The organism is Sphingobium sp. HDIP04 (genome assembly GCF_000445085.1).
GTDB classification, from domain to species: Bacteria; Pseudomonadota; Alphaproteobacteria; order Sphingomonadales; family Sphingomonadaceae; genus Sphingobium; species Sphingobium indicum.
Genome location: NZ_ATDO01000086.1, coordinates 111375 through 165432 on the forward strand (window position 1 = coordinate 111375; position 54058 = coordinate 165432).

Sequence of the window (54058 nt, forward strand, 5' to 3'; positions counted from 1 at the left end):
CGATGTCCTTGTGGTTGGTCGACATGAACCAACGCTGGAAGAAGGCCGGCTTGTGGTCGGCGTCATGATGATCATGAGCATGATCGCCGTGATGATCTGCGGTAATGGTGGTCATGGCGTCTATGCCCTTACATCAAAGCTTGGCGGCAGGAGCGGCGGCGGGCGCGGCAGCTTCGGCCGTGGTCGCGGCGGCGGCGCCCTTCAGCGTGCCGCCCTGCGACAGCAGCCACTGGTCGAACTGCGCGGGTTCCAGAGCCTCGATCGCGATCGGCATGAAGCCGTGGCGCGCGCCGCACAATTCCGAACACTGGCCGTAATAGACGCCCGGCTTCTCGATGGTGAAGCTCTTTTCATTGAGGCGGCCCGGCACCGCGTCCATCTTCACCCAGAGGGAGGGGACCGCGAAGCTGTGGATGACGTCGGCGCCGGTGATGATCAGCTTGATCGGGCGGCCGACCGGCAGGACCAGGCGATTGTCGGGAGCGAGCAGATAAGGCTCGCCGTTCGCCTCCGCCTTGTCCTTGGGCAGCATGTTGGAAACGAATTCCGGGATGCCGTTGTCGGGATATTCATAGCCCCAATACCACTGATAGCCGGTAACCTTGACAGTCAGCGCATCCTTCGGCGCGGGCTTGTACTGGTCGGCGAGCAGGCCGATGGAGGGAACCGCGATGGCCAGCAGGATCACCACCGGCACCACGGTCCAGATCACCTCTATCACCGTGTTGTGCGAGGTCTTGGACGGCGTCGGATTGGCGCTGCGGCGGAAACGGACCATCACGTAGAGCATCAGGATCAGCACGAAGATCGAGATGATGGTGATGATCGGCAGCAGCATCACGTCATGCAGCCAGCGTGCGGTGTGCCCGGTGGGCGAAAACTGCTTCTGGAGGGTGATTTCACCCGGCATGGGCATACCGATGCCCGGCGTCGGCTTCATCCGGGGCGGCGCGGCCACCTTCCCGGCGGGCGCGGCTTCCGCGGCGGGAGCCGCTGCATTGCCGGCCGAATCAGCGGCCGCAGCTTCATTCCCGGCAGCCGGAGCCGCAACCGCGGCATTGTCCTGGGCCAGCGCCGGACCGTTCATGGCGAGCGTCGGCGCAAAGGCCAACAACCCGGCGAGAACGAGCGATTTCACCTTGTTCATAAGCGTCTTCTTACCCCGTAACCCCTTGGCGCCGCGGCAACGAAGACGCACGCATACACGTCCCCCCCGCCCGTATCGGTCTGCCGCGGCTTATAAGCATCTTTTGTAACGCCTCAAGGTTCCACAACCAGATTTTCTTCGCTGTTGCAACGCCTAGTTGGTGAGCCTATCTCGCTCCCCGCGCGCAACCGCGCAAACATGGGGCGAGATCATGGGGCGACCCATGACGGGAAAGGCGCGCCGCATCGCGCATGAAGCGGGCGGCACGGGCGAATGGATCGAAGACAAGAATGACCGACGAGGAAGTATTGGCGGAATTCAGGGCTGCGGGCGCGTTGCTGGAGGGGCATTTCATCCTGTCCTCAGGCCGCCGCAGCGCCAACTACCTGCAATGCGCGCGCGTGCTGATGAACGCGGAGCGCGCCGGACGGCTGGCCCGCGCCACCGTGCAGAAGCTGCCGCGCGAATTGCGGCAGGAAATCGACCTGGTGGTATCCCCGGCGATGGGGGGACTCATCATCGGCCATGAAATCGGCCGCGCGCTGGACAAGGACGCCGTGTTCCTGGAGCGGCCGGAGGGCAGGTTCGAACTGCGCCGCGGCTTTTCCATCGCGCCGGGACAAAAGGTGCTGATGGTGGAGGACGTCGTCACCACCGGCCTGTCCTCCCGCCAGGCGATAGAGGCGGTCGCGGCGGAAGGCGGCATCGTCATAGCGGAAGCCGCGCTGGTGGACCGTTCCGCCGGAGAGGTGGAGCTGGGCGTGCCATTCTACCCGCTCGTCAGCATCAACTTCCCGGTCTATGACGCCGACCAGATCCCGCCCGAACTGGCGGCGATCCCGGCGATCAAGCCCGGCAGCCGGAAGCAGTAGCCCATGTCCCGAACCCCCGCTCATCTGCGCCTGGGCGTCAACATCGATCATGTGGCGACCATCCGCAACGCGCGCGGGGGAACGCATCCCGACCCGGTCAAGGCCGCGCTGCTGGCGGCCAAGGCCGGCGCCGACGGCATCACCGCCCATCTGCGCGAGGACCGGCGGCATATCCGGGACGAGGACATCGCCACGCTGATGGCGGCGCTGACGGTGCCGCTGAACCTGGAGATGGCGGCGACGCAGGAAATGCTGGGCATCGCGCTGCGGCATCGGCCGCATGCCGCCTGCATCGTGCCGGAAAAGCGGGAGGAGCGGACCACCGAAGGCGGGCTGGACGCCGCCGGGCAGATCGACGCTCTCCACCCGATCGTCGACGCGCTGGGCAAGGCGGGCGTGCGCGTCAGCCTGTTCATCGAGCCCGACGCCGCGCAGATCGAGGCGGCCATGCGCCTGGGCGCGCCGGTGGTAGAACTGCACACCGGCCGCTACGCCCATCTGGAAGGGTCCGAACGGGCGGAGGAACTGCGGCGGCTGGCCGACGCCGCCGCGCTGGCGGCGAAGAACGGCATCGAACCCCATGCCGGCCATGGCCTGACCTTCGACAATGTCGGGCCGGTCGCGGCGATCCCGCAGATCGCCGAACTCAATATCGGGCATTTCCTGATCGGGGAGGCGATCTTCGGCGGGCTGGAGAGCAGCATCCGCGAAATGCGCCGCCAGATGGACCTGGCGCGTTGATCGTCGGCCTGGGTTCCGACCTCTGCAATATCGAGCGAATCGAGAATTCGCTCGACCGTTTCGGCGAGCGGTTCGAGAATCGCGTGTTCACCGATGTGGAACGGGCCAAGGCCAACCGCCGTCCCTTCACCAAGGCGGGCACGCTCGCCAAGCGCTTCGCCGCCAAGGAGGCGTTTTCGAAGGCCGTCGGCACCGGGTTCAAGCAGGGCGTGTTCATGAAGGACATCGGCGTCGTCAATGGTCCCAGCGGCGCGCCGACGCTGCATTTGACGGGCGGAGCGCTGGCCCGGCTGGAATCGCTGGTTCCCGCAGGGCACCGGCCGGTCGTTCACTTGACGCTCACCGACGATCATCCATGGGCGCAGGCCTTTGTGATTATCGAAGCCCTGCCGTTATAAGCGTCGCACCTCTCCAGCCGGAAATCCTCCCATGACGGCAGCCGACATGACCGAAAACGATTCCGCCTCATCCGAACAGCCCGGCAGCCCGGCTTCCGAACCGGAAAAGACGCCGGTGAACTGGTGGCAGGAGGTTAAAAGCATCACCCTGCTGATCCTGGCGGTGCTGGCCTTCCACAGCTTCGTCGCCAAGCCCTTCTACATCCCCAGCGAATCGATGATGCCGGTGCTGCTGAAGGGCGACCGGCTGGTGGTGAGCAAATATCCCTATGGCTGGTCCTACGTGTCCCCCAGCTTCCATCCGCTGCCCTTTCTGAAAGGGCGGATTTTCGGGCGCCTGCCGGAACGCGGCGACATCGTCATCGTCTCGCCCCAGAACAAGCGGGAGGATTATATCAAGCGGGTCATCGGCCTGCCCGGCGACATAGTGGAGGTGCGCGGCGGCCAGGTCGTGCTGAACGGCGTGCCGGTGCGGCAAAGGGTGCTGAAGCCCATCCGCATCCCCGTCGACGGCAACGCGCCCTGCCCGCCCATGCAGTTCCCCGGCGCGCTGGTGACGGACGCGAGCGGGAGAAGCTGGTGCGAACTGCCGGTGCGGCAGGAGGTGCTGCCCAACGGCAAAAGCTATGTCACCATCGACATGGGGCCGAGCACGCTGGACTGGTACGGGCCGGTGCGGGTTCCGGCGGACCATGTCTTCCTGATGGGCGACAATCGGGACAACAGCGCGGACAGCCGCGCGCCGCTGGAGGAAAACGGGTTGGGCGGGCCGGTGCCGTGGGAAGCGATCGGCGGCCGGGCTGAGTTCATCACCTTCTCGCTGGACGGCGATTCGTCCTGGAACCCGCTGAGCTGGCTCCATGCCTTCCGCGCTGACCGCGCCGGGAACAGCCTGCGCCCGGCGAGCGTTACCCCGCCGAAATAAGCGTTTCGGATAGGGGCTTTGGGTTGAGCGGGACGAAAATCCACATAGAGGAACCCGGTCCCAGCGAATTGCGCAGCCCGCTGGTCCAGCATGAGGTCAAGCGGGCGGGCGTGTGGTTCGCCATGGGCATCGCCATCGCGCTGCTGGTGCTGCTGGCCCAGCCGATCATGCTGATCATGGGCGCGCTGGTGCTGGCGACGATGATGGACGGCGGCACGCGGCTGTTGGGCAGGCTGATGCCCATCGGGCGGGGCTGGCGGCTGGCCATCATATTGGTCGCCGCGCTGACCTTCCTGGTCTATACCTTCTACCTTACCGGATCGAGCCTGGCCGCGCAGGCGCAGGCGATGCGGGTGATCGTCGAGACGCAGGTCAACCGCATCGGCCAGTGGTTGCAGCAACTGGGCGTCACCACCATGCCGGGGGATTTGGGGCCGGAGGATTTCAAGAGCCTGGCGCAACAGGCGATGAGCTCGCTCGGCCGGGTGACGGCGGCGGTCGGGACCATGGTCGGCGCGGTCACCAGCGGGGTGATGATGCTGGTGCTGGCCATATTCATCGCGATAGAACCCAAAATCTATGAGCGAGGCGTCGCCTGGATGCTGCCGATGGACAGGCGCGGCCGCTTCTACGCCATTGCCGACAGGATGGGCTGGACGCTGCGGCGGCTGATGTTCGGGCGGCTGATCGGCATGGCGGTGGAGGGGGTCGGCACCTGGCTGCTGCTGTGGGCGGGCGGCGTGCCGATGGCGGGGCTGCTGGGCATATTGACCGGGCTGTTCGCCTTCCTGCCGAATATCGGATCGATCATTTCGGGCGTGCTGATCGTGCTCGTGGGCTTTTCCGCCGGCGTGGATGCGGGGCTTTACGCTTTCGGGGTCTATCTGGCGGTGCAGATCGTCGACGGCTATCTGATCGTGCCGATGGTGGCCAAGCGGGCGACCGACCTGGCGCCCGCGCTGGTGCTGGCCGCGCAGATCCTCTTCGGCGCGCTGTTCGGGATCATGGGGCTGTTCCTGGCCGATCCCATCGTCGCGATGATCAAGGTCTATCTGGAGGAGCGGTCGAAGGCGCTGGAGGCGGAGAACGGCAGAAGCGCGGCGGTGCCGGTGGCCGGGTAGTGTATGCAACCTGCTCCTGCGCAGGCAGGAGCAGGTTGCGCCGGAGGGAGCGTTGGCTCAACAAAAAGGCCGGGAAATCCCGGCCCTAATTGCTTTTCCGCCATGTCCGGACTCAGCGCCCCGGCGCGCCCTGCGGCATTCCGCCCTGCTGCATCATCTGCTGCATGCGCATGATGTCCGCCTTGGACTTGAAGTCGTGCAACTGGACGTCGAACACCAGCACCGAATTGGCCGGGATCGGACCCGCCGCCTGCTCGCCATAGCCAAGCTGCGGCGGAATCCACAGGCGGTACTTGCCGCCCTTCTTCATCTTCTGCAGGCCTTCGGAGAAGCCCGGAACCACGCCGTCCACCGGCATGGCGGTCTGCGGATTCTCGTCGAACACGGTGCCGTCGAGCAGCGCCCCCTTATAGCCCACCAGCGCCACGTCGGCGGCCGTCGGGCTGGGACCGGCGCCTTCCTCCAGCACCTTGAACTGGAGACCCGATTCGGTCGTCACCACGCCCTCTTCGCCGCCATTATGCACCAGGAAGCTGGCGGGCGAAGGCTCCACGCCCCGCTGCCCGGCCCAGGCCAGGCCGCCGGCCGCCAGCGCTACCGCGGCGACACCCACCCAGAGGCGCGTCAAAGACCCCTTGGCGATAGGATGAAGGGGAACGGCCGTGGTCGACATGGCTTAAGCCTCGCAAATTGGTGCGGGTGGTGTTTTCAGCGGAAGGAAGGACGGCCGGGCGGCCGCCCCGAAACGGCGGTCCTTAACGGACGCCGTCGCGCTCGGCGCGCTTGCGCTCCAGCTTGCGGGCGCGGCGAACGGCGGCGGCCTTTTCGCGGGCGCGCTTTTCCGAGGGCTTCTCATAGTGACGGCGCAGCTTCATCTCGCGATACACGCCCTCGCGCTGCAGCTTCTTCTTGAGCGCGCGCAGGGCCTGGTCGACATTGTTGTCGCGAACGATGATTTGCATAAGCCAGTCAAACTCCAGTCGAAAACGGACGGATCGCCAGGAAATTTCAACCCTTCCCGACGGGCCGCCCGAATGAAATAGCGGTGAGTCGCCGCAGGTCACCCTGCGCCGTGTGGGGCGCGCCCTACCAGCAGAGTCGCGCAAATTCAACCCAAAAGCCGTTTTTCTCGACAGAGGCGCGGGACAGGCAGATAGTCGCCCCATCAACGATAAGGAGGATCGCCATGGCAACAGCCGCCAGGACCAAGGGCAAGCGCCCCGACATGTCGCCCGCGGAATGGGCCGCGCGCCAGCAACTCGCCGCCTGTTACCGCATTTTCGACCATCTGGGCTGGTCGGAACTGATCTACAATCACATCACCCTGCGCGTGCCGGACGAGGAAAACGCCTTCCTGATCAATCCCTTCGGCCTGCTCTACGGCGAAGTGACCGCGTCGAACCTGGTCAAGATCGACATTGACGGCCATGTGCTGGACGGCAGCCCCTATCCGGTCAACCGCGCCGGTTTCACCCAGCACAGCGTTTTCCACCGCCACCTGCCCGACGCGCACTGCATCATCCACACGCACACCACCGCCGGCATGGCCGTCAGCGCCACGCGGGAGGGGCTGACGCCCACCAATTTCTATGCCGCCGCCTTCATCGGCCGAATCGCCTATCATGATTTCGAAGGCGTCACGATCCGGCCGGAGGAGGGGGAACGACTGGTCGCCAATCTGGGCGACCGGCGCATCATGATGCTGCGCAACCATGGCACGCTGGTCATGGCGAAGTCCCTGCCCCAAGCCTTCCTGACCCAATGGCTGCTCCAGCGCGCCTGCGAGATACAGGTCGCGACCGGCGCGGCCGGGACGCCGGTGGACATCCCGCCGGAGGTCATCGCCGTGCATCAGCGCGACCTGAGCGGCGTGCAATTGCCGACCGGCCCCGGCGTGCCGGATTTCGAGGCGCTGGTGCGGAAGATCGACCGGATCGATCCAGGCTGGCGGGATTAGGCCGGGGGAATGAGGGCGGGCGTTCCAACCCCGACTCCCCCGCCCCCACATCGCGCTCTATGGCAGCCAATGCCCGACGCGCCCGTCAGGCCTCATCCGATTGCAACCGCCTGTCCCCGCTTGCTACCCGCACCATATTTCCGCATCTTCCGCCCCATGCCCGCCATCCGCCCCGAACGGTCGATCTTCCTGCTGCTTCTGGCCTTGCTGATCGTCGGGCTGGCGGTGGGCAGCACCTATTGGCTCTACGCGGTGCAGCAGCGGGTCAACATCTGGGTCCAGCACACCCTGCGCGTCGAGAACCAGCTTTCGACGCTGCTGCTGCATGTGCAGGAGGCGGAAAGCGCCCAGCGCGGGTTCATGCTGACGCGCAAGGACTCCTTCCTTGGTCCCTATGAGGCATTTCGCGGCCGATGGCGGCAGGAACTCGCCGCGCTGCGCGTGGAGGTGCGCGACAATCCCCCGCAGGCCCGATCGGTGGAGGAACTGGAGGAACTGCTGGACGACCGGCTGTTCCTGATGCGCACGGGCATAGAGCGGCGGCGGCGGGGGGAGATCATCCCGGCGGGCGATTTCGATGCGGGCATGGTCACGATGGCCCGCATCCGTGCCCTGGTGGCGGCGATGCGGGCGCGGGAGGCGCAGTTGCTGAAGGGCCGGACGGCCAATGACAATCGCCTCAGCACCATGGTTTCGATCGGACTTGCCGTGTCCGCCGTGCTGATCACCCTGTTGGGCGCTGTGGCGCTGCGCACCGCCTATCGCCGCGTGGCCGAGGCGACGGAAAGCCAGCAGGCGCTGGCCGACATCAACCGCCGCCTGATGAGCGAGGCGCGGGAGCGCGAAGCCGCCGAGGGGCAATTGCGCCAGATGCAGAAGATGGAATCGATCGGCCAACTGACCGGCGGCATCGCCCATGACTTCAACAATATGCTCGCCATCGTCATCGGCTCGCTCGACATCGTCCGGCGGCGGCTGGCGCCGGGCACCGACGTCCGGATCGTCAGGGGCGTCGACAACGCGACCGAAGGGGCGCAACGCGCGGCCCAGCTCACCGCCCGGCTGCTCGCCTTTTCCCGCCAGCAGCCGCTGGACCCGCAGCCGACCGACGTCAACAAGCTGGTCGGCGGGATGTCTGAACTGCTGCGCCGCACGATCGGCGAGAGCATCCGGGTCGAGGCCGTGCTGGCGGGCGGGCTGTGGCGGGCGAGCATCGACCCCAGCCAGCTCGAATCGGCCATCATCAACCTCTGCGTCAATTCGCGCGATGCGATGCCCATGGGCGGCAAGCTGACGATCGAGACGGCCAACGCCCATCTCGACGATGCCTATGCCGCCGCCCACAACGACGTCTTGGCCGGGCAATATGTGATGGTGTCGGTCACCGACAGCGGCACCGGCATGCCGCCCGAGGTGGTGGAGCGCGCCTTCGACCCCTTCTTCACCACCAAGGGCGTGGGCAAGGGCACCGGCCTCGGCCTCAGCCAGGTGTTCGGGTTCATCAAGCAGTCGCGCGGCCATGTGAAGATCTATTCCGAACCCGGCGAGGGCACGATCATCAAGATCTACCTGCCGCGCCATTACGGGCCGGAGCCGGTCGCCGGCGCCATCCAGGCGGCGCCCGCCGAACTGCCCCGCGCCAAGGGGGAAGAGATCATCCTGGTGGTGGAGGACGAGGAGCGCGTCCGGCACATGTCGGTCGATTCGCTGCGGGAGCTGGGCTACACCATCGTCCAGGCATCCGACGGCGAACAGGCGCTGGAAATGCTGACAATCCAGCCGCGCATCGACATGCTGTTCACCGACGTGGTCATGCCCGGCATCAACGGGCGCGACCTGGCCGACCGGGCGCGGGCGAGCCGACCGGGCCTCAAGATCCTCTACACCACGGGCTATACCCGCAACGCCATCGTCCATAACGGCATGCTCGACCCCGGCGTCTCCTTCCTCGCCAAGCCCTTCACGCTCGATCAACTGGCGGCAAAGGTGCGCCAGGTCCTGGATGCCGATCCCGGCGAGCCCGACTGATCGAGATTATGGACAGGGGCGGGTGAGGAACATATGATGAACAATCATGACCGCCCTCACCACCCGACAGAAGCTGGAAATCCTGGCCGACGCCGCCAAATATGACGCGTCCTGCGCCTCGTCGGGCACGGCGAAGCGCGACAGCGCCTCGGGCCGGAAGGGCGGCATCGGCTCGACCGAGGGCATGGGCATATGCCATGCCTATGCGCCCGACGGCCGCTGCATTTCGCTGCTCAAGATCCTGCTGACCAACAGCTGCATCTTCGACTGCCATTATTGCGTCAACCGCCGGTCGAGCGATGTGCGGCGCGCCCGCTTCACCGTGCGGGAAGTGGTCGACCTGACGCTCAGCTTCTATCGCCGCAACTATATTGAGGGGCTGTTCCTCTCCTCCGGCATCATCCGGTCGTCCGACTACACGATGGAACAGTTGGTGGCCGTCGCCCGCAGCCTGCGCGAGGAGCATGATTTTCGCGGCTATATCCACCTCAAGACCATTCCCGACGCCGATCCGGAACTGGCGCGCCATGCGGGCCTTTATGCCGACCGGCTGTCGATCAACGTCGAACTGCCGACCGAGCAGGGCCTGCGCAGGCTGGCGCCGGAAAAGGACGGGCAGCGGATCGAAAGCGCCATGGCGGGCATGCGCGACGCCATAGAGGATGGGTCGGACGCCAGTCGCCGCTACGCCCATGCGCCGCGCTTCGCCCCGGCCGGCCAGTCCACCCAGATGATCGTCGGCGCGGACCAGGCGGACGACCGCGCCATCATCCGGCGGGCCAGTGCGCTCTACAGCCGGCACAGGCTGCGGCGGGTCTATTACAGCGCCTTCTCGCCCATCCCCTCGCCCAGCAGCGTGCTGCCCTTGAAGCGTCCGCCGCTGATGCGCGAACACCGGCTCTATCAATCGGACTGGATGATGCGCTTCTACGGCTATTCGGCGCAGGAGCTGGAAAGCGCCGCCGATCCCGCCACCGGCTGCCTGCCGCTCGACATCGATCCCAAGCTCGCCTGGGCGCTGCGGCACCGGGATTGCTTTCCGGTCGACGTCAACCGCGCCCCGCGCGAGGCGTTGCTGCGGGTGCCGGGACTGGGGGTGAAGGCGGTGGACCGGATCGTCGCCAGCCGCCGCCACCGGCGGCTGCGGCTGGACGATGTCGCCCGGCTGACGCGGAGCGTCGCCAAGCTGCGCCCCTTCCTGGTCGCGGCCGACTGGCGCCCGGTGCATCTGGCCGACCGGCTGACCCTGCACATCACGCACCCGCCCGCCTCGCAATATGAGCTTTTTCCGTGAGTCGCGCGCATTTTGCCGTTGATCGGACGGGCGGTTCATGTTTTCCTTGTCCGACGCAAGGAAAGGGCCGGATTTTTGGCGACGAAGTGGAACGATGGCGCGACCCGCCGCACGGGCCATGCCCAGCGGATGAGCACCCATCTGGCCGTCGCCCTGGTCGTCTTCTGCCTGCTTCAGATCTTCATCGTCGCCAAGATGGGCGGGTCGCTGCTGCTGCATCTGGGCATCATCGTGGCGATCGGCGGCTTTGCCGTCGCGGCGCGGGGGCTGGAGCGCCGCTGGGAGTTGCTCGACAGCAGCGGGCTGCCCGCGCACAGCCTCGACCTTCGCTTCCGCCGCGATCTGGTGCAGCTCTGGGGCGCCAGCATTGGCGGCGGGCTGCTCTGGATTCCCGTCGCGATCATTTTTCACGCCCTGTTCGGCTGAACCCAAAGGCCCGGTCCATCGTTGTTCCTTCCGCAAGAGAAGGAGCATGCCCCATGGCCGACGCCAGCATTTTCGACCGATTGAAGCAGGATCATGACGCCCATCGGCAATTGTTCGACAAGATGGCCGATGCGCAGGCGGAGCCGGATCGGCTGGAAAAGCTGTTCGAACAGTTCCGGGTGGAGGTGACGGCCCATGCGGCGGCGGAGGAGGAAACGCTCTACGCCACCATGCTGGCGCGGCCCGACCTGCGCGAAGACGCCCAGCACAGCGTGTCGGAGCATAAGGAGATCGACGATTATCTTGAGGAACTGGAAGGCCTGCCCTTCAATGGCGATGAATGGAACCGCGTCTTCGCCCAGATGAAGAAGCGCTACCTCCACCATATCGAGGAGGAAGAGGAGGAGATGTTCCCCGACGCGGCGAAGGAACTGACTGCGGAGGAGGAGCAGAAGCTGGCCGCCCGGTTCGCCCAGCGCAAACCGGCCGAATTGCAGCGCGCCGAGGCGAATGATTAGGGTCCATGCATCGCGCGCGGCTGAACGGACCGGATGATTTCGACGGTTGGCGCGTGGCCGCGCGCGCCTTCGCCCTCGCCGGCACGAAGCCAGCCGACATCCTCTGGCAGACAGGGGATGAAGGCGATCTCTTCGCGGCGGACGAAGCGCCTCCGCCCGTAGGCGAGGTCGCCTTTTCCGTCCCGCGCGCCTTTGTCGAACTGGCGGAAAAGGCAATCCTGCACCGCGATGCGGAGCGTTTCGCCCTGCTCTACGCCCTGCTCGTTCAAGTGCGCGACCGCCCCGCCAGCCTGGAGGATCGCGCCGACCCGCTGGTCCGCCGGGTGGAGGCCCTGGCCAAGGCGGTGCGGCGCGACATGCACAAGATGCGCGCCTTCGTCCGGTTCCGCGAACTGGCCGATGCGGAGGGGCCTCGCTTCGTCGCCTGGTTCGAGCCGGACCATCATATCGTCCGCGCCAATGCCGGATTCTTCGCGCGCCGCTTTGCCTCGATGCGCTGGTCGATCCTGACGCCGGAACTCAGCATCCATTGGGACGGCGATGCGTTGACCGAAGGACCGGGCGCCACCCGCCGGGATGCGCCCGCGCAAGACCCGGTCGAGGACATCTGGAAGGGCTATTATGCGGCGATCTTCAATCCGGCGCGGCTCAAGGTCGGCGCGATGCTGTCCGAAATGCCCCGGAAATATTGGCGCAACCTGCCCGAAGCCGCGCTCATCCCGGAGCTTGTGGCAGGCGCCCAGTCACGGGAGGCGGCCATGATCGCGACGCCGCCCAGGCCTTCCGCCCGGCAGGGGAACGCCGCGGCGGCCTGGAGCGCGCTGCGGGAGGAGGCGATGGGTTGCACCCGCTGCCCGCTCTACCGCGACACGACCCAGACGGTGTTCGGAGAAGGGCCGGTCGACGCCCCGCTGATGTTCATCGGGGAACAGCCCGGCGATCAGGAGGATCTGGCCGGGCGCCCCTTTGTCGGGCCGGCCGGGCAATTGTTCGACTATGCGCTGGAGGAGGCGGGGATCGACCGCAGGCGCGCCTACATCACCAACGCCGTCAAGCATTTCAAGCATGAGCGGCGCGGCAAGAGGCGCATCCACCAGACGCCCGAAACGCCGGAAATCCAGGCCTGCCGCTGGTGGCTGACGCAGGAGCTGGAGCTGGTCCGGCCCCGGATTATCGTCGCGCTCGGCGCCACGGCGGGGCGGGCGCTGCTGGGGAAGGCGCTGACGATCAGCCGCGTCCGCGGCGCGCCCATCGCGCTGGAGAGCGGCGCGCAGGGCTGGATCACGGTGCATCCCAGCTATTTGCTGAGGGTGCCGGATGAGGCTCGCAAGATGGAGGAGAGAAAGCGCTTCGTCGCGGAACTGCGGGAGATTGGAGAGCAGGTGAAGGGGCTCGCCTGAAAGTCACCGAGATATCCTACAATAACCCCAGCTTCGACAATTCCCCCAGCAACCGCGTCGGCATGGCGTCCAGATCGTTCGCTTCGCTCGACCCCAGATCAGGCGGCGCGTCCTTGCCTTCCAGATAGCGCCAGCCCTGATGCGCCCGCTTGGGCAATGCGCGCACCGGGATCAGCCGGGGTTCCAGCCTGATCCAGTAACGGCCCTGCCCGGTTTCCTGAAAGCCCAGCAATGGACTGCGCCCGACAAGCTGGTGCCCGTGAATCCAGAACAGCGAACCACCCGCCAGTTCCTCGACCCGCTTGGGCAGGTAGCGCGTGGTCAGCCGCGCCTCCTCCGCATGGCTTTCCAGCCAGGCGCGGAGCGTCGCGGGACTTTCGCTCCGAAAGGCGATCTTGGTGAGGTGCAGCGGCATGGCAGGAAGATGGGCGCTGGCTGGCCGATTACAAACCCCAGACCGTGGCAAGGCCGAGGAAGGAGAAGAAGCCCATCACGTCCGTCATCGCCGTCACGAACACAGCCGAGGATACGGCCGGATCGACATTCATCCGGTCCAGCGTCACCGGCACCAATATGCCCGCCAGCCCCGCCACCAGATTGTTGATCAGCATGGCGAGCGCGATGACGATGCCCAGGTCGTGATTGCCGTAGATCAGCCCCACCGCGACGCCGATCAATATGCCGAGCGCTGTGCCGTTGGCGCTGGCGATGCGGAATTCGCGCGCGATCTGGCGGATGGTGTTGGAACTGGTGAGCTGGTTGGTGGCGAGGGCGCGCACCGCGACCGCCATGGTCTGCGTCCCCGCATTGCCGCCCATGCCCGACACAATGGGCATCAGCACCGCCAGCACGACATATTGGGAGATGGTCGACTGGAACAGCCCGACCACCGACGCCGCCAGGATCGCGGTGCCGAGGTTGACCACCAGCCATTGGAGGCGGGTGCGCACCGTTTCCAGGATCGGCTGGTTGATGTCGCCCTCGCCCGCGCCGGACAGGCGGAGGATATCCTCGCCCGCTTCCTCGGAGATGATGTGGACGATGTCGTCGACCGTGATCATGCCGACCAGCCGCCCGCTGCCGTCCACCACCGCAGCGGAGATCAGCGCATATTTCTGGAAGCGCAGCGCCACTTCTTCCTGGTCCATGTCGACCGGGATCAGCGTCTGTTCGCGCTTCATCAGGTCGGCCATGGCGACGCTGCGCGGGCAGGTCAGCACCCAGCTCAACTGGCAGGTGCCGATCGGCTTATGCGCCTCGTCGACGACGAAGATTTCCCAGAAATCGGTCGTCAGGTCGCGATTGTCGCGCAGATAGTCGATCACCTGACCGACCGTCATATGTTCCGGCACCGCGACCAGGTCGCGCTGCATCAGGCGACCGGCGGATTCCTCCGGATAGGAGAGCGCGCTTTCGATGGCGGCGCGGTCCTCCGGCTCCATCGCGTCGAGGACGGCCTGCTGGTCGGCCTCCTCCATATCCTCGATGATGGCGACGGCGTCGTCAGTGTCCAGTTCGGCGGCGAACTCAGCCACCTGTTCGGGCAGCAGCGCGTCGAGCAGGTCGTCACGGACATAATCGTTGAGTTCGGACAGAACCTCCGCGCCGACCAGGTCGCCCAGCGCCGCCGCCACCTGCCCGCGCCGTTCGGAGGGGGTGAGTTCCAGAAGGTCGGCTATGTCGGCGGGGTGCAGCGGCGAGACCAGTTCGCGCGCGCGGTCGCGGTCGTCCGCCTCCACCGCGTCCAGCACGGCGGAGACGAATTCGCCCTTCAGCCGGTCATCCTCGTCATGGCGGGATTCGGCCTGTTCAGCGGCGATATCGCCCAGTTCGTCCGGCCGGGGTTCGGCCGTATCGGCTCGTTCGCTCATCGCGTCCCCTACTGTCCGGTTCCTGTAGCATTTCGCTGCTTTTGCCCATGCCCGTCACAATTGCAATGGCTTCCATCCCCGTCTCAACGCTCTATATGGTCCATCACCCCAATTTTCCCCGAAGAGAGGATTTTTCATGGCCGACGACACCCTGACCCTTTCCCTCGACAGCGGCGGCGACGTCGTCATCAAGCTGCGTCCCGACCTGGCCCCCGGCCATGTCGAGCGCATCACCCAGCTTGCCAAGGACGGCTTCTACGACGGCGTCGTGTTCCACCGCGTCATCCCCGGCTTCATGGCGCAGGGCGGCGACCCGACCGGCACCGGCATGGGCGGGTCGAAGCTGCCCGACCTGAAGGCCGAATTCAGCCGCGAGCCGCATGTCCGGGGCGTCTGTTCCATGGCCCGCGCCATGAACCCGAACAGCGCCAACAGCCAGTTCTTCATCTGCTTCGACGACGCCACCTTCCTGGATGGCCAGTACACCGTCTGGGGCGAAGTCACCTCCGGCATGGAACATGTCGACGCCCTGCCCAAGGGCGAGCCGCCCAAGACCCCCGGCAAGATCGTGAAGGCGACTATTTCTTAAGAAGACTATCCGTGGCGGAGATGGCGTTGCCCGCCGTCTCCGCCGCTTCCTCAGTCGGCGGCGCATAGGGGCCGATGCTCTCTATATGCCAGCGGCGGTCCGCCTCGCTGGAGCCGGGCACATCATTGGCCCGGCGCAACGTCACCTGCCGCAGCCGATACCAGGGCTTGCCGTTCGCGGCCAGGCGACCATAGACCTGCACCGGCACCGTCACGAACAGCGATCCCGCGGCCCCCTCGATCGCGCCGGGCGCGCCCAACTGGGCATGAATCTCGCTGAATCCGCGAAAACGGGCGGCGAAGCGCGCATCGTCTTCCGCCCCCATGGCGCTGTTGTCGTTCCACAGATCCTGCGCGTCATTATAGCGCTTTTCCTCCAGCAGGCCGTAATAGCCCTGCACCACCTGGGCGGCGCCCTGCGCGCCCTTGGGATCGATGGAGCCTTCCTCCACCACTGGCTGCGGGTCGACCGGCAGGCCGCCGGGCATGCCGGGCGCCGGCGGGTTCAGCGGCTCCAGCACCGCCTGCGCCTCCGCCCGGAAATTATTTTCGACCTGCGCCGCATTGGCGCCATTGGCCAGATTGTCGATCGCGCTCTCCTCCCGGCCGTCGCAGGCCGCAAGCAGGAGCAGGGCGAGAACCGCGCTGGACCCAAGCCGCATCAGTCGCGCCGACCCCGCCAGCCCTCACGGCCGGAGCGGCCGCCGCCGCCGGAACGCGCGGCGCCGTCGGATCGGGTGCGCGGCGTCCCCCAATTGCGTTCCGCCCGTGGCGTCGTCATATCCCCTTGTCCCCTTCCTGGCCGGGGCGCCTGCGCGCCCGCAGCGGGATTGCCCTGTCGGGCATTCCGCCAATTGCCGCTCCACCGATTGCCGTCGCCGCCGGAACGCTCCCGCCAGCCCTGACGCGGTGCGCCATTGTTCCAGTTGCCGCGCCGGCCGTCATCGCGGCGGGCCTCCCGGCGTCCTTCCCAATAGCGGCGCTGGCCTTCGCTCCAACGTTGGCGATGGCCGCTGCGATTGTACACATAATAGCCGCTGCCGGGATAGTAGTAGCCGTCATACCAGCCGCCATAATAGCCGGGACGATAATAGCCCGGACCCCAATAATCGTCATAATAGCCGCCGCCATAATAGCCGCTGCCCACGCTCACGCCGCCATAATAGCCATCGTCATAAGCACAGCCGCCCAGGGCCAGCGCACCGGCAAGGCCGATCGCCGCGAGGAACCTCCGTCCGGTCCAGGCCATCGCCTTTCTCCTTCATCCTGCATCCATGCCATGCATAACGCGGGCTGCTTGAATTGGTTGTGAATGGCCTGGGTGGGGAGAGCGGTCAGGCTTGGCTCGGCGCCCCTTCGCCGGGCGCGGACCTTCCCCGATTCCGCCACCAGCGCAATATCGCTTCCCCGGCGGGCCGCTCGACCAGCCGGTTGATCAGCGTGCCCAAAACCAGCGCCACGGCGAATGCCGCCGCGAACCCCGTCCAGGGACTGTACCCCGCCTCCGCCATCTTCAGCATGACGACGAAGCCGACATGCTGGTGGATGAGGTAGAAGGAATAGCTGATCCCGCCCATCCAGACGAGCGGACGAAAGCTGAGGAAACGCAGCCGCCCGGCGACCAGCGCCACGAACGTCGCCAGCAGCAGGACGCCGGCCAGCAGCATGTCCGGGCTGTCGATCGTCGCGACCGACAGCAGCGCGAGCGCGGCATGGGACGCCTGCTGGCGCCAGCTTCGCTGCCCTGCCCAGACGCGATAGGACAATATGCCGATGATGAAGAAAGGCACATAGCGCAGCACCAGCAGCATCACGATCCTTTCCGGCATGCCCGGCCACAGCGCATAGAGCCAGCGCGCGGCCAGCCAGCCCAGCAGCAAGAGTTCCAGCCGCCTTAGCCCCGTGCACTTCCAGATCGACAGCATGCAGGCGTAAAAGGCGATCTCCACCGTCAGCGTCCAATAGGCGCCGTCCACCTCCGGCAGGAAGGCGAAGCCCTGCAGCATGGTGACGTTGGCCAGAATCGCCGCCGGCCCGATCAGCAGTTGGGAAACCCGCGCCAGGGATTCGATGCCCAGCGTCAGGAGCATCGCGACGAGATAGGCGGGATAGAGCCGCGCGAAACGGTTGACCAGGAAATCGGCCGTCGTGCGGATGCGGTCGAGCGTGAAGAAGATCGCGAAGCCGGAAATGGCGAAGAACAGCAGCACCCGGTAATTGCCGCCCAGAAAGCGGAAGGGCACATGGGCCGCCTGCGGAAACAGTTCATGGAAGCGCGTGGAATAATGGAAGACCAGCACGCACAGCGCGCCCAACCCCCGCAAGGCGTCCAGTTCCGTCAATCGGCGGGAAGAAGGGCGCGGCCCCGGCATGACCGCGCCATAGCAAAGAAACAGCAATCATTCCGTTAATATCGTGGTTAAGCAGCGATATAAGCCATGCTTCCGTCGATGACTGGATTTGGGTGGATTCCCGTCATTCCCCCTCCCGCAAGCGGGAGGGGGTTAGGGGGTGGGCTGGCGCGACATCAGCGTTGTTTTGCAACGGCTAAGCCGGAAGCTCCCCCGGATCAAGTCCGGGGTCGCGCCCACCCCTAACCCCTCCCACCTGCGGGAGGGGAATGTCTTGGATTGGCCATTTCTTGCCGCTGGCTGCGGACCCCAGGAACGCCCATCACAGGCCGGTTCGGCCAGCGGCATCCTCCTCCTGCCACCCGTTTCAATCCCGCCAGTTGCTCCGCCAGCACCTTGTCCACCACCGGCGCGATCCTGGCCGCACCCATGCGGATATAACCGCCGACCACATAGCTCATGACGATACGCACGCCCTTCCCGGACGGGGCGATGTCGAAAGTCAGCGTCCCGGTCACGGCTTCGGCCTGCAACGGCCCAAGGGCGCCGGACAGCCGCAATTGCCGATCAGGCGCGGCATGGATCACACGGGCATGTTCGACGCTGCCCACCCGTCCCTCTTCGCCCGGCAATGCTTCGCAGAAGCATCCGCCCGCCACTGGTTCCAGCCTGAGATTGGCGGCAGAGCCGCTATAGCTATGCGCACCGTTCCACCAGCGTCCGGGCTGGCTCAGAAGGCGATAGACCGTCGCGGCATCGGCGGCGACCTGAACGCTGTTCTCCACCGCAAAGCCGGCATCGCTGCTGGCGGTAACAGCAGAATGGGCCGGTGCGGCCATCACCGCGCCAGCCCATCCCAAAGCCACGATCTTGCGCATAAATTCCCTCCCGAATGGAGGGCCAGCTTAGCTCAGGCGGCCTTGCCGTCCAATATGGCGGCGATAGCGACCGTCACATCGTCCATGTCGGCCATGCCGTCGACCCGCGACACGATGCCCCGCGCTTCGTAGATTGGCAGGATCGGCGCGGTCTTGGCGCGATATTCGGCCATGCGGGTCCGCACGGTTTCCTCATTGTCGTCCGGACGGCGCTTGAATTCATGGCCGCCGCATTTGTCGCAGGTGCCCTCGACCTTTGGCGTCTTGAACTTGTCGTGATAGCCCTCGCCGCAGGTCGCGCAGGTGAAGCGGCCGGTGATGCGCTCGACCAGCGCGTCCTCGTCCACTTCCAGTTCGATCACATGGTCGAGCGAGCGATTGCGGTCGGCCAATATGCCGTCCAGCGAATGCGCCTGCGCCTCCGTCCTGGGATAGCCGTCGAAGATCACGCCGGTTTCCGGAGCCAGGGCGTCCAGCGCCTCCCCGATGATGCCGGAGACGATCTCGTCGGACACCAGTTCGCCGGCCTCCATCACCGCCTTGGCCTTGAGGCCGATGGGCGTCCCGGCCTTCACCGCCGCGCGCAGCATGTCGCCGGTCGACAGTTGCACCATGGCCCGGCTGTCCACCAGGCGCGTCGCCTGCGTTCCCTTGCCGGCGCCCGGAGGGCCGAGCAGAATGATATTCATGTCGCGCATTCTCCCCTGTTCTTCGCGCTTTTTAACCGCGCCGCGCAGCGTTAGCGCAGACGCCCCTTCAGCTTCGCCTTCTTGATCAGATCCCCATATTGATGGGCGAGCAGGTGGCTCTGGATCTGCGTCACGGTGTCGACCGTAACATTGACGACGATCAACAGGCTAGTCCCACCAAGGTAGAAGGGAATGCCAGCCCGGGCGATGGCGAATTCCGGCACCAGGCAGATGAAGGCCAGATAGGCCGCGCCGATCACCGTGATGCGCGTCAGCACATAATCCAGATAATTTTCGGTGTTCTTGCCCGGGCGGATGCCGGGAATGAAGCCGCCGTTGCGCTTGAGATTGTCGGCCGTTTCTTCCGGATTGAACACCACGGCGGTGTAGAAGAAGCAGAAGAAGACGATGCCAAGGCCATACAGCGCCATATAGACCGGGCTGCCGTGCGACAGATACTGGTTCAGCGTCAGCACGAAATCGCCGAGCCTGCTCTCGCCCGCCACGGTCTGGCCGGCGAATTGCGAGACGGTGAGCGGCATCAGCAGCAGCGACGAAGCGAAGATCGGCGGGATCACGCCCGCGGTATTGACCTTCAGCGGCAGATGGCTGCGGTCCGCCTGCATCAGGCCCTGCCGCGTCTGGCGCTTGGGATATTGGATCAGCACCCGGCGCTGCGCCCGCTCCATGAAGCAGATGAAGGCGATGAGGCCGAAGCCCAGCACGATCACCAGGAAGATCACCAGGCCGGAAATCGCGCCCGTGCTGCTCGACTTGAACAGGTTGCTCAGCGTCACCGGCAATTGCGCGACGATACCCGCCATGATGATGAGCGACACGCCGTTGCCGATCCCGCGCGATGTGATCTGTTCGCCCAGCCACATCAGGAACATAGTCCCGCCGATCAGCGAGACCACCGCCGCGACCCGGAACAGATAGCCAGGGTCGACCACCGCCTGCACGCCCGATTGCGCGCCGAAGCTCTCCAGCCCCACGGCGATGAAATAGCCCTGCACGGCGGTCAGGCCGACCGTGCCGTAACGGGTGTATTGATTGAGCTTCTTGCGGCCGCTTTCGCCTTCCTTCTTGATCGCCGCGAGTTGCGGCGAGAGGCTGGCGGCAAGCTGCACCACGATGGACGCGGTGATATAGGGCATCACCCCCAGAGCGATCAGGCTCATGCGGGAGAGCGATCCGCCCGAAAAGGTGTTGAAGATGTCGAGGATGCCGCCATTGGTCTGCGCGTAAAGCTGCGACAGCGCGGTCGGATCGACGCCCGGCAGCGGCACGAAGCTCAGGAAGCGGAAGACGATCAGCGCGCCCAGCGTGAACCACAGGCGCTTCTTGAGGTCGGTCGCCTGGCTGAACTTCGCCAGGCTGAGATTGGATGCGAGCTGGTCGGCTCTCGATGCCATCTTGGCTGCCCTTCAAAACATCTTGCCGGAGTAACGCTCCGGCCTGAATCGCTAACCCCTTAGCGAGGTCATGGGGCGCTGTCGAACCGGGATTTGCCGCTCCTGCGACAAACAGCGTTTCCCGATGCACATGACCCCGCCGACCCATATCGGGCAGCGGGGTCATGCTTGCAAGACTTGGCGGGCCGGATCAGGCCTTTGCAGCGGCCTTCTTCGCGGCAAGGGCGGTGCCCTTCTTCGCCTTGGCCTTTTCAGCCGCCGGAACGACAGCGATCACATCGACCTTGCCGCCGGCCTTCTCGACCGCTTCGACCGCGCCCTTCGACGCGCCCGCGACCAGGAAGCTGACCTTGGCGGTCAGGTCGCCCTTGGCGAGCAGGCGCACGCCGTCCCTACCGCCACGGGCGAGGGCAGCGGCCTTCAGCGCCGCATGGTCGATGGTCGCGTTGGCGTCCAGCTTGCCGGCGTCGATCGCCTTCTGCACCGCGCCCAGATTCACGATCGCGAAATCCTTGGCGAAGATATTGTTGAAGCCGCGCTTCGGCAGACGCATGTGGAGCGGCATCTGGCCACCCTCGAAGCCGTTGATGCTGACGCCCGAACGCGCCTTCGCGCCCTTCTGGCCGCGACCGGCGGTCTTGCCCTTGCCGGAACCGATACCACGGCCCACGCGCATCCGGCCCTTGCGGGCGCCGGCATTGTCATTGAGTTCGTTAAGCTTGGTCATTGTGCACTCGCTTTCGCTATGTTCGCGCAAGGCCCGGTCCAAAGGGCCGGGCCGCAGCCCCAGCGAAGGCTGGGGCCTCGTGAGGCTGGGCGGAACCCCATCGAGGGCCCGCCCAGCGGCCTGAGATCCCGGCCTTCGCCGGGATGACGGATATTAGTCGACCACTTCCACCATATGGGGGAGCTTCTTGATCGCGCCGCGGACTTCCGCGGTATCTTCCAGCTCCACCACGCGGTGCATCTTGCCAAGGCCCAGGCCGATCAGAATCTTCTTCTGGGCTTCGGGGCGACGGATCGGCGAACCGATCTGCTTGATCTTGATCTTCGCCATATCCTGTTACTCCGCAATCGCTTCGGCATCGGCCTGCGCGACTTCGGCCGAGGCGCCGCCACGACGCAGAAGGTCGGCGACCTTCTTGCCGCGACGCTGCGCCACCGACTTGGGGCTGGTCTGCTCGCCCAGCGCCGCAAAGGTCGCACGGATCATGTTATAGGGGTTCGACGTGCCGTTCGACTTGGTCACGACGTCAGCGACGCCGAGGCTTTCGAACACGGCGCGCATCGGACCACCGGCGATGATGCCCGTACCGGCCGGGGCCGAACGAACCGTCACCTTGCCTGCGCCGAAATGACCCAGGCCATCATGGTGCAGCGTGCGGCCTTCCTTCAGCGGAACGCGAACCATCGCCTTCTTGGCCGAAGCGGTCGCCTTGCTGATGGCTTCGGGCACTTCGCGCGCCTTGCCATGGCCGAAGCCCGCCCGGCCCTTGCCGTCGCCGACGACGACCAGAGCAGCGAAGCCGAAGCGCTTGCCGCCCTTGACGGTCTTCGAGACGCGGTTGATGTGAACCAGCTTCTCGATCAGCTCCTCGCCCTGTTCCTCATCACGGTTGCCGCGACGGTCGTCGCGACGGCCACGGCCGCCACGCTCGCCACGGTTGCGGTCGCCGCCGCGACCACGGCCGCGACGGCCTTCGGTCTGCTCGCCGCCTTCAACGGCAGCCGGTGCGCCCGGCTGGGCCTGGATTTCGTTTTCGTCAGCCATTTGTCAGAACTCCAGCCCGGCTTCACGGGCCGCATCGGCCAGCGCCTTGACGCGGCCATGGAACAGGAAGCCACCACGGTCGAACACGACCTGGGTGACGCCGGCGGCGGTCGCCGCGGCGGCGACGCGCTTGCCGACATCGGCGGCGGCGTCGGCGGTGGCGCCGGTCTTGCCGCGCACATCCTTGTCCAGGGTCGACGCGGCCGCCAGGGTCTTGCCCTGCGCGTCGTCGATGACCTGGGCGTAGATGTGACGGCCCGAACGGTGGACGCTGAGGCGCGGACGGGTGCCCGAAACTGCCTTGAGCGCGGTGCGGACGCGGCGACGGCGCCGCGCGAAGAGGGAAAGCTTTGCCATCTTACTTCTTCTTCCCTTCCTTGCGGAAGATGAACTCGCCGGCGTATTTGATGCCCTTGCCCTTATAGGGTTCGGGCTTGCGCCAGCGGCGGATTTCGGCGGCAACCTGACCCACCTTCTGCTTGTCGATGCCGCTGATTTCGACCGTGGTGTTGTCCGGGGTCTTGATCTCGATGCCTTCCGGCACCGCGAAATCGACGTCGTGCGAATAGCCGAGCTGCAGCTTCAGGGTCTTGCCCTGGGCGTTGGCGCGGTAACCGACGCCGGTGATGAGCAGCTTCTTCGAAAAGCCCTCGGTCACGCCGGTGATCAGGTTCGCGATCAGCGTGCGCTGCATGCCCCAGAAAGCGCGGGCGCGCTTGCTGTCATTGGCAGGCTTCACGGCGATCGAGCCTTCCTCGATGCTGTAGGTCACTTCGTCGGCCAGCGGCAGCGACAGGGTGCCCTTGGGCCCCTTCACCGAAAGCTGACCGTCGGCGATGGCGGCGGTGACGCCCGCGGGGACGGCAACCGGCTTCTTACCAGTACGGCTCATCAGAACACCTCCGCCAGCACTTCGCCGCCGACATTCTGCTCGCGCGCTTCGGCGTCGGACAGAACGCCGCGGGGCGTCGAGACAATGGTGATGCCCAGGCCGTTGCGGATCACCGGCAGTTCCTTGGAACCGGAGTAAACGCGGCGGCCCGGCTTGGACACGCGGGCGACATGCTTGATCGCCGGCTGGCCTTCGAAATATTTCAGCTCGATGCGCAGGCCGGGATGATTGCCGAGCAGTTCCTCGGAATAGCCACGGATATAGCCTTCGCGCTGCAGCACGTCGAGCACGCGGACGCGAAGCTTCGAAGCGGGGGACACGACGCTGTCCTTCTTCGCCTGCTGCCCGTTGCGGATGCGGGTGAGCATATCACCCAGGGGATCGGTCAATGCCATCTCAAATGATCCTTACCAGCTCGACTTGGTGACGCCGGGGATCAGGCCCTTGTTGGCCAGATCACGCAACTGCACGCGGCAGAGACGGAATTTGCGGTAATAGGCCCGGGGACGGCCCGTCAGCTCGCAGCGGTTGCGCACGCGGGTCGGATTGCCGTTGCGGGGAATTTCCGCCATCTTCAGACGCGCGATCAGACGATCGCTGTCGTCAGCGGTCGTATCATTCGCGATCGCCTTGAGCTTCGCATAGCGGCCGGCATATTTCTTCACCAGCTTCTTGCGGCGCTCGTTCTTGTTGATCGAACTCAGTTTCGCCATGACTTAAGTTCTCTTTCCTTGGTTTTGTCGGAAAGAGAAGCGGGGCCCGTTCAGGCCGCCTGCTTCTCTTCGATCGGGAAGGGGAAGCCGAAGAGACGCAGCAGTTCGCGCGCTTCCTCGTCCGTCTTCGCCGTGGTGGTCACGATGATGTCCATGCCGCGCACCTTGTCGATGCGGTCATAGTTGATCTCCGGGAAGATGATCTGCTCCTTGATGCCGAAGGCGTAGTTGCCGCGGCCGTCGAAGCTCTTCGGGTTCAGGCCCCGGAAGTCGCGCACGCGGGGGAGCGCGATGTTGATCAGGCGATCCAGGAACTCGTACATGCGCTCGCGGCGCAGCGTGACCTTGGCGCCGATCGGCATGCCTTCACGCAGCTTGAACTGCGCGATCGACTTGCGGGCCTTGGTGATGACCGGCTTCTGGCCGGCGATCAGTTCCATTTCCTCGGCCGCCGAAGTGACCTTCTTCTTGTCCTGGGTCGCTTCGCCGACGCCCATGTTGAGCGTGATCTTCTCGATCTTCGGCACTTCCATGACGTTCTTGTAACCGAACTTAGCGGTCATCGCCTTGGCGATTTCGGCGTCATAGAGCGACTTGGAGCGGGGGATGTACTTGTCGCTCATTACAGCACCTCACCGGACTTGACGGCGACGCGGACCTTCTTGCCGTCGCGGTCCTCGAAACGGACGCGGGTCGGCTTGCCATCCTTGTCGGCGACAGCGACGTTCGAAATGTGGAGCGGCGCGGGCTTGCGCTCGATGCCGCCCTGCGGGTTCGCCTGGTCCGGCTTGCGATGGCGCGCATGCACGTTGATGCCTTCCACCAGGACCTTGTCGTCCTTCGGCAGCACCTGCAGGACGGCGCCGGTGCGGCCCTTGTCCTTGCCGGCCAGGATGACGACCTTGTCGCCCTTCTTGATCTTGGCAGCGCTCATTACAGCACCTCAGGGGCGAGCGAGATGATCTTCATGTGCTTCTTGGCGCGCAGTTCGCGAACGACCGGGCCAAAGATACGGGTGCCGATCGGCTCCTCGTTCTTGTTGATCAGCACGGCGGCATTGCCGTCGAAGCGAATCACGCTGCCGTCAGCGCGACGCACGTCCTTGGCGGTGCGCACGATGACGGCGCGGTGCACGTCACCCTTCTTCACCTTGCCACGAGGCGCGGCTTCCTTGATCGAGACGACGATGATGTCGCCCACGCTCGCGAAGCGACGCTTCGATCCGCCCAGCACCTTGATGCACTGGACGCGCTTGGCGCCGCTGTTGTCAGCGACGTCAAGATTGGATTGCATCTGGATCATGGATCCGGTTCCTTCTTGTCTGGCCTACCGAGACTATCCCGGCGGTTCCGAATTCGAGTTTCGACCGGAAGATTCGAAACACGAAGCGCGGGCCTGTAGCCTCTTCTTGACGAAAAGGCCAGCCCCGCGTCCGAAATTTCGACCCTTACGGCCGGTGACTAGCCTCAGGCCGCCGTTTCGGGCGACTTGTGGGTGTCCACGCGCTCGATGACCTTCCAGGTCTTGAGCTTGGAAATCGGAGCGGTCTCCTCGATGCGGACCGTTTCGCCTTCCTTGTAGACATTGCCCTCGTCATGGGCATGGTACTTCTTCGAACGGCGGATGATCTTGCCGTAGAGCGCATGCTTAACCTTGCGCTCCACGCGAACCACCACCGTCTTGTCGGTCTTGTCGGAAACCACCGTTCCCGTCAGCACGCGCTTGGGCATCGTGTGTTTCCTTTACTTCGCGACCGAGCGCGAACGCTCGGACTGCAGGGTCTTGATCTGCGCGATCGACCGGCGGACTTCACGCACCCGGCTCGGCTTTTCGAGCTGGTTGGTGGCCGCCTGGAAGCGCAGGTTGAACTGCTCGCGCTTCAGGTTGTTGAGTTCGGTCGACAGTTCGTCGTCCGTCTTGGTCTTGAGGTCGGCAACATTCGCCACGGCTTAGCCCTCCAGGTGGGAGGTGTCGCCGAGGCGAGCGACAACCTTCGTCTTGATCGGCAGCTTCATCGCGGCGCGCGAGAAAGCCTCTGCTGCGAGCGGGCCGGGCACGCCGTCCAGTTCGAACAGGATGCGGCCCGGCTTGACGCGGGCTGCCCAATATTCGACCGAACCCTTGCCCTTGCCCTGACGGACTTCGGCGGGCTTCTTGGAAACCGGCACGTCGGGGAACACGCGGATCCACAGGCGGCCCTGACGGCGCAGGTGGCGCTGGATCGCGCGGCGGGCCGCCTCGATCTGGCGCGCGGTGACGCGCTCGGGCTCCAGGGCCTTCAGACCATAGGCGCCGAAGTTCAGAGCTGAACCGCCCTTGGCGTCGCCCTTGATCCGGCCCTTGAAGGTCTTGCGGAACTTCATTTTTTTCGGTTGCAGCATGACGCTATACCTACCTTATTCTCAGCGCGCCGGGCGCACGCCGGAGGTCTGAGCCTCCAGCATCAGCCGGTCGGTGGCCATCGGATCGTGGCCCAGAATCTCACCCTTGAAGATCCAGACCTTGATACCGCAAACGCCATAAGCGGTGTGGGCTTCGGCTTCGGCATAGTCGACGTTCGCGCGCAGCGTGTGCAGCGGAACGCGGCCTTCGCGATACCATTCCACGCGGGCGATCTCCGCGCCGCCCAGACGGCCGCCGCAGGTGATCTTGATGCCTTCGGCGCCGAGACGCAGGGCGCTCTGCACCGCGCGCTTCATGGCGCGGCGGAACGCCACGCGGCGCTCCAACTGGTCGGCGATGCCCTGCGCGACGAGCTTGGAGTCGATTTCCGGCTTGCGGATTTCGACGATGTTCAGGCTGACGTCCGAAGAGGTCAAGCCGCCCAGCTTCTTGCGCAGCTTTTCGATGTCCGCGCCCTTCTTGCCGATGATGACACCGGGACGGGCGGCGTAGATCGACACGCGGCACAGCTTGGCCGGACGCTCTATCACGACCTTGGAGATCGCGGCCTGCGGCAGGTTCTTCATGATGTATTGGCGGATCTTCAGATCCTCCAGCAGCAGGCGGCCATAGTCGGCGCCTTCCGCGAACCAGCGGCTGTCCCAGGTACGGTTGATCTGCAGACGCAGACCGATCGGATTGCTCTTGTGACCCATGTGCTTACGCCTCCGCTTCGGCCTGCTCGCGCACGACGATGCGCACGCGGCTGAAGGGCTTGAGAATCCGGGTCGACTTGCCGCGGCCGCGAGCGTGAAAGCGCTTCATGGTGAAGCTCTTGCCCACCGATGCTTCCGCGACGACCAGCGAGTCGACGTCCAGATTGTGGTTGTTTTCCGCATTGGCGATGGCCGAAGCCAGCACCTTGCGCACGTCGACGGCCATCGCCTTCTTCGAGAAGGCGAGGATGTTCAGCGCGTCCTCGACCTTGCGGCCGCGGATCAGCGTGGCGACCAGGTTCAGCTTCTGGGCCGAACCGCGGATCTGCGTGCCGACGGCCAGCGCCTCATTGTCCGCGACGCGGCGGGGAGCCTTTTCCTTGCTCATTAGCGCTTGCCCTTCTTGTCGGCGGCGTGGCCGGGGAAGTAGCGGGTCGGGGCGAATTCGCCCAGCTTGTGACCCACCATGTCCTCGTTCACCGAGACCGGCACATGCTTGCGGCCGTTATAGACGTTGAACGTCAGGCCGACGAACTGCGGCAGGATGGTGGAACGGCGCGACCAGGTCTTGATCGGACCCGAACGGCCACCGGCATCCTGAGCGACTTCCGCCTTCTTCAGAAGGCTGAGGTCCACGAACGGACCTTTCCAGACGGAACGAGCCATCTCGCTTACCTCTTCTTCTTCGCGTGGCGGCTACGGATGATGAACTTGTCCGTCGCCTTGTTGTGGCGGGTGCGCGCACCCTTGGTCGGCTTGCCCCAGGGCGTGACCGGATGACGGCCGCCCGAGGTCCGGCCTTCACCGCCGCCATGCGGGTGGTCGACCGGGTTCTTCGCCACGCCGCGCGTCAGCGGACGCTTGCCGAGCCAACGGTTGCGGCCGGCCTTGGCGAGGTTGGTGTTGGCGTTGTCCGGGTTGGACACGGCGCCGACGGTGCCCATGCAGTCCGAACGGATGTAGCGCTGCTCGCCCGAGGACAGGCGGACCATCACCATGCCGCGATCGCGGCCGACGAGCTGGGCGTAAGTGCCCGCCGAACGGCAGAGCTGACCGCCCTTGCCCGGCTTCATCTCGATATTGTGGATGATGGTGCCGACCGGCATCTGGCCCAGTTCCATCGCGTTGCCCGGCTTCACGTCGGTCTTCTTGCCCGCGATCACCTTGTCGCCCGGCGCAAGGCGCTGGGGAGCCAGGATATAGGCCTGGGTGCCGTCCGGATAATTCACCAGCGCGATGAAGGCGGTGCGGTTGGGGTCATATTCCAGACGCTCGACCGTGCCCTCGAGGTCCCACAGGCGACGCTTGAAGTCGATGATGCGGTAACGCTGCTTGTGGCCGCCGGCGATGCCGCGCGAGGTCACATGGCCCTTGTTGTTGCGGCCGCCGGTCTTGCGCTTGCCTTCGGTCAGCGCCTTGACGGGCTTGCCCTTGTGCAGCGCGCTGCGGTCGACGAGGATCAGGCCGCGCTGGGCCGGGCTCGTCGGGTTGTAGCTCTTAAGCGCCATGGTCAGCGCACTCCTTCGGTGATGTCGATCGACTGGCCGTCGGCCAGGCGAACGATCGCCTTCTTCACGTCCGAACGCGTGTAGGGCTTGCCCTTCCAGCGCTTCGTCTTGCCCTTGGCGACCAGCGTGTTCACGCTCTTGACGGTCACGCCCCAAATGGCTTCGACGGCGGCCTTGATCTCCGGCTTCGACGCATCATTGGCGACCTTGAAGACCACGGCGTTGTTCTCGGAGAGAAGGGTCGACTTCTCGGTGATGACCGGCGCGACGACGACGTCATAATGACGGTTGTCGACGGTGGTCGCTTCCTTCTTAGCCATTGAAACGGGCCTCCAGCTTTTCGACCGCGGCGCGGGTCAGCACCAGCGAGTCGGCCTTCAGGATGTCATAGACGTTGGCGCCAACGGCGGGCAGCAGGTCCACGCCGATGATGTTCGCCGAAGCCTTCGCGAAGCTGACGTTCACGGCGTCGCCGTCGATGAACAGCGCCCGAGAATTACCGGCGTTGAGGTTCAGCTTGGCGAGGTGCGCGACCAGAGCCTTGGTCTTGCCTTCCGCCACGTCGAGATTGTCGAGAACGATCAGCGATCCGTCCTTGGCCTTCGACGACAGGGCCATTTTCAGGCCGAGCGCGCGAACCTTCTTGTTGAGGTCGTGGCCGAAGGTGCGGGCGCGGGCGCCGTGCGCCTTACCGCCGCCGATGAACACGGGCGCCTTGCGGTCGCCGTGACGGGCGGTGCCGCCACCCTTCTGGCGGCCGAACTTCTTGCCCGTGCGGGCAACGTCCGAACGCTCACGGGTAGCGCGAGCCGGAGCGCGACGCTTTTCGAGCTGCCAGGTGACGACGCGGTGCAGAATGTCGGTGCGGGGCTCGACGCCGAACACGGCATCGTTCAGTTCCACTTCACCGGCGGCTGCGGCATCGAGGGTCTGTACCTTGACCTTCATGATTAGCCCTCCTGGCCTTCGGTCGCTTCGGGAGCGGCCGCTTCTTCAGCGGGCGTTTCAGCCGGAGCGTTGTTGCTGTTGGCAGCCTGCTTCAGGCTCGCCGGATAGGGCGCGTCCGCCGGACGCTTCACCTTGACGGCGTCGCAGACGGTCAGCCAGGTGCCCTTGGCGCCCGGGACGCTGCCCTTGACGAACAGCAGGCCGCGCTCGACGTCCGTGCGGACGATTTCCAGGTTCTGCTGGGTCCGCTCGCGGTCGCCCATGTGACCCGCCATCTTCTTGTTCTTGAAGACGCGGCCCGGATCCTGACGGTTACCGGTCGAACCATGGGCACGGTGGCTGATGGACACGCCGTGGGTGGCGCGCATACCGCCGAAGCCCCAGCGCTTCATGGCGCCGGCGAAACCCTTACCCTGGGTGTGGCCGGCGACGTCGACCAGCTGGCCGGCGATGAAATGATCGGCCGCGATCTCGGCACCGACATCGAGGAGCGCATCCTCGGCGACGCGGAATTCGACCAGGCGCGCCTTCGGCTCCACTTCCGCCTTGGCGAAGTGGCCGCGCTGCGGCTTGGCGACATTCTTGACCTTCGCGACGCCCGCGCCGAGCTGAACCGCGACATAACCGTCACGCTCGACTTCCTTGCGGGCCACGACCTGATTGCCCTCAAGGGCCAGAACCGTAACCGGAATATGACGTCCGTCCTCCTGGAACAGACGGGTCATCCCGACTTTCTTAGCGATCACGCCTGTGCGCATCACCGATTACTCCCATAGAGGCCCGCCTTAGCAGCGGGCGTATCCAACGAAAAAACCGCTCAGGATTTCTCCCTCGCGGCCCAACCCCAATATAGATCACCCCGTCCGGGTTGGATGCCGACCCCTATTCGGGACCAGCGACGGGGGACCAGGACCACGAGCCTTGACCGGTTCACCGGCGGGCCGTGCGGTATCCCTTGTGTCGTTTGAGCTTCCGGCAAGCCGGAATGCCCGATACCCTGCCGCCAAAAGGACAACAGGAACTTGCTTGTCTGCCCGAGACCCCGGCTTTCGCCGGGGCTGAAGGCAAACTCGCTTAAGCGAGTTTGATTTCCACGTTCACGCCGGCAGCCAGATCCAGCTTCATCAGCGCGTCGACCGTCTGCGGCGTCGGCTGCACAATGTCAAGCATGCGCTTGTAGGTGCGGACCTCGAACTGCTCGCGCGACTTCTTGTCGATGTGCGGGCCACGGTTGACCGTGAACTTTTCGATGCGCGTCGGAAGGGGAATCGGACCGCGGATAAGGGCGCCGGTGCGGCGGGCGGTGTCGGCGATGTCGCCGGTCGCCTGATCGAGCACGCGATGATCGAACGCCTTGAGGCGAATGCGGATGTTGCTGTCCATTGTTCCTGTACCGATGCGAAAGAGCCAAAACCCGGAGCATTTTCAGAAATCAGCCGGAGCAGCCGATGATTTATGAAAATGCGCCAACCAAAAAATATCCGCCCCGTTCCTTGCCCTTCTAGCTCGACTGGAGCCGGAGAAAGGCGATCCGGGGCGGTAAAAAACTCAGCGGCGCGAATCAGGCGATTCGCGCCGCTGCGGTCCTATATTACTTCGAGATCGTGCCGACAACCCCTGCGCCGACGGTGCGGCCGCCTTCGCGGATGGCGAAGCGGAGACCCGCGTCCATCGCGATCGGGGCGATCAGCTTCACGCCGAGCTTCACGTTATCGCCGGGCATGACCATCTCGGTGCCCTCGGGCAGGATCACTTCGCCGGTCACGTCGGTGGTGCGGAAGTAGAACTGCGGACGATAGTTGGCGAAGAACGGAGTGTGACGGCCGCCTTCTTCCTTCGACAGGACGTAGACTTCCGCGTCGAACTCGGTGTGCGGGGTGATGGTGCCGGGCTTGGCCAGAACCTGACCGCGCTCGACTTCTTCACGGCCCACGCCACGGATCAGCGCGCCGATGTTGTCGCCGGCCTCACCCTGATCGAGCAGCTTGCGGAACATTTCGACGCCGGTCACGGTGGTCTTGCGGGTATCCTTCAGACCGACGATCTCGACTTCCTCGCCAACCTTGACGATGCCGGTCTCGACGCGGCCGGTCACGACGGTGCCGCGGCCCGAGATCGAGAACACGTCTTCGATCGGCATCAGGAACGGCTTGTCGACCGGACGCTCCGGCTGCGGGATGAACGAGTCGACAGCGGCCATCAGCTTCAGAACGGCGTTCTTGCCGATTTCGTCGTTCGAACCGTCCAGAGCCTTGACGGCCGAACCGGGGATGACGGGGATGTTGTCGCCGTCGAAGTCGTAGGACGACAGCAGTTCGCGGATTTCCAGCTCGACCAGTTCCAGGATTTCCGGATCGTCGACGAGGTCGACCTTGTTCATGAACACGACAAGCTGCGGCACGCCGACCTGGCGGGCGAGCAGGATGTGCTCGCGGGTCTGCGGCATCGGGCCGTCGGTGGCCGAAACGACGAGGATCGCGCCGTCCATCTGGGCCGCGCCGGTGATCATGTTCTTGACGTAGTCGGCGTGACCCGGGCAGTCGACGTGCGCGTAGTGACGGGCTTCGGTCTCATATTCGACGTGAGCGGTCGAGATGGTGATGCCGCGCTCGCGCTCTTCGGGCGCCTTGTCGATATTGGCATAGTCGACGAAGGTCGCGCCGCCGGTTTCGGCGAGCACCTTGGTGATCGCCGCGGTCAGCGAGGTCTTGCCATGGTCGACATGACCGATGGTGCCGATGTTGCAGTGCGGCTTGTTCCGCTCAAACTTAGCCTTAGCCATTTTATCCTACCTTCTAATCAAATCAGCTTTGGTCTGACCGCTCGGCCGCGCCTCGCGAAGGCGCGTCCATAGCAGCAAATTCAGAGAATACCAGCCCCTAACCGAGCCGTTTGCACGACCCGGCCAAGGAAAATTATCAGGCCATCTTCGCCTTGACTTCGTCCGCCACATTCTGCGGCACTTCGTCATAGTGCGAGAAGATCATCGAGTAGTTCGCGCGCCCCTGGGTGAACGAACGAAGCTGGTTCACATAGCCGAACATGTTGGCCAGCGGGACCATCGCCTCGACCACCTGCGCGTTGCCGCGGCTGTCGGTGCCCTGGATCTGGCCGCGACGGCTGTTCATGTCGCCGATGACGTCGCCCAGATATTCCTCCGGGGTCACGACCTCGACCTTCATGATCGGCTCGAGCAGCTTGATGCCCGACTTGGCGGCTGCTTCGCGCATCGCGCCGCGGGCGCAGATTTCGAAGGCCAGGGCCGACGAGTCGACGTCGTGATAGGCGCCGTCCGTCAGGTGGACTTCGAAGTCGATGATCGGGAAGCCGATCAGATGGCCGGTCTCGGCCGTCTCGCGGAAGCCCTTTTCCACCGACGGGATATATTCGCGCGGGATGTTGCCGCCCTTGATCTCGTCGAAGAACTGGTAGCCAGAACCGCGCTCGCCGGGGATCACCGTCACCTTGACGCGGCCGAACTGGCCCGATCCGCCCGACTGCTTCTTGTGGGTGTAGTCGATGTCGACCTTCTTCGCGAGATATTCGCGATAGGCGACCTGCGGCGCGCCCACATTGGCCTCGACCTTGAACTCGCGCTTCATGCGGTCGACCAGGATTTCGAGGTGGAGTTCGCCCATGCCCTTGATGATGGTCTGGCCCGATTCGTGGTCGGTCGAGACGCGGAAGGACGGATCCTCGGCAGCCAGGCGGTTGAGCGCGATGCCCATCTTTTCCTGGTCGGCCTTGGTCTTGGGTTCGACCGACAGTTCGATCACCGGCTCGGGGAATTCCATCCGCTCCAGGATGATCGGCTGGCGCTCGGCGCACAGCGTATCGCCGGTGGTGGTTTCCTTGAGGCCCGCCAGGGCGACGATGTCGCCGGCATAGGCGGTGTCGATGTCCTCACGCGAGTTGGCGTGCATGAGGAGCATGCGGCCGATCTTTTCCTTCTTGTCCTTGACCGAGTTCAGGTAGCTGCCCTTGGTCAGCGTGCCCGAATAGACGCGCAGGAAGGTGAGCGAACCCACGAACGGGTCGTTCATGATCTTGAACGCCAAGCCGGAGAAGGGCGCGTCGTCGGCCGTCTTGCGGCTGTCGGGCTCGTCGGTGTCGGGGTTGATGCCCTGGACGTCGGGAATGTCGAGCGGCGAAGGCAGATAATCGACCACCGCGTCGAGCAGCGGCTGGACGCCCTTGTTCTTGAACGCCGAGCCGCACAGCACCGGCACGAAGGCATGGCCCAGCGTGCCCTTGCGGATCAGCTTCTTGAGCGTGGCGACGTCGGGCAGATTGCCTTCCAGATAGGCTTCCATCGCATCGTCGTCCTGCTCGACGGCGAGTTCGATCAGCTTTTCGCGATATTCGGCGGCCTTGTCGGCGAGGTCGGCCGGAATCTCCTCATAGGAGAATTCGGCGCCCAGATTCTCGTCCTTCCAGATGATGGCGCGGTTCTCGACCAGGTCGACCAGGCCCTTGAAGTCCGATTCCGCGCCGATGGGCAGGTAGAGGACAGCCGGGGTGGCGCCCAGACGGTCGATGATCGTCTGCACGCAATAATAGAAGTTGGCGCCGGTGCGGTCGAGCTTGTTGATGAAGCACATCCGCGGCACCTTGTACTTGTCCGCCTGGCGCCACACGGTTTCCGACTGCGGCTCCACGCCCGCGACGCCGTCGAACGCGGCGACCGCGCCGTCCAGCACGCGCAGCGAACGCTCGACTTCGATGGTGAAGTCGACGTGGCCGGGGGTGTCGATGATGTTCAGCCGGTGGTCGTTCCAGAAGCAGGTGGTGGCCGCAGACGTGATGGTGATGCCACGCTCCTGCTCCTGCTCCATCCAGTCCATGGTGGCGGCGCCGTCATGGACTTCGCCGATCTTGTAGGACTTGCCGGTATAGTAAAGGATGCGCTCGGTCGTGGTGGTCTTGCCGGCGTCGATATGCGCCATGATACCGAAATTGCGATAGCGTTCGAGCGGATGGCTGCGGGCCATGATGCTTCTCCGTTGCCGGCGCGCCGGCGGTTGGGGATTCGTTAAATCTGCGCGTGGCCCCTAAACCAATCCGTTCGCCATGGGTAGCCACCCATGGCGAACGGACCGATTTTTTGAAACCATGAGAGGAAGCGGACGATATGGATGCCCGCTTCGCCTTTTTCCAGCGCCGGATTACCAGCGATAATGCGAGAAGGCGCGGTTCGCTTCCGCCATGCGGTGCGTGTCTTCGCGCTTCTTGACCGCATTGCCGCGGTTGTTGGCGGCGTCCAGCAGCTCGCCCGACAGGCGCGCGGCCATGGTGGTTTCGCTGCGGTTGCGCGACGCGGTGATCAGCCAGCGGATCGCCAGCGCCTGGGCGCGCTCGGGGCGCACTTCGACGGGGACCTGGTAGGTCGCACCGCCGACGCGGCGGCTGCGGACCTCGATGCCGGGCTTCACATTGTTCAGCGCGTCATGGAACATGGCGATCGGGTCCTTCTTGGACTTCGCCTCGACAGTGTCGAGAGCGCCGTACACGATGGACTCGGCGACGGCCTTCTTGCCGTCCTGCATGATGCTGTTCATGAACTTCGACAGCACGACATCACCGAACTTGGGATCGGGCAAGATGACGCGCTTTTCGGGGCGACGACGACGTGACATGTTTCTGGTCTCCCCTTACTTCGGACGCTTGGCGCCGTACTTCGAACGGCTCTGCTTGCGGTCCTTGACGCCCTGGGTATCCAGAACGCCGCGCAGCACGTGATAGCGCACACCGGGAAGGTCGCGCACGCGGCCGCCGCGGATCAGCACGACGCTGTGCTCCTGAAGGTTGTGGCCTTCACCCGGAATATAGGTGATGACTTCGCGCTGGTTGACCAGGCGCACCTTCGCCACCTTGCGGAGGGCCGAGTTCGGCTTCTTCGGGGTCGTCGTGTAGACACGGGTGCAAACGCCGCGCTTCTGCGGGTTCGCTTCCATTGCAGGAACCTTCGACTTGGTCTTCTGCAGCTCGCGGCCCTTGCGGACCAGCTGGTTGATCGTTGGCATGAAGCCCTTCACCTTTTTCAGTTACTTTACCGCATGCATCCCCGCGTTCCTTGCGGCCTGGAAAACGAATCGCCTCCAAACGGCAAAGGCTCCGGCGGAAACCCGCCCGGAGCCGCAAGAGCACCGGCAATGTTCAGCTCTGATGCCCCAGGACCGGGATCGGCACGAACGAATCCGCTCCTTATCCGGTCTTTGGGCAGGCGCGCCTATAGCCATGCGGGGGGCGCGGGTCAAGAACGCCGGGCCTGCGTGGCGAAGAGGCGGATAAACGAGCTGTCCGTCCTGAGACGATGCACCGGGACTGTCGGGCCGCGCCAGGGAAGGCAGGCCGAGAAAAATTTGCGACAGGCCGGAACCGATTTCCCTGGTTCCACGTTTCACCCCGTTCATCCTTCGACTCGTCACGACTCCCCGTCGGCGGATTCGCGCGACTCGATTCCATTTGTTAGCGCCCCGTTCACTAAAAACGCACGCGGGGTCGCAATTGTCGCAATGGAGCAAGATGGGGGCAGCCGCCCTCTGGGCCGGCATGACGGCCCGGTGTTCGAAGCTGTGCCCGGATCGGGAGATTTTCCTGCGCTCCGGCGGCCAGGTGAAGTTCATCCATATCTCGCGCAGGGCGCAGCTTGCAGCGGTCGGCCTGCTCTCTTCCGCCCTGGTCGGCGGGATTGGATTCGGCCTGTCCGTGGCCGCCAGCAGCGCTGAGATCGAGCAGGAGCGCGCCGCTCTCGCCGCCCGGGACAAGGCCATCTCCAGCAGCGCCAGCCAGGTCGCGCGCTATCGCAAGTCGGTCGACCAGCTCGCGCAGGAGCTGCAGGAGCGCCAGGACTTCATGGACGACCTTTACCGCACGCATTTCGGCCAGGACGGCACGGCCCCCGCCGGCGATGTGGTCGGCAAGGTCGATGGCGGAACCAAGGGCGGCACGTCCAAGCTCGACACCAAGATCAGCGTTGCGCCGGAAGCGGCACCGCTGCTGCGGATCGACGCCCGGCAGCGCCGCTTCGCCGCCCTGCTGACCGGCGCCGTCCAGAAGCGCGCCGACAAGGCGGCCGCCGCGATCCGCAGCTTCGGCCTCAATCCCGACAGCCTCGCCCGCAGCGCCGCCCGCGCGCAAAACCGGGCAATGGGCGGCCCCTTCGTGCCCTGGGAAGGACAGGACGTCCTGCCGGGCGAGTTCGAAAAGCTCGCCAAGGCGCTGTCCCGCATGGAATTCCTGGAAGCGAGCCTGCTCGCCATCCCTTCCGGCAAGCCGACGGCGACGCCGATGATGAGCAGCAGCTATGGCTATCGCAGCGATCCGTTCAACGGCCATGCGGCCTTTCACGCGGGCCTGGATTTTCCGGGCAGCATTGGCCAGCCGATCCTGGCCGCCGCATCGGGCAAGGTCAGTTTCGTCGGCCAGCGCAGCGGCTATGGCAATGTGGTCGAGGTCACGCATGGCAACGGCATCCTGACCCGCTACGCCCATCTGTCCGGCTTCAGCGCGCGGGTCGGCCAACAGGTGGCGCGCGGCGACGCCATTGCGCGCATGGGATCGACCGGCCGCTCCACGGGGCCGCATCTTCATTTCGAGGTGCGGGTGAACGGCAATGCCATCAATCCCCGCCGCTTCCTGGAGGCGCGCAAGGATGTCCTCCAGATCCAGCAGATCGCGACGGCGCGTCTCGCCGATGTCGGCGACCGGGGATAGAGACCACCAGCGGCGACTAACCGGGAGGGGATTGCCGTCTCCCTCGTCTCTTCGGTCGGCAATCTTTCTGCCCGAAAAAGAAAAGGGCCGGAAAACCGGCCCCTTCCCTTGCATTCATATTGATCGAACGATCAGCGCTTCGAGAACTGGAAGCTGCGGCGGGCCTTGGCCTTGCCGTATTTCTTGCGCTCGACGGCGCGGCTGTCGCGGGTCAGGAAGCCTTCGGCCTTGACCGCGCTGCGCAGCGCCGGCTCGTACTTGGCGAGCGCCTGGGCGATGCCGTGCTTGACTGCGCCGGCCTGGCCGGACAGGCCGCCGCCCTTGACGGTGGCGATCACGTCATACTGGCCTTCGCGCTCGGTGACGCCGAAGGGCTGGTTGATCACCAGGCGCAGGGTCGGGCGGGCGAAGTAGATTTCCTGGTCGCGGCCGTTGACCGTGATCTTGCCGGTGCCGGGCTTCACCCAGACGCGGGCGACGGCATCCTTGCGGCGGCCGGTCGCATAGGCGCGGCCGAGGCTGTCGATTTCCTGGGCGCGCAGCGGAGCGGCGGGCTGAGCCGGCGCGATCGGAGCGTCGGCGGCGGGCGCGGCGGCAGGAGCCGGCGCGTTGGCGGTCAGCGACGCGAGGTCGGACAGGGACTGGCGGTTATCGGACATTATGCACCCACCTTGTTCTTGCGGTTGCGCGACGCGAAGTCGAGCACTTCGGGGTTCTGCGCGGCGTGCGGATGTTCGGCGCCGGCGAAGATGCGCAGATTGCGCATCTGCTGGCGGCCCAGCGGGCCGCGGGGGATCATGCGCTCGACGGCCTTTTCCAGGACGCGCTCGGGGAAACGGCCTTCCAGAACCTTCTGGGGGGTGGTTTCCTTGATGCCGCCGGCATAGCCGGTGTGCTTGTAATAGACCTTGTCGGTCAGCTTGCGGCCGGTGAACTTCACCTTTTCCGCGTTGATGATGATGACATTGTCACCGCAATCGACATGGGGGGTGAAGCTCGGCTTGTGCTTGCCGCGCAGGATGTTCGCGACGGTCGAGGCGAGGCGGCCGACGACGAGGCCTTCCGCGTCGATCAGGACCCATTTCTTTTCGACCGTGGCCGGGGTTGCCGGCTTGGTGGTCTTCATCAGCGCCTTCATGGTGCCAATACTCCAAGAATGAAACAGTGAATTGAAGGCTGTTTCCAGCTTTCGAAGATGCGCGCTAATGACGGGTCGAAGGGCGCAAGTCAAGCGATTCGGCGGCTTTGCTGACGGGTAAAATAATACCCTCGCATGATGGCAACGCCTATCCCCGGCGTTCGCCCAGGGCGTGGGCGCCCCAGGCGGCCGATGCGACCACCAGCGCCCCGACCGCCTGGTGCAGCACCGCGAGAGGCAGCGCCATGCCGCTGACGACCGTGGCGATGCCGAGCGCGATCTGCGCGCCGACCGTCGCGTTGATCGCGATGGAGGGACCGCGCTGCCCCGCCTGCCGGGCCATGCGCGCCAGCATGACCAGCAGGATCGCGACGACCCAGGCCCACCAGCGATGGATGAAATGGACCAGATAGGGATCGCTGGAGACGGTCGCCCAGAGCGAGCCGAGCCATTCGATCCCCCGCGGCACCAGATGGTCGTTCATCAGCGGCCAGGTGCTGGAGACATAGCCCGCGTCCAGACCGGCGGTGAAGGCGCCGAACATCAGTTGCGCCAGCAGCGCCAGCAGCGCGACCACGGCGAAGGGATGGAGCATGGCGGGCTTGGCGAAGGGAGTCTTGGCGCGGGTCAGCAGGTCGAGCGCGGTCCAGATCAGCCCGCCCATGATGAACAGCGCCGTCAGCAGATGCACCGCCAGCCGGTAATGGCTGACGTCGGTGCGCACCGACAGGCCCGATTCCACCATCCACCAGCCGATGGCGCCTTGCAGCCCGCCGAGCGCCAGCAACGCGACGAGGCGCAGGCCATAGCCCTGGGGGATCGCCCTTTTCCACGCGAACCAGATCAACGGCAGCGCGAAGGCCAGGCCGATCAGCCGCCCCAGCAGCCGGTGCACCCATTCCCAGAAGAAGATGAACTGGAAGTCGCCCAGCGTCATGCCCTGCCGCAACTGCCGATATTCCGGGATCTTCTGATAGTCGCGAAAGGCCTGCATCCATTGGTCGTGGGTCAGCGGCGGGATGGCGCCGGTGATCGGTTTCCACTGGGTGATCGACAGGCCGGATTCGGTCAGGCGGGTGATGCCGCCGACCACGACCATGCAGAAGACGAGGGCTGCGACCGTCAGCAACCAGCGCGCGATCGGCGCGGGGCGTGGGACGGCGGTGGCGGGTCGGCTCAGGGTCGTCGCGGTCATGGCGCCGATCCATGCGCGCTTGTTTCGCGCGTTGCAAGGATAACCCGGAACGATGGACAAAGGTCGTAACGCCTTCTGCATGAACGGATACAAAGCGTTGGACAGGCGTATCTGGCCCTATGGACAGGCTGACCGAGGATAATCGATTGAACGGCGCGCCGGGCATAGCCGAGATGATCGCCGCCCAGGGCGCATTGGGCGCGCTCACCGCCCGCATCGACGCGGGATCGCCGCTGGGGCCGGTGAACGGCTGGTCGCCCGCGCTGGTGTCGACCGTGCGGCTGATGCTGTCGTCGCAGGCGGAGATCGTGCTGTTCTGGGGCCCGGAACTCTGCGCGCTCTATAACGAAGCCTATGCGCCCACCATCGGAGACAAGCATCCCCGCGTGCTGGGCCGCCCGGCGCGGGAGGGGTGGACGGAATTGTGGGACGACCTGGAGCCGCTGCTGCGTTCCGTCATCGACCGGGGCCAGTCGGTGCATGCCAAGGACCGCCCCTTCTATATCGAGCGGGACGGCGGACAGGGCGAACAGGTGTTCTTCGACATCAACTATTCCCCGGTGTTCGAGGCGGACGGCTCCGTCGGCGGCGCGCTGTGCATCGTCAGCGAGACGACCAAGCGCGTGCTGGCCGAAAAGGAGATGCGGGCCGACCGCGCCCGGCTATGGGCGCTGGCGCGCGACCCCTTCCTGGTCGCCGACCGGGACGGCACCTGGCTGGCGGCCAGTCCGGCCTGGACCGACATATTGGGATGGAGCGAGGCGGAACTGATCGGCCGCACGTCCGAATGGATGGAGCATCCCGACGACCTGGAGAAGACCAAGGGCGAGATCGCCGGGCTGGCGCGGGGCACGCCGACGGTGCGGTTCGAAAACCGATTCCGGGCGAAGGACGGCAGCTACCGCAATTTCAGTTGGACGGCGGTGCCGGAAAACGACCTTATCTATTGCGTCGCCCGCGACGTGACCGAGCAGCGCGCCCATGCCAGGGCGCTGGCGGAGGCGGAAGAGGCGCTGCGGCAGGCGCAGAAGATGGAGACGCTGGGCCAGCTGACCGGCGGCGTGGCGCATGATTTCAACAATCTGCTCCAGATCGTCACCGGCAATCTGGAACTGCTGCAACGCGGCCTGAACCAGGACCAGGCGCGGCTGCGGCGCGCCGCCGACAACGCCATGGCGGGCGCGGAGCGGGCCGCTTTGCTGACGCAGCGCCTGCTCGCCTTTGCCAGGCGCCAGCCACTGGCGCCCGAGCGGATCGACCCCAACCGGCTGGTAAGCGGCATGTCGGACATGCTCAACCGCACATTGGGCGAGACGATAGAGGTGGAGACGATCCAGAGCGCGCGCATCTGGCCAATCGAGATCGACGTCAACCAGATGGAGAATGCGCTGTTGAACCTGGCGGTGAATGCCCGCGACGCCATGCCGGACGGCGGCAAGCTGACCATAGAGGTCGCCAACACCCATATCGACGAGGATTATGCCGCGCAGGAGGCGGAGGTTTCCCCCGGCCAATATGTGCTGATCAGCGTGTCCGACACCGGCGAGGGCATGGATGAAGAGGTGCTGAGCCACGCCATCGAACCCTTCTTCACCACCAAGGAGGTCGGACGGGGCACTGGCCTGGGCCTGTCGATGGTCTATGGCTTCATCAAGCAGTCGGGCGGGCATATCCGCGTCTATTCCGAAAGCGGCCATGGCACGACGGTCAAGATCTACCTGCCCCGCTTCTACGGTCCCCTGCCCGACAATGACACAGGCACTGAGCATCGCACCCCGCCGATATGCGGCGGCGACGAGACGGTGCTGGTGTGCGAGGACGACGACAAGGTGCGCGCCTATACCGTCGACGTGCTGAAGGAACTGGGCTATCGGGTGATCGAGGCGAATGACGGCGCGGCGGCGCTGCGGGCGCTGGACGCGGCGTCGCAATCCATCGACCTGCTGTTCACCGACGTCATCCTGCCCGGCGGCATGACCGGGGCCGACATTGCGCAACAGGCGCGGGCGCAGCAACCGGGGCTGAAGGTGCTGTTCGCCACCGGCTATGCGCGCAACGCCATCATCCATCACGGCCGGCTCGACCCGGGCGTGGAACTGCTGACCAAGCCCTTCACCTATGCGGAGCTGGCGACCAAGGTGCGCGACATGCTGGACCGGGACGAGGCGCGGCAGGTGGGGTGACGCCCCTTAGAGGTCGCATTTTCCGAGCCGTCGACCGTGAACGGCCAAGTTGAAAATGCTCAAGGCAGCGTGGACAAATTCAAGACTCGCCGGACTGCGTGATTTGCGTGGAGAGCGGACGTTCCCCTATTCGTCACCCCTCCCCCCTATTCGTCACCCCGGACTTGATCCGGGGTCCCGCTGCCTTGGTCGAGGCGGGCGCTCAGACAAGAAAGCGGGACCCCGGATCAAGTCCGGGGTGACGGAACTAAAGACCGCAACTGGCCATTCCCGACATTCCGAATTTGTCCACGCGGCCTAGGGCGTCCGTCGCCACGCGGCGACCAGTTCGGCCGCCCGGTCCCGGACCGTCGCCGCGCCGTCGCCGGGGCGGTAGAGCGCGCCGCCGACGCCGATCCCCTCGCAGCCGGCGGCCAGCCATTCCCCGATCGTGTCCGCGCCCGCGCCGCCGACCGCCCAGACGCCCACATGTTTGGGCAGCACGTCCTTCAGCGCCTTCACATAAGCGGGGCCGAGACGGGCGGCGGGAAAGAGCTTGATCCGGCGCGCTCCCGCCTGGATCGCGGCGAAGGCTTCGCTGGGGGTCATGAAGCCGGGGAGCAGTTCCAGCCCGAGTTCGGCGCCCCTTGCGATCACCTGCATGTCGGTGTTGGGCGTCACCATGATCCGCCCGCCCGCGCCGTGCAGTTCCTCCACCGCCCGCACCGACAGCAGCGTGCCGCCGCCGATCAGCGCCCGGTCGCCATATTCGGCCTGCATCGCGGCGATGCTGGCGAGCGGATCAGGCGAGTTGAAGGGCACTTCGAGGATGCGGACGCCCGCATCGATCAGGGCGGCGCCGATCCCAAGCGCCTCCTGCGGCCGGATGCCGCGCAGGATCGCGCAGATGGGCGGCGCGCCTTGCGCCAGCAGGTCGTCGAGGGTCATGACGGGTCTCCGTGGGGATGGTGGGGGTGCCCAGAAAGGCCCAGCCCGGCCAGCGAGCAGGCGTCGCCGTCCAGCGCCTGGGCCGCCAGCCCCCGCCTGCCCAGCGCTTCGGCATAGAGCGTCGAGAGGCGGCCGTCGCCGATGAGCCATATGTCGTCCGCCTGTTCGAGCATGTCCGCGACCTCCGCGATCTCCGTCCCGATCAGCAGGCCGGACAGATAGCCCACGGCCCACTCCGCCGGGCGCCCCGCCCGCAGCCGCATGGTCCGCGCCGCGAACAGGGAGGAGAGCGGGCGCCCCTCCTGCGCCCGCGCCAGCCCCTCTGCAAAGCCCTGCGCCTCCCGCGCAGGATCGGGCCGGTCGGCCTGCGCGCCCAGGGTGGAACGGTCCCGCAGCAGTGCGAAAAGCTCGCCCGTCGGCATGGTGCGGAAGGAGGAGACGCGGCCATCCTCCACCACCGCCCATTTATTGTGCGTGCCGGGCAGGACGATCAGGCGGCGGCCCTGCCCCAGCGCCGGATCGCGCGCCATGGCGCCGAATATCTGCGTTTCCTCTCCCCGCATCACATCGGGCGCGCCGTTCGCGCCGGTGCAGGCGAGGCCCGCCATGATCGCGACGGGCACGCCGCGCCAGGCGAACCGCGTCGCCGCCGCCCGCCAGGCGGCGACGTCGGCGGGGCAATCCGCATAGGGCGCCTCCACCCAGCCGTCGCGAGCGCCAGCCATGCCGCAAAGGCGGATCTGCGTCGGCGCGGCTTCCTCCAGCCAGGGGCCGATGGCGGCGGCGAAGGCCGCTTCCGCCTGCCCCGCCGCCGCGCCGATGCCGGGGCCGTCATGGCGCGCCGTCACGCGGCCCTGCTCCACGCGGAACAGCCTCAGGCGGCTGGTGCCCCAGTCGCCGACGACCTCATAGCGGCTCATCAAATTCATCACTTCGTCCGAAGCATCCTTGAAAATCTATTTGTATGAGTATATCTGAGGGGCGAGCGGGTCAACTTGCCCCGGAATCCATCCACCATCTTCTTCGACAGGTGCCTTTCCCAATGAGCGATTCGTCCAAGCCCGCCGACAAGCTGCGCAGCCGCGCCTGGTTCGACAACCCAGACAATATAGACATGACCGCGCTCTATCTGGAGCGTTATCTGAATTTCGGCCTGAGCCTGGAGGAACTGCGCAGCGGCAAGCCGATCATCGGCATCGCCCAGACCGGCAGCGACCTGTCGCCCTGCAACCGCCATCATATGGTGCTGGCGGAACGCGTGCGCGAGGGCATTCGGGAGATGGGCGGCATCGCGCTGGAATTTCCGGTCCACCCAATCCAGGAAACCGGCAAGCGGCCGACGGCGGGGCTGGACCGCAACCTGGCCTATCTGGGGCTGGTCGAGGCGATCTACGGCTATCCGCTGGACGGGGTGGTGCTGACCACCGGCTGCGACAAGACGACGCCCGCGTTGCTGATGGCGGCGGCGACCGTGAACATCCCCGCCATCGCCCTGTCGGTGGGACCGATGCTGAACGGATGGTTCAAGGGCGAGCGGACGGGTTCGGGCACCATCGTCTGGCATGCGCGGCAATTGCTGGCGGCGGGCAAGATCGACGATGAGGGCTTCATCAAGCTGGTGGCGTCCTCCGCGCCGTCGACCGGCTATTGCAACACCATGGGCACGGCGACGACGATGAACTCGCTGGCCGAGGCGCTGGGCATGATGCTGCCGGGATCGGCGGCGATCCCCGCGCCCTATCGCGACCGGCAGGAGGTCGCCTATCGGACCGGCAGGCGCATCGTCGAGATGGTGGCGGAGGACCTGAAGCCGTCCGACATATTGACGCTGGACGCGTTCCACAACGCCATCGTGGTGAACTCCGCCATCGGCGGGTCGACCAATGCGCCGATCCACCTGGCGGCGATCGCGCGCCATGTCGGGGTGGAGCTGCCGCTCAAGGATTGGGAGACGGTGGGGCACAAGGTGCCGCTGCTGGTGAACCTCCAGCCCGCCGGCGAATATCTGGGCGAGGATTATTATCGCGCCGGCGGCGTGCCGGCGGTGGTGGGCCAGCTTATCGAACAGGGCCTGATCCGCGAGGGGGCGATAACCGTCAACGGCAAGACCATGGGTCAGAATTGCCGGGGCGTGGAGATCGAGGATGAGAAGGTCATCCGTCCCTTCGCCCGGCCGCTGAAGGAGGATGCCGGGTTCCTGGTGCTGTCGGGCAATCTGTTCGACGCGGCGGTGATGAAGACCAGCGTGATTTCGGACGAGTTCCGGGAGCGTTATCTGTCCAATCCGGAAGATCCCAACGCCTTTGAAGGGCCGGCGGTCGTGTTCGACGGGCCGGAGGATTATCATGCGCGGATCGACGATCCGGCCGTCGGCATCACGCCCGACACGCTGCTGTTCATGCGCGGCGCCGGCCCGGTCGGCTATCCGGGCGCGGCGGAGGTGGTGAACATGCGGCCGCCCGCCTACCTCATCACCGAGGGCGTGTCCGCCCTGCCCTGCATCGGGGACGGGCGGCAGTCGGGGACTTCGGGCAGTCCTTCCATCCTCAACGCCTCGCCCGAAGCGGCGGCCATGGGCGGCCTGGCGCTGCTGCGGACCGGCGACCGGGTGCGCATGGACCTGAACAAGGGCACGGTGAACGTCCTCATTTCAAACGAGGAACTGGCCGGCCGCCGGGCGGCGCTGGAGGCGGAGGGGGGCTATAAATATCCCGCCTCGCAGACGCCGTGGCAGGAAATCCAGCGCTCCGTCGTCGGCCAGCTGAACACCGGCGCGATCCTGGAAGGGGCGGAGAAATATCAGCGCATCGCCCAGACCATGGGCCTGCCGCGCGACAATCATTAATCCCATTTCGGAGTTTATCCCCATGTTCAACGGAGCCATTCTTGTCGGCGCGAGCGAGCGCCAGGGCGGCGAGCCCTTCTTCGCCATCGACCCGTCGACCGGCGCGAAGGGCGGGATCGCCTTTCACAACGCCTCGGCCGCCGATGTCGCGGACGCCTGCGCGCTGGCCGATGCCGCGTTCGAGAGCTTCTCCACGCTGACGCCCGACGCCCGCGCCGCCTTTCTGGAGGCGGTGGCCGACGGGATCATGGCCATTGGCGACCTGCTGATCACCACCGCCATGAGCGAGACCGGCCTGCCGCGCGGGCGGCTGGAGGGCGAGCGGGGCCGCACCGTCGGCCAGCTTCGCCTGTTCGCAGGCTATGTGCGCCAGGGCGACTGGCTGGACGCCACCATCGACAAGGCATTGCCGGAGCGCCAGCCGCTGCCGCGCAGCGACCTGCGCCGCGTCAACCAGCCGGTCGGTCCCGTCGCCGTGTTCGGCGCGTCCAACTTCCCGCTCGCCTTCTCGGTCGCGGGCGGCGACACCGCATCGGCCTTCGCGGCGGGTTGCCCGGTGGTGGTGAAGGGCCACCCGGCCCATCCCGGCACCGGCGAACTGGTCGCCCGCGCCATCGCCGCGGCGGTCAGGGACAGCGGCCTGCATGAAGGCGTGTTTTCCTACCTGCCCGGCACGACCAACGACCTCGGCGGCGCGCTGGTGGCCGATCCGCGCATCAAGGCGGTGGGCTTCACCGGGTCGCGGGGCGGCGGCCTTGCCCTCATGAAGATCGCGGCCGAGCGCAAGGAGCCGATCCCGGTCTATGCCGAAATGTCGAGCATCAACCCGGTCGTGCTGCTGCCCGGCGCGCTCGCCGCCCGCGCCGAAGCGCTGGGCACCGCCTTCGTCGGGTCGCTGACGCTGTTTTCGGGCCAGTTCTGCACCAATCCCGGACTGGTGATCGCGCTCGACAGCCCCGACCTGGACCGTTTCGTCGCTTCGGCCGCCCAAGCGCTGTCGGGCAATGCGGCGCAGGTCATGCTGACGCCCGGCATCCACGCCGCCTATGAAAAGGGCGTCGCGGCGCTGGCCGGGGCGGAGGGCGTCACCACCATCGCCCGCGGCATGGCGGCGGACGGCGTCCATCGCGGCCAGCATGCGCTGTTCGCCGCCAGCGGCGAGCAGTTCCGCGCCAATCCGGCGCTGGCGCATGAAGTGTTCGGTTCCTCCTCCATCCTCGTCAAATGCGCGACGATCGAGGAGGTCATCGACACCATCGCCCGGATGGAGGGGCAGTTGACCGCGACGCTCCAGATGGACGACGGCGACCAGGCCGATGCCGCGAAGCTGCTGCCCACCCTGTCCCGCAAGGTCGGGCGCGTGCTGGCGAACGGCTGGCCGACCGGGGTGGAAGTCACCCATGCCATGGTGCATGGCGGCCCCTTCCCCTCCACCTCCGACGGCCGTTCGACGTCCGTGGGCACGCTGGCGATGATGCGCTTCCTGCGCCCGGTCTGTTACCAGGACGTGGCCGACGCGGTGCTGCCGCCCGCCCTCCAGGCCGCCAATCCGTGGAAGCTCAACCGCCGCGTCGAAGGCAGGCTGGAGATCGCCCGGTGAGCCTGTCCGGGACGCCATCCATGATCCGTTCGCTGGTCCAGTTCGAGGAGGGCGGCCGCCGCGGCGTCGCCGCCCTTGACGGAACCGGCGCGGCCCGGCGGGTGGAGGGCGCGGATTCCACCCGCGCGCTGGCGCTGGAGGCGATCGCGGCGGGGCAAGGCCTGGCCGCCATGGCCGAAGCGCGGCTGGGCGGGACGGTGGACCTTTCCGCCGTCCGGCTGCTCTGCCCCATCGACCATGAGGATGCCGCGCATCTGCTGGTCGCGGGCACGGGCCTTACCCACCTCGGATCGGCGGAGGGCCGCGACAAGATGCACAAGGCGGCCGCGTCGGGCGATCTGACCGACAGCATGCGCATGTTCCTGATGGGCGTGGAGGGCGGCAAGCCCGCCGACGGCGGCATCGGCGCGCAGCCCGAATGGTTCTACAAGGGCGACGGCCGGACACTGGTCCATCCCGGCGAGGATTTCGCCATGCCCGCCTTCGCGGAGGATGGCGGGGAGGAGCCGGAGGTCGCCGGCATCTACCTGATCGACGCGGACGGCGCGCCGGTCAGGCTGGGCTTTGCCCTGGGCAATGAATTTTCCGATCATGTCACCGAACGCGGCAATTATCTCTGGCTCGCGCACAGCAAGCTGCGTCAGGCCGCGCTGGGGCCGGAACTGCTGCTGGGCGACCTGCCCGACGACCTGCGCGGCACCAGCCGCATCGTCCGCGATGGCGAGACGGTCTGGGAAAGGCCCTTCCTTTCCGGCGAGGCCAACATGTCGCACCGGATCGGCAATCTGGAACATCATCATTTCAAATATGGCCTGTTCCGTCGTCCGGGCGACATCCATGTCCATTTCTTCGGCACCGCCACCCTCTCCTTTTCGGACGGCTTCGCTGCGCGGGAAGGCGACGTGTTCGAGGTGGAGGCCGCGCCCTTCACCCTGCCGGTGCGCAACGGCCTGCGCCGTGCGGCGGACGAAGGCCTGGCAAGGGTGAAAGTCCTATGACCATCCGGGCAGGCCTTGTCGGGCTGGGCAAGATCGCCCGCGACCAGCATCTTCCCGCCATTGCGAGGACCGACGGCATAGAGCTGGTCGCCGTCGCCAGCCGCAATGCGCAGGGAGAGGGATTGAACAACTATCCCGATCTGGACGCGATGCTGGCCGGGGAGGCGGACATGGACGCCGTCATCCTCTGCCAGCCGCCGCAGGTCCGCTACCAGGCGGCGCGGCAGGCGATCCTCGCGGGCAAGCATGTCTTCCTGGAAAAGCCGCCGGGCGCCACCGTGTCGGAAGTGGAGGCGCTGATCGCCCTTGCCGGGGCGCAGGGCGTCACCCTCTATGCAAGCTGGCACAGCCGCCATGCCGCCGCGGTCGCGCAGGCGAAGGCGTGGATGGCGTCGCGCGCGATCCGCCGCATCGACATCCAGTGGCGCGAGGATGTCCGTCACTGGCATCCGGGCCAGCCCTGGATCTGGGAAGCGGGCGGCTTCGGCGTGTTCGATCCGGGCATCAACGCCCTGTCGATCCTGACGGAGATCGTGCCGGAGCCGGTGACGATGCTGTCGGCCAGGCTGGAAGTGCCGGAGAACAAGGACGCGCCCATCGGCGCGGCGCTCAGCATGGCGACGGCTTCGGGCGCGGCGGTGGAGGCCCTGTTCGACTGGCGCCAGACCGGCCCGCAGACCTGGGACATCGCGGTCGAGACGGCGAACGGCAGCCTGCTGCTGTCGGAGGGCGGCAACACGCTGCGCCTGGACGGCGAAGTCCAGATCAAGGCGCCGGACGAGGAATATCCGGCCATGTACCGCCGCTTCGTCGGGCTGGTCGCGGACCGGGCGATCGACGCGGACATCGCGCCGTTGCGATTGGTGGCGGACGCCTTCCTTTGTGGCCGGCATTGCCCTACGACGGCCTTCGACGACTGAACAGGGGGGCCTGAACATTGGAAAGCGAGCGCAAGGACGTAACGGAACGCAAGATAGCTACGGACGAAGGCTCGCTTCGCATCCACCAGGCCATCGCCCGGCAATTGGGCACGGCGATCCTGATGGGAACCCACAAGCCCGGCGACCTGTTCGAGGGGGAGATAGAGGCGTCGGAGCGGCTCCGCGTGTCCCGCACCGCCTATCGGGAGGCGGTGCGCATCCTGATCGCCAAGGGGATGCTGGAAAGCCGGCCCAAGGCCGGAACCCGCGTGCTGCCGCGCAGCCGATGGAACGTGCTGGACCCGGAAATGCTGGCCTGGATGTTCGCGGGGGAACCGGACCGCGACTTCATCCGCGACCTGTTCGAACTGCGCGGGGTGATCGAGCCGGCGGCGGCCGAATTCGCGGCGCGGCGGCGGACCGACGAGCAACTGGCCGTCATGGCGCAGGCGCTGGACGAGATGGGAAAGCACGGCCTTTCGACGCCGGAGGGGCGGGCGGCGGACCAGCGTTTCCACCATGCGGTGCTGGCGGCGACGCATAATGACGCGCTCGCCGCACTGGCCAGTTCGGTGGGAGCGGCGGTGGGTTGGACCACCACCTTCAAGCATCGCAAGAAGCTGCTGCCGCGCGATCCCCTGCCCGATCACGAGGCGGTCTATCAGGCCATCGCCGCCCGCGACACCGCCGCAGCGCGCAGCAGCATGGTGGAATTGCTGCGGCTGGCCATGGCCGACATGGACGTGGTGATGGCGGAACGCGGCAAGCCCTGAGCGAGGGCGCGCCGGCGGGCGGAATGCGCCGTCAGTTCACCGGGGCCCGCCGCCGGTAGCTGAGCGCCTCCGCCACATGGACGCGCCCGACCCGCTCGGCGCCGGCCAGGTCGGCGATGGTGCGCGCCACGCGCAGCACGCGGGTATAGCCCCGCGCCGACAGCTTCATCGCCGCGGCCGCCTGCGCCAGCAATTCGCGGCCGGCCTGATCCGGCCCGGCGACGTCCTCCAGCCGCTCTCCATCCACCTCGGCATTGGTGCGCAGCAAAGTCCCTTCGTAACGGCGCGTCTGCACCGCCCGCGCCGCCGCGACGCGGGCCGCGACCTCGGCCGATCCTTCGGCGGGAGGGGGCAGGACCAGGTCCGCCGCCGTCACCGCCTGCACCTCCACATGCAGGTCGATGCGGTCGAGCAGCGGTCCCGACACCTTGGCCTGATAGTCCGCCGCGCAGCGCGGGGCGCGGGAACAGGCCAGCGCCGGATCGCCCAGATGGCCGCAGCGGCAGGGGTTCATCGCCGCCACCAGCTGCACCCGCGCCGGGAAGGTGACATGCGCATTGGCCCGCGCCACGGTGACTTCCCCCGTCTCCAGCGGCTGGCGCAGCGAGTCCAGGACGGTCCTCTGGAATTCGGGCAGTTCGTCGAGGAACAGCACGCCCAGATGCGCCATGCTGACCTCGCCCGGCCGCGCCTTGTGCCCGCCGCCGACCAGCGCCGCCATGGACGCGCTGTGATGCGGATTGCGGAAGGGGCGGGCGCGGCTGATCCGGCCGCCCTCCAGCATGCCGGCGACGCTCGCCACCATGGAGGTTTCCAGCGCCTCGCCCGGCGTCAGTTCGGGCAGGATGCCGGGCAGGCAGCTCGCCATCAGCGACTTGCCCGCGCCGGGCGGGCCGACCATCAGCAGATTATGGCCGCCCGCCGCCGCGATCTCCAGCGCGCGCTTGGCGCTTTCCTGCCCCTTGACCTGCCGCAGGTCGGCGGTCCGGACGGGCGGCTCCACCTCGCCGGGGCGCGGGGGCGAGAGGGCGGCGGTGCCCTTGAAATGGTTGAGGATGGCCAGCAGGTCGGGCGCGGCGATCACCTCCACCTGACCGGCCCAGGCGGCTTCCGCGCCCTGCGCCACCGGACAGACCAGGCCCAGTTCCCGCTCCCCCGCATGGAGCGCGGCGAGCAGCACGCCGGGCGTGGGGGCGATGCGGCCGTCCAGCCCCAGTTCCCCCACGACGACATAGCCCGCCAGCGTCTCGGCATCGATCACGCCCATGGCGCCCAGCAGCGCCAGCGCGATGGGAAGGTCGAAATGCGACCCCTCCTTCGGCAGGTCGGCGGGCGAGAGGTTCACGGTGATCCGCTTGGGCGGCAGCGAAAGGCCGATGGCCGCGATGGCGTTGCGCACCCGTTCCCGGCTTTCCGCGACCGCCTTGTCCGGCAGGCCGACGACGATGAAATTGGGAAGGCCGGGAACGAGCTGGCACTGAACCTCCACGCCGCGCGCTTCCAGCCCCAGATAGGCGACCGTCGATACCGTCGAAACCAATGATGTTCCCCCTGCGCCCCAATGGGTCCAGCCCCGCCATGCTCCTGCCTTCGCAGGAACACGGGGTTTTTTCAATGGCTTGGCGTAACGATCGGTCGGCTCCGCCCGATCAGCCTTCTTCGGGCCGTCCCTTGAAGCCTTGGGCCACGACATACCATTCGACGCTGCCCTTGCGGCTGGCGGGGGGCTTGGCGTGCTTGATCGTGGTGAAATGCCTCTTGAGGATGGCCAGCAGGTCGGCGTCGGTGCCGCCCGCGAACACCTTGGCCACGAAAGTGCCGCCCTTGCGCAGGTTTTCGACGGCGAACATCGCCGCCGCCTCAACCAGGCCCATGGTGCGCAGATGGTCGGTCGCCGCATGACCCACGGTGTTGGCCGCCATGTCGGAAATGACGAGATCGGGCGCGTCGCCCAGCGCCTCGGCCAGCAAGGCGGGCGCCTTGTCGTCCATGAAGTCCATCTGGAACAGGGCGACGCCCGGAATGGGATCGGTCGGCAGCAGGTCGATGCCCACCACCTTCGCCTTGGGGCAGAGTTTCCGCACCACCTGCGCCCAGCCGCCCGGCGCCACGCCCAGGTCGACCACGGCGCGGGAACCCTTCAGGAAATGGAACTTCTCGTCCAGCTCGATCAGCTTGAAGGCGGCGCGGCTGCGCCACCCTTCCGCCTTGGCGCGGCGGACATAGGGGTCGTTCAACTGTCGTTCGAGCCAGCGGGTGGACTGCGCCGTCCGCCCCTTTGCCGTCTTGACCCGCACCTTGCCGGCACCGGTACCTCTCACAGGGGGCCTCTCACATCTTCACTCCGTCGCGGTCCATCAGGCCGCGCAATATGCCCTCGCGAATGCCGCGATCGGCCACGCCCAGGCGCTGGGCGGGCCAGATGTCGAGGATGGATTCCAATATGGCGCAGCCCGCCACGACCAGGTCGGCCCGCTCCGTACCGATGCAGGGCAGCTTCTGCCGCTCCGCCAGGGGCATGGAGGACAGCCGCGCCGAAATCGCCCGCATCGACGTCGACGGCACGATCAGCCCGTCGATCGCCTGCCGGTCGTAGCGCGGCAGGTCGAGATGCAGGCTGGCGAGCGTCGTCACCGTGCCCGACGTGCCGAGCAGGCGGATATCGGCCTGCGGGGACGGCAGGCGGCGGGCCAGCGGCGCGAAGGCATCCGCCACGCGGGCGCGCATCCGGGCATAGGCCGCCAGCCGGTCCAGGGGGTCGGCATGGTCGAAGGGTTCGCTTTCCGTCAGGGAGACCACGCCCCAGGGCGCGCTCACCCAATCGACGATGTGCGGCGCGCCGGCGCTGTTGGCGTTCACCAGCACCAGTTCGGTCGATCCGCCGCCAATGTCGAAGATGAGCGCGGGGCCGTCGCCCGGCTCCAGCAGCGCGTGGCAGCCCAGCACCGCCAGCCGCGCCTCCTCCTGCGCGCTGATGATGTCGAGGGCGATGCCGGTTTCGCGATAGACGCGCTGGATGAATTCGGCCCCGTTGGAGGCGCGGCGGCACGCCTCCGTCGCGACCGAGCGGGCCAGGGTGACGTGCCGGCGGCGCAGCTTGTCGGCGCAGACGGACAGGGCGGAAATCGCCCTTTCTATGGCTGCGTCGCTGATCCGGCCGGAGGCGGCAAGCCCCTCCCCCAACCGCACGATTCGCGAAAAGGCGTCGATGACGACGAAGCCGTCCGCCGAAGGCTTGGCGATCAGCAGGCGGCAATTGTTGGTGCCAAGGTCGATGGCCGCGTAGGAGCGGCGCCCGCGTAGCGGATGAGGCAGGGTGAGGGCCGCAGCCTTGCTCCCATTGCCCTGACCGGAACGGACCCCCTTGCCCGAAATTCCGCCGGCCGGGCCGGAACTCTGCGGCGATGGGCGGCTGTGCTGCACCATGGCCGTATCTCTTTTCTTCTTCGCCAGCGCCGAAAAGCGCCGGAACTTGGCGACAAGAGTAGGCAAAGGAAGAGGAAAGCGCAAGGCGGGGCGGACGCCCCTTCAGACAAGCGGCATGAGGGCCGCGACAATCCACCGATCCTCGGCGCGCAGCACGCCCCAGGCGCGGGCGGCGGCGCGGCTGTCCATCGCCTCCACGCCGATGCCGCGTCCTTCCAGTTCGCGCACGAAGGCGCGGGGCGGCTGCCGCAGGCCCGCGCCGGTGCCGACCAGCAGGAATTCGGGCTTGATTTCAAGGTCGAACAGGTCGCCCAGATGCGCCACCGTCAGCGCGTCGACGGCCGGCGCGTCCCGCCAGGCGAGCGCCCGCACCGGCGAGAGCAGCAGGCCATCGGGAAAGACATCGTCCCTGACCCGGAAGCCGCGGCCTGAAAAGCCGGTGACGATCGGCCCCTGCCCCGCGTCATCGCGGCGCAGTTCGATGCCGGAGCGGTTGCCGTTCAGGGCCGCGCCCCGTCGTCGCGCGGGCCCATCCGCTCGGCCTGGGCGGCGATATTGGCCTTGCTCGCCTTCTTCTCCGCCGTGGCGGGGGACAGGCCCAGGCTGATCAGCAGCGAGGAGGAGACATAGACCGACGAATAGGTGCCGACGATGATGCCCAGCATCATGGCGGCCGTGAAGCCGCGCAGCACATGGCCGCCCAGCAGCAGCAGCGCGCCCAGCGCCAGCAGCACGGTGACGGAGGTCATGACCGTGCGCGGCAGCGTTTCGTTGACCGACAGGTCGAT

The 54058-nt window shown here is 66.2% G+C and carries 65 protein-coding genes and 1 pseudogene (2 of these 66 only partly in view); 19 read left to right on the forward strand and 47 right to left on the reverse strand.

Annotation, left to right across the window (positions count from 1 at the left end; all coding sequences use genetic code 11):
- Positions 1–115, reverse strand: partial view of a cytochrome c oxidase subunit I gene (gene ctaD / locus L286_RS36205; RefSeq protein ID WP_020819363.1) — the 5' portion only. Its footprint begins 1553 nt before the window's first position; only the first 115 of its 1668 coding nucleotides appear in the window; the start codon lies at positions 113–115; its stop codon lies off the left edge, out of view.
- Positions 116–133: 18 nt separating this feature from the next.
- Complete coding sequence (gene coxB / locus L286_RS36210; protein WP_020819364.1) at positions 134–1147, reverse strand: cytochrome c oxidase subunit II; 1014 nt, start codon at positions 1145–1147, stop codon at positions 134–136.
- 290 nt (positions 1148–1437) lie between these two features.
- Here coxB and pyrE point away from each other — a divergent pair, with 290 nt between their 5' ends.
- The 5 genes from pyrE to L286_RS36235 are packed head-to-tail and all read left to right on the forward strand — an operon-like array spanning position 1438 to position 5204.
- Entirely contained in the window at positions 1438–2019 is a 582-nt protein-coding gene (gene pyrE / locus L286_RS36215) for an orotate phosphoribosyltransferase (protein WP_020819365.1), read from the forward strand.
- Between the two features lie 3 nt (positions 2020–2022).
- Entirely contained in the window at positions 2023–2760 is a 738-nt protein-coding gene (locus L286_RS36220; protein WP_007686507.1) for a pyridoxine 5'-phosphate synthase, read from the forward strand.
- The gene (gene acpS / locus L286_RS36225; RefSeq protein WP_007686508.1) at positions 2757–3158 is read left to right on the forward strand and encodes a holo-ACP synthase; all 402 of its coding nucleotides are present in this window, start codon (positions 2757–2759) and stop codon (positions 3156–3158) included. Before L286_RS36220 ends, acpS begins: the two co-directional genes overlap by 4 nt.
- 31 nt (positions 3159–3189) lie before the next feature.
- Positions 3190–4083, forward strand: coding sequence for a signal peptidase I (lepB, locus tag L286_RS36230; protein WP_021222953.1), 894 nt, complete (start codon positions 3190–3192; stop codon positions 4081–4083).
- Between the two features lie 23 nt (positions 4084–4106).
- Positions 4107–5204, forward strand: a complete 1098-nt coding sequence (locus L286_RS36235; protein WP_021222954.1) for an AI-2E family transporter — start codon at positions 4107–4109, stop codon at positions 5202–5204.
- Between the two features lie 112 nt (positions 5205–5316).
- Here the strand turns inward: L286_RS36235 and L286_RS36240 are convergent, their stop codons facing one another.
- Both L286_RS36240 and rpsU read right to left on the reverse strand, forming a co-directional pair.
- The gene (locus L286_RS36240) at positions 5317–5877 is read right to left on the reverse strand and encodes an FKBP-type peptidyl-prolyl cis-trans isomerase (RefSeq protein ID WP_007686512.1); all 561 of its coding nucleotides are present in this window, start codon (positions 5875–5877) and stop codon (positions 5317–5319) included.
- 82 nt (positions 5878–5959) lie between these two features.
- Positions 5960–6166 carry a 30S ribosomal protein S21 gene (rpsU, locus tag L286_RS36245; RefSeq protein ID WP_004208618.1) on the reverse strand — a complete coding sequence of 69 codons (207 nt, stop codon included), beginning with the start codon at positions 6164–6166 and terminating at the stop codon, positions 5960–5962.
- A gap of 224 nt (positions 6167–6390) precedes the next feature.
- Here rpsU and L286_RS36250 point away from each other — a divergent pair, with 224 nt between their 5' ends.
- The 6 genes from L286_RS36250 to L286_RS36275 all read left to right on the forward strand — a co-directional run bounded on the left by L286_RS36250 (position 6391) and on the right by L286_RS36275 (position 12827).
- A complete protein-coding gene (locus L286_RS36250) occupies positions 6391–7161 on the forward strand; it encodes a class II aldolase/adducin family protein (protein ID WP_020819368.1) in 771 nt (256 codons plus the stop codon).
- Positions 7162–7317: 156 nt separating this feature from the next.
- Positions 7318–9189, forward strand: a complete 1872-nt coding sequence (locus tag L286_RS36255) for a CHASE3 domain-containing protein (protein ID WP_020819369.1) — start codon at positions 7318–7320, stop codon at positions 9187–9189.
- A 46-nt stretch (positions 9190–9235) separates the two neighbouring features.
- Complete coding sequence (locus tag L286_RS36260; protein ID WP_020819370.1) at positions 9236–10483, forward strand: putative DNA modification/repair radical SAM protein; 1248 nt, start codon at positions 9236–9238, stop codon at positions 10481–10483.
- 75 nt (positions 10484–10558) lie between these two features.
- On the forward strand, positions 10559–10909 hold the full coding sequence (locus tag L286_RS36265; RefSeq protein ID WP_007686535.1) for a hypothetical protein: 351 nt from the start codon (positions 10559–10561) through the stop codon (positions 10907–10909).
- Positions 10910–10962: 53 nt separating this feature from the next.
- Positions 10963–11427: a hemerythrin domain-containing protein gene (locus L286_RS36270; protein WP_007686537.1), complete on the forward strand. Its 465-nt coding sequence runs from the start codon at positions 10963–10965 to the stop codon at positions 11425–11427.
- A gap of 5 nt (positions 11428–11432) precedes the next feature.
- Positions 11433–12827 (forward strand): UdgX family uracil-DNA binding protein, encoded by a 1395-nt coding sequence (locus L286_RS36275; protein ID WP_020819371.1) that lies wholly within the window; start codon positions 11433–11435, stop codon positions 12825–12827.
- Positions 12828–12843: 16 nt separating this feature from the next.
- On the opposite strand, the gene L286_RS36280 is transcribed toward L286_RS36275, so the two are convergent.
- The gene (locus L286_RS36280; RefSeq protein WP_020819372.1) at positions 12844–13242 is read right to left on the reverse strand and encodes a DUF1489 family protein; all 399 of its coding nucleotides are present in this window, start codon (positions 13240–13242) and stop codon (positions 12844–12846) included.
- Positions 13243–13270: 28 nt separating this feature from the next.
- On the reverse strand, positions 13271–14698 hold the full coding sequence (gene mgtE, locus L286_RS36285) for a magnesium transporter (RefSeq protein WP_020819373.1): 1428 nt from the start codon (positions 14696–14698) through the stop codon (positions 13271–13273).
- 136 nt (positions 14699–14834) lie between these two features.
- Between mgtE and L286_RS36290 the strand changes: the two genes are divergently transcribed.
- The gene (locus L286_RS36290; RefSeq protein WP_013039184.1) at positions 14835–15287 is read left to right on the forward strand and encodes a peptidylprolyl isomerase; all 453 of its coding nucleotides are present in this window, start codon (positions 14835–14837) and stop codon (positions 15285–15287) included.
- Here the strand turns inward: L286_RS36290 and L286_RS36295 are convergent.
- From L286_RS36295 to rpsL, 31 genes and pseudogenes are all read right to left on the reverse strand, one after another.
- A complete protein-coding gene (locus L286_RS36295; RefSeq protein ID WP_020819374.1) occupies positions 15277–15948 on the reverse strand; it encodes a hypothetical protein in 672 nt (223 codons plus the stop codon). The two genes, L286_RS36290 and L286_RS36295, sit on opposite strands and share 11 nt — an antisense overlap.
- Positions 15948–16535 (reverse strand): hypothetical protein, encoded by a 588-nt coding sequence (locus tag L286_RS36300; protein WP_020819375.1) that lies wholly within the window; start codon positions 16533–16535, stop codon positions 15948–15950. Before L286_RS36300 ends, L286_RS36295 begins: the two co-directional genes overlap by 1 nt.
- Positions 16536–16620: 85 nt before the next feature.
- A complete protein-coding gene (locus tag L286_RS36305; protein ID WP_020819376.1) occupies positions 16621–17658 on the reverse strand; it encodes an acyltransferase family protein in 1038 nt (345 codons plus the stop codon).
- A 301-nt stretch (positions 17659–17959) separates the two neighbouring features.
- Positions 17960–18515, reverse strand: a pseudogene (locus L286_RS36310) (SRPBCC family protein).
- A gap of 32 nt (positions 18516–18547) precedes the next feature.
- Positions 18548–19204 carry an adenylate kinase gene (locus tag L286_RS36315; RefSeq protein WP_021223485.1) on the reverse strand — a complete coding sequence of 219 codons (657 nt, stop codon included), beginning with the start codon at positions 19202–19204 and terminating at the stop codon, positions 18548–18550.
- 50 nt (positions 19205–19254) lie between these two features.
- Complete coding sequence (gene secY / locus L286_RS36320; RefSeq protein ID WP_007686557.1) at positions 19255–20619, reverse strand: preprotein translocase subunit SecY; 1365 nt, start codon at positions 20617–20619, stop codon at positions 19255–19257.
- Between the two features lie 190 nt (positions 20620–20809).
- Positions 20810–21346: a 50S ribosomal protein L15 gene (gene rplO, locus L286_RS36325; protein WP_020820647.1), complete on the reverse strand. Its 537-nt coding sequence runs from the start codon at positions 21344–21346 to the stop codon at positions 20810–20812.
- A gap of 153 nt (positions 21347–21499) precedes the next feature.
- A complete protein-coding gene (gene rpmD / locus L286_RS36330; protein WP_013039177.1) occupies positions 21500–21676 on the reverse strand; it encodes a 50S ribosomal protein L30 in 177 nt (58 codons plus the stop codon).
- Positions 21677–21682: 6 nt separating this feature from the next.
- On the reverse strand, positions 21683–22390 hold the full coding sequence (gene rpsE, locus L286_RS36335) for a 30S ribosomal protein S5 (protein WP_013039176.1): 708 nt from the start codon (positions 22388–22390) through the stop codon (positions 21683–21685).
- Positions 22391–22393: 3 nt separating this feature from the next.
- Positions 22394–22747, reverse strand: coding sequence for a 50S ribosomal protein L18 (rplR, locus tag L286_RS36340; protein WP_007686561.1), 354 nt, complete (start codon positions 22745–22747; stop codon positions 22394–22396).
- 1 nt (position 22748) lies between these two features.
- Positions 22749–23282, reverse strand: coding sequence for a 50S ribosomal protein L6 (gene rplF / locus L286_RS36345; protein WP_007686562.1), 534 nt, complete (start codon positions 23280–23282; stop codon positions 22749–22751).
- On the reverse strand, positions 23282–23677 hold the full coding sequence (rpsH, locus tag L286_RS36350; protein ID WP_020820648.1) for a 30S ribosomal protein S8: 396 nt from the start codon (positions 23675–23677) through the stop codon (positions 23282–23284). The genes rplF and rpsH overlap by 1 nt, the downstream gene beginning before the upstream one ends.
- Before the next feature lie 12 nt (positions 23678–23689).
- Positions 23690–23995 (reverse strand): 30S ribosomal protein S14, encoded by a 306-nt coding sequence (gene rpsN / locus L286_RS36355; RefSeq protein WP_007686564.1) that lies wholly within the window; start codon positions 23993–23995, stop codon positions 23690–23692.
- A 50-nt stretch (positions 23996–24045) separates the two neighbouring features.
- Entirely contained in the window at positions 24046–24618 is a 573-nt protein-coding gene (gene rplE / locus L286_RS36360; protein ID WP_007686565.1) for a 50S ribosomal protein L5, read from the reverse strand.
- Positions 24618–24929 (reverse strand): 50S ribosomal protein L24, encoded by a 312-nt coding sequence (gene rplX / locus L286_RS36365; protein WP_007686567.1) that lies wholly within the window; start codon positions 24927–24929, stop codon positions 24618–24620. The genes rplE and rplX overlap by 1 nt, the downstream gene beginning before the upstream one ends.
- Entirely contained in the window at positions 24929–25297 is a 369-nt protein-coding gene (gene rplN, locus L286_RS36370; RefSeq protein ID WP_007686569.1) for a 50S ribosomal protein L14, read from the reverse strand. The genes rplX and rplN overlap by 1 nt, the downstream gene beginning before the upstream one ends.
- A gap of 164 nt (positions 25298–25461) precedes the next feature.
- Positions 25462–25725, reverse strand: coding sequence for a 30S ribosomal protein S17 (gene rpsQ, locus L286_RS36375; RefSeq protein ID WP_006960320.1), 264 nt, complete (start codon positions 25723–25725; stop codon positions 25462–25464).
- Between the two features lie 12 nt (positions 25726–25737).
- Positions 25738–25941, reverse strand: coding sequence for a 50S ribosomal protein L29 (gene rpmC, locus L286_RS36380; protein WP_007686572.1), 204 nt, complete (start codon positions 25939–25941; stop codon positions 25738–25740).
- 3 nt (positions 25942–25944) lie between these two features.
- Positions 25945–26376, reverse strand: a complete 432-nt coding sequence (gene rplP, locus L286_RS36385) for a 50S ribosomal protein L16 (RefSeq protein WP_007686573.1) — start codon at positions 26374–26376, stop codon at positions 25945–25947.
- A 21-nt stretch (positions 26377–26397) separates the two neighbouring features.
- Complete coding sequence (rpsC, locus tag L286_RS36390) at positions 26398–27093, reverse strand: 30S ribosomal protein S3 (protein WP_007686574.1); 696 nt, start codon at positions 27091–27093, stop codon at positions 26398–26400.
- A 4-nt stretch (positions 27094–27097) separates the two neighbouring features.
- Complete coding sequence (gene rplV, locus L286_RS36395; protein WP_007686575.1) at positions 27098–27481, reverse strand: 50S ribosomal protein L22; 384 nt, start codon at positions 27479–27481, stop codon at positions 27098–27100.
- Positions 27481–27759, reverse strand: coding sequence for a 30S ribosomal protein S19 (rpsS, locus tag L286_RS36400; protein ID WP_007686576.1), 279 nt, complete (start codon positions 27757–27759; stop codon positions 27481–27483). The genes rplV and rpsS overlap by 1 nt, the downstream gene beginning before the upstream one ends.
- 5 nt (positions 27760–27764) lie before the next feature.
- Positions 27765–28601: a 50S ribosomal protein L2 gene (gene rplB / locus L286_RS36405; protein ID WP_020820649.1), complete on the reverse strand. Its 837-nt coding sequence runs from the start codon at positions 28599–28601 to the stop codon at positions 27765–27767.
- 2 nt (positions 28602–28603) lie between these two features.
- Entirely contained in the window at positions 28604–28921 is a 318-nt protein-coding gene (locus tag L286_RS36410) for a 50S ribosomal protein L23 (protein ID WP_013039173.1), read from the reverse strand.
- Positions 28914–29549 carry a 50S ribosomal protein L4 gene (gene rplD, locus L286_RS36415; protein ID WP_020820650.1) on the reverse strand — a complete coding sequence of 212 codons (636 nt, stop codon included), beginning with the start codon at positions 29547–29549 and terminating at the stop codon, positions 28914–28916. The genes L286_RS36410 and rplD overlap by 8 nt, the downstream gene beginning before the upstream one ends.
- A gap of 2 nt (positions 29550–29551) precedes the next feature.
- Complete coding sequence (rplC, locus tag L286_RS36420) at positions 29552–30307, reverse strand: 50S ribosomal protein L3 (RefSeq protein ID WP_007686585.1); 756 nt, start codon at positions 30305–30307, stop codon at positions 29552–29554.
- A gap of 316 nt (positions 30308–30623) precedes the next feature.
- A complete protein-coding gene (rpsJ, locus tag L286_RS36425; RefSeq protein ID WP_007686587.1) occupies positions 30624–30932 on the reverse strand; it encodes a 30S ribosomal protein S10 in 309 nt (102 codons plus the stop codon).
- A 208-nt stretch (positions 30933–31140) separates the two neighbouring features.
- Complete coding sequence (gene tuf / locus L286_RS36430; RefSeq protein ID WP_020820651.1) at positions 31141–32331, reverse strand: elongation factor Tu; 1191 nt, start codon at positions 32329–32331, stop codon at positions 31141–31143.
- A 136-nt stretch (positions 32332–32467) separates the two neighbouring features.
- Positions 32468–34540: an elongation factor G gene (gene fusA, locus L286_RS36435; protein ID WP_007686589.1), complete on the reverse strand. Its 2073-nt coding sequence runs from the start codon at positions 34538–34540 to the stop codon at positions 32468–32470.
- Between the two features lie 174 nt (positions 34541–34714).
- Positions 34715–35185, reverse strand: a complete 471-nt coding sequence (rpsG, locus tag L286_RS36440; RefSeq protein ID WP_007686590.1) for a 30S ribosomal protein S7 — start codon at positions 35183–35185, stop codon at positions 34715–34717.
- Positions 35186–35200: 15 nt separating this feature from the next.
- Positions 35201–35572: a 30S ribosomal protein S12 gene (gene rpsL / locus L286_RS36445; RefSeq protein WP_007686591.1), complete on the reverse strand. Its 372-nt coding sequence runs from the start codon at positions 35570–35572 to the stop codon at positions 35201–35203.
- 502 nt (positions 35573–36074) lie between these two features.
- Here rpsL and L286_RS36450 point away from each other — a divergent pair.
- Entirely contained in the window at positions 36075–37265 is a 1191-nt protein-coding gene (locus L286_RS36450; RefSeq protein ID WP_020820653.1) for a M23 family metallopeptidase, read from the forward strand.
- Positions 37266–37396: 131 nt separating this feature from the next.
- On the opposite strand, the gene rpsI is transcribed toward L286_RS36450, so the two are convergent.
- The 3 genes from rpsI to L286_RS36465 form a co-directional block, all read right to left on the reverse strand.
- Entirely contained in the window at positions 37397–37924 is a 528-nt protein-coding gene (gene rpsI / locus L286_RS36455) for a 30S ribosomal protein S9 (RefSeq protein ID WP_013039155.1), read from the reverse strand.
- A complete protein-coding gene (gene rplM / locus L286_RS36460) occupies positions 37924–38403 on the reverse strand; it encodes a 50S ribosomal protein L13 (protein WP_007686594.1) in 480 nt (159 codons plus the stop codon). The genes rpsI and rplM overlap by 1 nt, the downstream gene beginning before the upstream one ends.
- Positions 38404–38551: 148 nt before the next feature.
- Complete coding sequence (locus L286_RS36465) at positions 38552–39598, reverse strand: COX15/CtaA family protein (RefSeq protein ID WP_025160931.1); 1047 nt, start codon at positions 39596–39598, stop codon at positions 38552–38554.
- Positions 39599–39717: 119 nt separating this feature from the next.
- Between L286_RS36465 and L286_RS36470 the strand changes: the two genes are divergently transcribed.
- Positions 39718–41781, forward strand: coding sequence for an ATP-binding protein (locus L286_RS36470; RefSeq protein ID WP_020820655.1), 2064 nt, complete (start codon positions 39718–39720; stop codon positions 41779–41781).
- Between the two features lie 297 nt (positions 41782–42078).
- Here L286_RS36470 and L286_RS36475 read toward each other — a convergent pair whose 3' ends face one another.
- On the reverse strand, positions 42079–42708 hold the full coding sequence (locus L286_RS36475; protein ID WP_007686598.1) for a 2-dehydro-3-deoxy-6-phosphogalactonate aldolase: 630 nt from the start codon (positions 42706–42708) through the stop codon (positions 42079–42081).
- Positions 42705–43637, reverse strand: coding sequence for a 2-dehydro-3-deoxygalactonokinase (locus L286_RS36480; protein WP_020820656.1), 933 nt, complete (start codon positions 43635–43637; stop codon positions 42705–42707). Before L286_RS36480 ends, L286_RS36475 begins: the two co-directional genes overlap by 4 nt.
- A gap of 113 nt (positions 43638–43750) precedes the next feature.
- Between L286_RS36480 and L286_RS36485 the strand changes: the two genes are divergently transcribed.
- Genes L286_RS36485 through L286_RS36505 form a run of 5 tightly spaced genes read left to right on the forward strand, consistent with a single transcriptional unit; the run spans position 43751 to position 49844 of the window.
- On the forward strand, positions 43751–45553 hold the full coding sequence (locus L286_RS36485; protein ID WP_020820657.1) for an IlvD/Edd family dehydratase: 1803 nt from the start codon (positions 43751–43753) through the stop codon (positions 45551–45553).
- Between the two features lie 22 nt (positions 45554–45575).
- Positions 45576–47153, forward strand: a complete 1578-nt coding sequence (locus L286_RS36490; protein ID WP_020820658.1) for an aldehyde dehydrogenase (NADP(+)) — start codon at positions 45576–45578, stop codon at positions 47151–47153.
- 20 nt (positions 47154–47173) lie between these two features.
- Entirely contained in the window at positions 47174–48151 is a 978-nt protein-coding gene (gene araD1, locus L286_RS36495; protein WP_021223486.1) for an AraD1 family protein, read from the forward strand.
- Positions 48148–49071, forward strand: coding sequence for a Gfo/Idh/MocA family protein (locus L286_RS36500; RefSeq protein WP_020820659.1), 924 nt, complete (start codon positions 48148–48150; stop codon positions 49069–49071). Before araD1 ends, L286_RS36500 begins: the two co-directional genes overlap by 4 nt.
- 17 nt (positions 49072–49088) lie before the next feature.
- Entirely contained in the window at positions 49089–49844 is a 756-nt protein-coding gene (locus L286_RS36505) for a FadR/GntR family transcriptional regulator (protein ID WP_007686609.1), read from the forward strand.
- A 31-nt stretch (positions 49845–49875) separates the two neighbouring features.
- Here the strand turns inward: L286_RS36505 and L286_RS36510 are convergent, their stop codons facing one another.
- The 5 genes from L286_RS36510 to secF all read right to left on the reverse strand — a co-directional run.
- Complete coding sequence (locus L286_RS36510; protein ID WP_020820660.1) at positions 49876–51384, reverse strand: YifB family Mg chelatase-like AAA ATPase; 1509 nt, start codon at positions 51382–51384, stop codon at positions 49876–49878.
- Positions 51385–51493: 109 nt separating this feature from the next.
- Positions 51494–52165 (reverse strand): RlmE family RNA methyltransferase, encoded by a 672-nt coding sequence (locus L286_RS36515; RefSeq protein WP_020820661.1) that lies wholly within the window; start codon positions 52163–52165, stop codon positions 51494–51496.
- Positions 52166–52175: 10 nt separating this feature from the next.
- On the reverse strand, positions 52176–53270 hold the full coding sequence (locus tag L286_RS36520) for a Ppx/GppA phosphatase family protein (protein WP_013039144.1): 1095 nt from the start codon (positions 53268–53270) through the stop codon (positions 52176–52178).
- A gap of 102 nt (positions 53271–53372) precedes the next feature.
- Positions 53373–53774: an Mth938-like domain-containing protein gene (locus L286_RS36525; RefSeq protein ID WP_338010815.1), complete on the reverse strand. Its 402-nt coding sequence runs from the start codon at positions 53772–53774 to the stop codon at positions 53373–53375.
- Positions 53771–54058 carry the end of a protein translocase subunit SecF gene (gene secF, locus L286_RS36530; protein WP_020820663.1) on the reverse strand. Its footprint extends 699 nt past the window's final position, so the window shows 288 of its 987 coding nt (coding positions 700–987); the start codon falls outside the window, past its right edge; it ends in the stop codon at positions 53771–53773. Before secF ends, L286_RS36525 begins: the two co-directional genes overlap by 4 nt.

Excerpts from the sequence above, each read along its gene's own strand:
- L286_RS36490 (WP_020820658.1), top strand. The coding sequence starts at position 45,576 with ATGTTCAACGGAGCCATTCTTGTCGGCGCGAGCGAGCGCCAGGGCGGC.
- rpsE (WP_013039176.1), bottom strand. The coding sequence starts at position 22,390 with ATGGCTGACGAAAACGAAATCCAGGCCCAGCCGGGCGCACCGGCTGCC.
- rplM (WP_007686594.1), bottom strand. The coding sequence starts at position 38,403 with ATGAAGGCGCTGATGAAGACCACCAAGCCGGCAACCCCGGCCACGGTC.
- rplN (WP_007686569.1), bottom strand. The coding sequence starts at position 25,297 with ATGATCCAGATGCAATCCAATCTTGACGTCGCTGACAACAGCGGCGCC.
- L286_RS36250 (WP_020819368.1), top strand. The coding sequence starts at position 6,391 with ATGGCAACAGCCGCCAGGACCAAGGGCAAGCGCCCCGACATGTCGCCC.
- L286_RS36315 (WP_021223485.1), bottom strand. The coding sequence starts at position 19,204 with ATGAATATCATTCTGCTCGGCCCTCCGGGCGCCGGCAAGGGAACGCAG.
- L286_RS36280 (WP_020819372.1), bottom strand. The coding sequence starts at position 13,242 with ATGCCGCTGCACCTCACCAAGATCGCCTTTCGGAGCGAAAGTCCCGCG.
- rpsI (WP_013039155.1), bottom strand. The coding sequence starts at position 37,924 with ATGTCCGATAACCGCCAGTCCCTGTCCGACCTCGCGTCGCTGACCGCC.
- L286_RS36475 (WP_007686598.1), bottom strand. The coding sequence starts at position 42,708 with ATGACCCTCGACGACCTGCTGGCGCAAGGCGCGCCGCCCATCTGCGCG.
- rpsN (WP_007686564.1), bottom strand. The coding sequence starts at position 23,995 with ATGGCGAAACTGAGTTCGATCAACAAGAACGAGCGCCGCAAGAAGCTG.
- rpsQ (WP_006960320.1), bottom strand. The coding sequence starts at position 25,725 with ATGCCCAAGCGCGTGCTGACGGGAACGGTGGTTTCCGACAAGACCGAC.
- L286_RS36305 (WP_020819376.1), bottom strand. The coding sequence starts at position 17,658 with ATGCCGGGGCCGCGCCCTTCTTCCCGCCGATTGACGGAACTGGACGCC.
- rpsL (WP_007686591.1), bottom strand. The coding sequence starts at position 35,572 with ATGCCAACGATCAACCAGCTGGTCCGCAAGGGCCGCGAGCTGCAGAAG.
- rplR (WP_007686561.1), bottom strand. The coding sequence starts at position 22,747 with ATGGCAAAGCTTTCCCTCTTCGCGCGGCGCCGTCGCCGCGTCCGCACC.
- rplX (WP_007686567.1), bottom strand. The coding sequence starts at position 24,929 with ATGAGCGCTGCCAAGATCAAGAAGGGCGACAAGGTCGTCATCCTGGCC.
- rplD (WP_020820650.1), bottom strand. The coding sequence starts at position 29,549 with ATGAAGGTCAAGGTACAGACCCTCGATGCCGCAGCCGCCGGTGAAGTG.
- L286_RS36240 (WP_007686512.1), bottom strand. The coding sequence starts at position 5,877 with ATGTCGACCACGGCCGTTCCCCTTCATCCTATCGCCAAGGGGTCTTTG.
- L286_RS36275 (WP_020819371.1), top strand. The coding sequence starts at position 11,433 with ATGCATCGCGCGCGGCTGAACGGACCGGATGATTTCGACGGTTGGCGC.
- rplB (WP_020820649.1), bottom strand. The coding sequence starts at position 28,601 with ATGGCGCTTAAGAGCTACAACCCGACGAGCCCGGCCCAGCGCGGCCTG.
- rplE (WP_007686565.1), bottom strand. The coding sequence starts at position 24,618 with ATGAGCGACAAGTACATCCCCCGCTCCAAGTCGCTCTATGACGCCGAA.
- L286_RS36300 (WP_020819375.1), bottom strand. The coding sequence starts at position 16,535 with ATGGCCTGGACCGGACGGAGGTTCCTCGCGGCGATCGGCCTTGCCGGT.
- secY (WP_007686557.1), bottom strand. The coding sequence starts at position 20,619 with ATGGCATCGAGAGCCGACCAGCTCGCATCCAATCTCAGCCTGGCGAAG.
- rpsG (WP_007686590.1), bottom strand. The coding sequence starts at position 35,185 with ATGTCACGTCGTCGTCGCCCCGAAAAGCGCGTCATCTTGCCCGATCCC.
- rpsC (WP_007686574.1), bottom strand. The coding sequence starts at position 27,093 with ATGGGTCACAAGAGCAATCCGATCGGTCTGCGTCTGCAGATCAACCGT.
- rpsS (WP_007686576.1), bottom strand. The coding sequence starts at position 27,759 with ATGGCTCGTTCCGTCTGGAAAGGTCCGTTCGTGGACCTCAGCCTTCTG.
- L286_RS36450 (WP_020820653.1), top strand. The coding sequence starts at position 36,075 with ATGGGGGCAGCCGCCCTCTGGGCCGGCATGACGGCCCGGTGTTCGAAG.
- L286_RS36260 (WP_020819370.1), top strand. The coding sequence starts at position 9,236 with ATGACCGCCCTCACCACCCGACAGAAGCTGGAAATCCTGGCCGACGCC.
- araD1 (WP_021223486.1), top strand. The coding sequence starts at position 47,174 with ATGATCCGTTCGCTGGTCCAGTTCGAGGAGGGCGGCCGCCGCGGCGTC.
- L286_RS36485 (WP_020820657.1), top strand. The coding sequence starts at position 43,751 with ATGAGCGATTCGTCCAAGCCCGCCGACAAGCTGCGCAGCCGCGCCTGG.
- fusA (WP_007686589.1), bottom strand. The coding sequence starts at position 34,540 with ATGGCCCGCAGCCATCCGCTCGAACGCTATCGCAATTTCGGTATCATG.
- L286_RS36500 (WP_020820659.1), top strand. The coding sequence starts at position 48,148 with ATGACCATCCGGGCAGGCCTTGTCGGGCTGGGCAAGATCGCCCGCGAC.
- rpsH (WP_020820648.1), bottom strand. The coding sequence starts at position 23,677 with ATGGCATTGACCGATCCCCTGGGTGATATGCTCACCCGCATCCGCAAC.
- L286_RS36470 (WP_020820655.1), top strand. The coding sequence starts at position 39,718 with ATGGACAGGCTGACCGAGGATAATCGATTGAACGGCGCGCCGGGCATA.
- rpsJ (WP_007686587.1), bottom strand. The coding sequence starts at position 30,932 with ATGGACAGCAACATCCGCATTCGCCTCAAGGCGTTCGATCATCGCGTG.
- rpsU (WP_004208618.1), bottom strand. The coding sequence starts at position 6,166 with ATGCAAATCATCGTTCGCGACAACAATGTCGACCAGGCCCTGCGCGCG.
- coxB (WP_020819364.1), bottom strand. The coding sequence starts at position 1,147 with ATGAACAAGGTGAAATCGCTCGTTCTCGCCGGGTTGTTGGCCTTTGCG.
- rplV (WP_007686575.1), bottom strand. The coding sequence starts at position 27,481 with ATGAGCAAGGAAAAGGCTCCCCGCCGCGTCGCGGACAATGAGGCGCTG.
- rpmD (WP_013039177.1), bottom strand. The coding sequence starts at position 21,676 with ATGGCGAAGATCAAGATCAAGCAGATCGGTTCGCCGATCCGTCGCCCC.
- pyrE (WP_020819365.1), top strand. The coding sequence starts at position 1,438 with ATGACCGACGAGGAAGTATTGGCGGAATTCAGGGCTGCGGGCGCGTTG.
- mgtE (WP_020819373.1), bottom strand. The coding sequence starts at position 14,698 with ATGAGCGAACGAGCCGATACGGCCGAACCCCGGCCGGACGAACTGGGC.
- L286_RS36255 (WP_020819369.1), top strand. The coding sequence starts at position 7,318 with ATGCCCGCCATCCGCCCCGAACGGTCGATCTTCCTGCTGCTTCTGGCC.
- L286_RS36410 (WP_013039173.1), bottom strand. The coding sequence starts at position 28,921 with ATGGCTAAGAAGGAAGCGACCACCGTCGACAACCGTCATTATGACGTC.
- L286_RS36465 (WP_025160931.1), bottom strand. The coding sequence starts at position 39,598 with ATGACCGCGACGACCCTGAGCCGACCCGCCACCGCCGTCCCACGCCCC.
- lepB (WP_021222953.1), top strand. The coding sequence starts at position 3,190 with ATGACGGCAGCCGACATGACCGAAAACGATTCCGCCTCATCCGAACAG.
- tuf (WP_020820651.1), bottom strand. The coding sequence starts at position 32,331 with ATGGCTAAGGCTAAGTTTGAGCGGAACAAGCCGCACTGCAACATCGGC.
- rplC (WP_007686585.1), bottom strand. The coding sequence starts at position 30,307 with ATGCGCACAGGCGTGATCGCTAAGAAAGTCGGGATGACCCGTCTGTTC.
- L286_RS36290 (WP_013039184.1), top strand. The coding sequence starts at position 14,835 with ATGGCCGACGACACCCTGACCCTTTCCCTCGACAGCGGCGGCGACGTC.
- rplF (WP_007686562.1), bottom strand. The coding sequence starts at position 23,282 with ATGAGCCGTACTGGTAAGAAGCCGGTTGCCGTCCCCGCGGGCGTCACC.
- rplP (WP_007686573.1), bottom strand. The coding sequence starts at position 26,376 with ATGCTGCAACCGAAAAAAATGAAGTTCCGCAAGACCTTCAAGGGCCGG.
- L286_RS36295 (WP_020819374.1), bottom strand. The coding sequence starts at position 15,948 with ATGCGGCTTGGGTCCAGCGCGGTTCTCGCCCTGCTCCTGCTTGCGGCC.
- L286_RS36480 (WP_020820656.1), bottom strand. The coding sequence starts at position 43,637 with ATGAATTTGATGAGCCGCTATGAGGTCGTCGGCGACTGGGGCACCAGC.
- rplO (WP_020820647.1), bottom strand. The coding sequence starts at position 21,346 with ATGACCAAGCTTAACGAACTCAATGACAATGCCGGCGCCCGCAAGGGC.
- L286_RS36270 (WP_007686537.1), top strand. The coding sequence starts at position 10,963 with ATGGCCGACGCCAGCATTTTCGACCGATTGAAGCAGGATCATGACGCC.
- L286_RS36520 (WP_013039144.1), bottom strand. The coding sequence starts at position 53,270 with ATGGTGCAGCACAGCCGCCCATCGCCGCAGAGTTCCGGCCCGGCCGGC.
- L286_RS36220 (WP_007686507.1), top strand. The coding sequence starts at position 2,023 with ATGTCCCGAACCCCCGCTCATCTGCGCCTGGGCGTCAACATCGATCAT.